Origin of the sequence: Agromyces sp. NPDC058064, from assembly GCF_042885275.1 — a bacterium.
Taxonomy (GTDB): Bacteria; Actinomycetota; Actinomycetes; order Actinomycetales; family Microbacteriaceae; genus Agromyces.
Window position 1 is genome coordinate 181,715 of sequence record NZ_JBHVSE010000002.1, and the last position, 55,655, is coordinate 237,369.

At 73.1% G+C, this 55,655-nt stretch carries 51 protein-coding genes and 1 tRNA gene (1 of these 52 cut by a window edge); 35 read left to right on the forward strand and 17 right to left on the reverse strand.

What is annotated here, in order from left to right; genetic code table 11:
* Window positions 1-253: 253 nt before the first annotated feature.
* Both radA and ACFVSL_RS06630 read right to left on the reverse strand, forming a co-directional pair.
* Window positions 254-1,618, reverse strand: coding sequence for a DNA repair protein RadA (gene radA / locus ACFVSL_RS06625; RefSeq protein WP_386939594.1), 1,365 nt, complete (start codon window positions 1,616-1,618; stop codon window positions 254-256).
* 9 nt (window positions 1,619-1,627) lie between these two features.
* The gene (locus tag ACFVSL_RS06630; protein WP_386939596.1) at window positions 1,628-2,467 is read right to left on the reverse strand and encodes an SGNH/GDSL hydrolase family protein; all 840 of its coding nucleotides are present in this window, start codon (window positions 2,465-2,467) and stop codon (window positions 1,628-1,630) included.
* Between the two features lie 238 nt (window positions 2,468-2,705).
* Between ACFVSL_RS06630 and ACFVSL_RS06635 the strand changes: the two genes are divergently transcribed.
* A tRNA-Ser gene (locus ACFVSL_RS06635) sits at window positions 2,706-2,795 on the forward strand.
* Window positions 2,796-2,914: 119 nt separating this feature from the next.
* Here the strand turns inward: ACFVSL_RS06635 and ACFVSL_RS06640 are convergent.
* Window positions 2,915-3,397 (reverse strand): DUF6326 family protein, encoded by a 483-nt coding sequence (locus ACFVSL_RS06640; RefSeq protein WP_386939598.1) that lies wholly within the window; start codon window positions 3,395-3,397, stop codon window positions 2,915-2,917.
* A 131-nt stretch (window positions 3,398-3,528) separates the two neighbouring features.
* On the opposite strand from ACFVSL_RS06640, the gene ACFVSL_RS06645 reads away from it, so the two are divergent.
* From ACFVSL_RS06645 to ACFVSL_RS06665, 5 genes are all read left to right on the forward strand, one after another.
* Complete coding sequence (locus ACFVSL_RS06645) at window positions 3,529-4,206, forward strand: TetR/AcrR family transcriptional regulator (protein WP_386939600.1); 678 nt, start codon at window positions 3,529-3,531, stop codon at window positions 4,204-4,206.
* A 73-nt stretch (window positions 4,207-4,279) separates the two neighbouring features.
* Window positions 4,280-4,819 carry a GNAT family N-acetyltransferase gene (locus ACFVSL_RS06650; protein WP_386939601.1) on the forward strand — a complete coding sequence of 180 codons (540 nt, stop codon included), beginning with the start codon at window positions 4,280-4,282 and terminating at the stop codon, window positions 4,817-4,819.
* A 60-nt stretch (window positions 4,820-4,879) separates the two neighbouring features.
* Window positions 4,880-5,173, forward strand: a complete 294-nt coding sequence (locus ACFVSL_RS06655; protein ID WP_386939603.1) for a DUF6412 domain-containing protein — start codon at window positions 4,880-4,882, stop codon at window positions 5,171-5,173.
* A 133-nt stretch (window positions 5,174-5,306) separates the two neighbouring features.
* Complete coding sequence (locus ACFVSL_RS06660) at window positions 5,307-6,113, forward strand: YidC/Oxa1 family membrane protein insertase (RefSeq protein WP_386939605.1); 807 nt, start codon at window positions 5,307-5,309, stop codon at window positions 6,111-6,113.
* 87 nt (window positions 6,114-6,200) lie between these two features.
* On the forward strand, window positions 6,201-6,473 hold the full coding sequence (locus ACFVSL_RS06665) for a GlsB/YeaQ/YmgE family stress response membrane protein (protein WP_386939606.1): 273 nt from the start codon (window positions 6,201-6,203) through the stop codon (window positions 6,471-6,473).
* Between the two features lie 111 nt (window positions 6,474-6,584).
* Here the strand turns inward: ACFVSL_RS06665 and ACFVSL_RS06670 are convergent, their stop codons facing one another.
* Window positions 6,585-7,334, reverse strand: coding sequence for a glutamine amidotransferase (locus tag ACFVSL_RS06670; protein ID WP_386939608.1), 750 nt, complete (start codon window positions 7,332-7,334; stop codon window positions 6,585-6,587).
* A complete protein-coding gene (locus ACFVSL_RS06675; protein ID WP_386939610.1) occupies window positions 7,331-8,062 on the reverse strand; it encodes a LysR family substrate-binding domain-containing protein in 732 nt (243 codons plus the stop codon). The genes ACFVSL_RS06670 and ACFVSL_RS06675 overlap by 4 nt, the downstream gene beginning before the upstream one ends.
* Window positions 8,063-8,148: 86 nt before the next feature.
* Here ACFVSL_RS06675 and ACFVSL_RS06680 point away from each other — a divergent pair, with 86 nt between their 5' ends.
* Window positions 8,149-8,556: a DUF5997 family protein gene (locus tag ACFVSL_RS06680; protein ID WP_386941118.1), complete on the forward strand. Its 408-nt coding sequence runs from the start codon at window positions 8,149-8,151 to the stop codon at window positions 8,554-8,556.
* 16 nt (window positions 8,557-8,572) lie between these two features.
* Here the strand turns inward: ACFVSL_RS06680 and ACFVSL_RS06685 are convergent, their stop codons facing one another.
* Window positions 8,573-9,226, reverse strand: a complete 654-nt coding sequence (locus tag ACFVSL_RS06685; RefSeq protein ID WP_386939611.1) for an alpha/beta hydrolase — start codon at window positions 9,224-9,226, stop codon at window positions 8,573-8,575.
* 36 nt (window positions 9,227-9,262) lie between these two features.
* On the opposite strand from ACFVSL_RS06685, the gene ACFVSL_RS06690 reads away from it, so the two are divergent.
* Entirely contained in the window at window positions 9,263-9,844 is a 582-nt protein-coding gene (locus ACFVSL_RS06690; RefSeq protein WP_386939612.1) for an NUDIX hydrolase family protein, read from the forward strand.
* A 28-nt stretch (window positions 9,845-9,872) separates the two neighbouring features.
* Here ACFVSL_RS06690 and ACFVSL_RS06695 read toward each other — a convergent pair whose 3' ends face one another.
* Window positions 9,873-10,376 carry a GNAT family N-acetyltransferase gene (locus tag ACFVSL_RS06695; protein ID WP_386939614.1) on the reverse strand — a complete coding sequence of 168 codons (504 nt, stop codon included), beginning with the start codon at window positions 10,374-10,376 and terminating at the stop codon, window positions 9,873-9,875.
* Window positions 10,377-10,522: 146 nt separating this feature from the next.
* Here ACFVSL_RS06695 and ACFVSL_RS06700 point away from each other — a divergent pair, with 146 nt between their 5' ends.
* Both ACFVSL_RS06700 and ACFVSL_RS06705 read left to right on the forward strand, forming a co-directional pair.
* Window positions 10,523-11,188: an RNA polymerase sigma factor gene (locus tag ACFVSL_RS06700; protein ID WP_386939616.1), complete on the forward strand. Its 666-nt coding sequence runs from the start codon at window positions 10,523-10,525 to the stop codon at window positions 11,186-11,188.
* Window positions 11,185-11,682 carry a hypothetical protein gene (locus ACFVSL_RS06705; protein ID WP_386939617.1) on the forward strand — a complete coding sequence of 166 codons (498 nt, stop codon included), beginning with the start codon at window positions 11,185-11,187 and terminating at the stop codon, window positions 11,680-11,682. The genes ACFVSL_RS06700 and ACFVSL_RS06705 overlap by 4 nt, the downstream gene beginning before the upstream one ends.
* A 20-nt stretch (window positions 11,683-11,702) precedes the next feature.
* On the opposite strand, the gene ACFVSL_RS06710 is transcribed toward ACFVSL_RS06705, so the two are convergent.
* The 4 genes from ACFVSL_RS06710 to ACFVSL_RS06725 form a co-directional block, all read right to left on the reverse strand.
* Complete coding sequence (locus ACFVSL_RS06710) at window positions 11,703-12,302, reverse strand: hypothetical protein (RefSeq protein WP_386939618.1); 600 nt, start codon at window positions 12,300-12,302, stop codon at window positions 11,703-11,705.
* A gap of 411 nt (window positions 12,303-12,713) precedes the next feature.
* The gene (locus ACFVSL_RS06715; RefSeq protein WP_386939620.1) at window positions 12,714-14,270 is read right to left on the reverse strand and encodes a DEAD/DEAH box helicase; all 1,557 of its coding nucleotides are present in this window, start codon (window positions 14,268-14,270) and stop codon (window positions 12,714-12,716) included.
* A gap of 221 nt (window positions 14,271-14,491) precedes the next feature.
* Window positions 14,492-15,121 (reverse strand): DUF1684 domain-containing protein, encoded by a 630-nt coding sequence (locus ACFVSL_RS06720; RefSeq protein WP_386939622.1) that lies wholly within the window; start codon window positions 15,119-15,121, stop codon window positions 14,492-14,494.
* Window positions 15,118-15,690 (reverse strand): hypothetical protein, encoded by a 573-nt coding sequence (locus tag ACFVSL_RS06725; RefSeq protein WP_386939624.1) that lies wholly within the window; start codon window positions 15,688-15,690, stop codon window positions 15,118-15,120. Before ACFVSL_RS06725 ends, ACFVSL_RS06720 begins: the two co-directional genes overlap by 4 nt.
* Window positions 15,691-15,780: 90 nt before the next feature.
* On the opposite strand from ACFVSL_RS06725, the gene ACFVSL_RS06730 reads away from it, so the two are divergent.
* The 3 genes from ACFVSL_RS06730 to ACFVSL_RS06740 are packed head-to-tail and all read left to right on the forward strand — an operon-like array spanning window position 15,781 to window position 20,919.
* Window positions 15,781-17,040 carry a hypothetical protein gene (locus ACFVSL_RS06730; protein ID WP_386939626.1) on the forward strand — a complete coding sequence of 420 codons (1,260 nt, stop codon included), beginning with the start codon at window positions 15,781-15,783 and terminating at the stop codon, window positions 17,038-17,040.
* A 9-nt stretch (window positions 17,041-17,049) separates the two neighbouring features.
* A complete protein-coding gene (locus ACFVSL_RS06735) occupies window positions 17,050-17,850 on the forward strand; it encodes a 2-phosphosulfolactate phosphatase (protein ID WP_386939628.1) in 801 nt (266 codons plus the stop codon).
* A gap of 9 nt (window positions 17,851-17,859) precedes the next feature.
* Window positions 17,860-20,919, forward strand: coding sequence for a hypothetical protein (locus ACFVSL_RS06740; RefSeq protein WP_386939629.1), 3,060 nt, complete (start codon window positions 17,860-17,862; stop codon window positions 20,917-20,919).
* A 42-nt stretch (window positions 20,920-20,961) separates the two neighbouring features.
* Here ACFVSL_RS06740 and ACFVSL_RS06745 read toward each other — a convergent pair whose 3' ends face one another.
* The 3 genes from ACFVSL_RS06745 to ACFVSL_RS06755 all read right to left on the reverse strand — a co-directional run bounded on the left by ACFVSL_RS06745 (window position 20,962) and on the right by ACFVSL_RS06755 (window position 23,610).
* Entirely contained in the window at window positions 20,962-21,708 is a 747-nt protein-coding gene (locus ACFVSL_RS06745; protein WP_386939631.1) for a CGNR zinc finger domain-containing protein, read from the reverse strand.
* Between the two features lie 26 nt (window positions 21,709-21,734).
* A complete protein-coding gene (locus ACFVSL_RS06750; RefSeq protein WP_376944239.1) occupies window positions 21,735-22,232 on the reverse strand; it encodes a SprT-like domain-containing protein in 498 nt (165 codons plus the stop codon).
* A gap of 154 nt (window positions 22,233-22,386) precedes the next feature.
* Window positions 22,387-23,610: a PQQ-dependent sugar dehydrogenase gene (locus ACFVSL_RS06755; RefSeq protein ID WP_386939633.1), complete on the reverse strand. Its 1,224-nt coding sequence runs from the start codon at window positions 23,608-23,610 to the stop codon at window positions 22,387-22,389.
* Between the two features lie 47 nt (window positions 23,611-23,657).
* On the opposite strand from ACFVSL_RS06755, the gene ACFVSL_RS06760 reads away from it, so the two are divergent.
* The 4 genes from ACFVSL_RS06760 (at window position 23,658) to ACFVSL_RS06775 (ending at window position 27,660) form a co-directional block, all read left to right on the forward strand.
* Window positions 23,658-24,419: a LamB/YcsF family protein gene (locus tag ACFVSL_RS06760; protein ID WP_386939634.1), complete on the forward strand. Its 762-nt coding sequence runs from the start codon at window positions 23,658-23,660 to the stop codon at window positions 24,417-24,419.
* A complete protein-coding gene (locus ACFVSL_RS06765; RefSeq protein WP_386939636.1) occupies window positions 24,416-25,045 on the forward strand; it encodes an allophanate hydrolase subunit 1 in 630 nt (209 codons plus the stop codon). Before ACFVSL_RS06760 ends, ACFVSL_RS06765 begins: the two co-directional genes overlap by 4 nt.
* Window positions 25,042-25,908, forward strand: a complete 867-nt coding sequence (locus ACFVSL_RS06770; protein ID WP_386939637.1) for a biotin-dependent carboxyltransferase family protein — start codon at window positions 25,042-25,044, stop codon at window positions 25,906-25,908. The genes ACFVSL_RS06765 and ACFVSL_RS06770 overlap by 4 nt, the downstream gene beginning before the upstream one ends.
* A 78-nt stretch (window positions 25,909-25,986) precedes the next feature.
* Entirely contained in the window at window positions 25,987-27,660 is a 1,674-nt protein-coding gene (locus ACFVSL_RS06775) for a glycoside hydrolase family 10 protein (RefSeq protein WP_386939638.1), read from the forward strand.
* Window positions 27,661-27,796: 136 nt separating this feature from the next.
* Here the strand turns inward: ACFVSL_RS06775 and ACFVSL_RS06780 are convergent, their stop codons facing one another.
* Both ACFVSL_RS06780 and ACFVSL_RS06785 read right to left on the reverse strand, forming a co-directional pair.
* Window positions 27,797-28,669 carry a spermidine synthase gene (locus ACFVSL_RS06780; RefSeq protein ID WP_386939639.1) on the reverse strand — a complete coding sequence of 291 codons (873 nt, stop codon included), beginning with the start codon at window positions 28,667-28,669 and terminating at the stop codon, window positions 27,797-27,799.
* Window positions 28,670-28,752: 83 nt separating this feature from the next.
* Window positions 28,753-29,520 (reverse strand): spermidine synthase, encoded by a 768-nt coding sequence (locus ACFVSL_RS06785; protein ID WP_386939641.1) that lies wholly within the window; start codon window positions 29,518-29,520, stop codon window positions 28,753-28,755.
* 120 nt (window positions 29,521-29,640) lie between these two features.
* Here ACFVSL_RS06785 and ACFVSL_RS06790 point away from each other — a divergent pair, with 120 nt between their 5' ends.
* Window positions 29,641-29,997, forward strand: coding sequence for a group 1 truncated hemoglobin (locus tag ACFVSL_RS06790; RefSeq protein WP_386939643.1), 357 nt, complete (start codon window positions 29,641-29,643; stop codon window positions 29,995-29,997).
* Window positions 29,998-30,010: 13 nt separating this feature from the next.
* Here the strand turns inward: ACFVSL_RS06790 and ACFVSL_RS06795 are convergent, their stop codons facing one another.
* Complete coding sequence (locus tag ACFVSL_RS06795) at window positions 30,011-32,683, reverse strand: LuxR C-terminal-related transcriptional regulator (RefSeq protein ID WP_386939644.1); 2,673 nt, start codon at window positions 32,681-32,683, stop codon at window positions 30,011-30,013.
* 227 nt (window positions 32,684-32,910) lie between these two features.
* Here ACFVSL_RS06795 and ACFVSL_RS06800 point away from each other — a divergent pair, with 227 nt between their 5' ends.
* From ACFVSL_RS06800 to rpsL, 17 genes are all read left to right on the forward strand, one after another.
* Window positions 32,911-33,288: a hypothetical protein gene (locus ACFVSL_RS06800; RefSeq protein ID WP_386939646.1), complete on the forward strand. Its 378-nt coding sequence runs from the start codon at window positions 32,911-32,913 to the stop codon at window positions 33,286-33,288.
* A gap of 1 nt (window position 33,289) precedes the next feature.
* Window positions 33,290-33,691 carry a hypothetical protein gene (locus tag ACFVSL_RS06805; protein ID WP_386939648.1) on the forward strand — a complete coding sequence of 134 codons (402 nt, stop codon included), beginning with the start codon at window positions 33,290-33,292 and terminating at the stop codon, window positions 33,689-33,691.
* Between the two features lie 408 nt (window positions 33,692-34,099).
* Complete coding sequence (rpoB, locus tag ACFVSL_RS06810; protein ID WP_386939650.1) at window positions 34,100-37,591, forward strand: DNA-directed RNA polymerase subunit beta; 3,492 nt, start codon at window positions 34,100-34,102, stop codon at window positions 37,589-37,591.
* Between the two features lie 43 nt (window positions 37,592-37,634).
* The gene (gene rpoC / locus ACFVSL_RS06815) at window positions 37,635-41,531 is read left to right on the forward strand and encodes a DNA-directed RNA polymerase subunit beta' (RefSeq protein ID WP_386939651.1); all 3,897 of its coding nucleotides are present in this window, start codon (window positions 37,635-37,637) and stop codon (window positions 41,529-41,531) included.
* 185 nt (window positions 41,532-41,716) lie between these two features.
* On the forward strand, window positions 41,717-42,859 hold the full coding sequence (locus ACFVSL_RS06820; protein WP_386939653.1) for a hypothetical protein: 1,143 nt from the start codon (window positions 41,717-41,719) through the stop codon (window positions 42,857-42,859).
* Between the two features lie 161 nt (window positions 42,860-43,020).
* A complete protein-coding gene (locus tag ACFVSL_RS06825; RefSeq protein ID WP_386939655.1) occupies window positions 43,021-44,316 on the forward strand; it encodes an RDD family protein in 1,296 nt (431 codons plus the stop codon).
* A 3-nt stretch (window positions 44,317-44,319) separates the two neighbouring features.
* Window positions 44,320-48,810: an FtsK/SpoIIIE domain-containing protein gene (locus ACFVSL_RS06830; RefSeq protein ID WP_386939657.1), complete on the forward strand. Its 4,491-nt coding sequence runs from the start codon at window positions 44,320-44,322 to the stop codon at window positions 48,808-48,810.
* Window positions 48,807-49,772, forward strand: coding sequence for a hypothetical protein (locus tag ACFVSL_RS06835; protein ID WP_386939659.1), 966 nt, complete (start codon window positions 48,807-48,809; stop codon window positions 49,770-49,772). Before ACFVSL_RS06830 ends, ACFVSL_RS06835 begins: the two co-directional genes overlap by 4 nt.
* A gap of 153 nt (window positions 49,773-49,925) precedes the next feature.
* Window positions 49,926-50,213, forward strand: coding sequence for a WXG100 family type VII secretion target (locus tag ACFVSL_RS06840; protein ID WP_157423389.1), 288 nt, complete (start codon window positions 49,926-49,928; stop codon window positions 50,211-50,213).
* Window positions 50,214-50,307: 94 nt separating this feature from the next.
* A complete protein-coding gene (locus ACFVSL_RS06845) occupies window positions 50,308-50,583 on the forward strand; it encodes a hypothetical protein (RefSeq protein WP_386939661.1) in 276 nt (91 codons plus the stop codon).
* Window positions 50,583-52,409, forward strand: a complete 1,827-nt coding sequence (locus ACFVSL_RS06850) for a hypothetical protein (protein WP_386939662.1) — start codon at window positions 50,583-50,585, stop codon at window positions 52,407-52,409. The genes ACFVSL_RS06845 and ACFVSL_RS06850 overlap by 1 nt, the downstream gene beginning before the upstream one ends.
* A complete protein-coding gene (locus ACFVSL_RS06855) occupies window positions 52,410-52,871 on the forward strand; it encodes a hypothetical protein (protein WP_386939664.1) in 462 nt (153 codons plus the stop codon).
* Window positions 52,868-53,536, forward strand: a complete 669-nt coding sequence (locus tag ACFVSL_RS06860; RefSeq protein ID WP_386939665.1) for a hypothetical protein — start codon at window positions 52,868-52,870, stop codon at window positions 53,534-53,536. The genes ACFVSL_RS06855 and ACFVSL_RS06860 overlap by 4 nt, the downstream gene beginning before the upstream one ends.
* Window positions 53,537-53,570: 34 nt before the next feature.
* The gene (locus tag ACFVSL_RS06865) at window positions 53,571-54,122 is read left to right on the forward strand and encodes a hypothetical protein (RefSeq protein ID WP_386939667.1); all 552 of its coding nucleotides are present in this window, start codon (window positions 53,571-53,573) and stop codon (window positions 54,120-54,122) included.
* Between the two features lie 34 nt (window positions 54,123-54,156).
* Window positions 54,157-54,660: a DUF6121 family protein gene (locus ACFVSL_RS06870; protein WP_386939668.1), complete on the forward strand. Its 504-nt coding sequence runs from the start codon at window positions 54,157-54,159 to the stop codon at window positions 54,658-54,660.
* 93 nt (window positions 54,661-54,753) lie between these two features.
* Complete coding sequence (locus ACFVSL_RS06875; protein WP_157423390.1) at window positions 54,754-55,401, forward strand: spermidine/putrescine ABC transporter substrate-binding protein; 648 nt, start codon at window positions 54,754-54,756, stop codon at window positions 55,399-55,401.
* A 234-nt stretch (window positions 55,402-55,635) separates the two neighbouring features.
* Window positions 55,636-55,655, forward strand: partial view of a 30S ribosomal protein S12 gene (gene rpsL / locus ACFVSL_RS06880; protein ID WP_022889720.1) — the 5' portion only. It continues 355 nt past the right edge of the window; only the first 20 of its 375 coding nucleotides appear in the window; the start codon lies at window positions 55,636-55,638; its stop codon lies off the right edge, out of view.

The following is a 55,655-nucleotide window of genomic DNA, read 5'->3' on the forward strand; positions in this document are numbered from 1 at the left end:
GTAGGCTGTGCCTGGCGGCGTGAGCGTGTTCTGCGGCCCTTGAGCAGGACGAGCGCGCCGGCAGGGCCGGATGCGGGTGTGCCGGACGGCTCATCCTGTTCAGGAAGGCTGTGCCTGGCGGCGTGAGCGTGTTCTGCGGCCCTTGAGCAGGACGAGCGCGCCGGCAGGGCCGGATGCGGGTGTGCCGGACGGCTCATCCTGCTCAAGGGCCGAGAAGTCCGGGCGTCGGCCGCACGATCGGCGGCGCCGGCGCTCAGAACGCGGCGTCGAGCTCGCGGGTGCGGGCGTCGTTCGCCACGAGCATCGCTTGGGTGACCGCGGCCCGCACGCTGCCGGCCTCGACGTCGAGGATGGTCGTGTACCCGAGTCGACGCGCCTCGGCGGCGCGCTGCTTCGCCGCGGTCACGGGGCGCACCTCGCCGGCGAGGCTGATCTCGCCGAAGGCGGCGAGCTCGTGGGGCACCGCGGAGTCGCGCATGGCCGAGGCGATGGCGACGGCGATCGCGAGGTCGGCGCCCGGCTCGGCGAGCTTCACCCCGCCGACGGTCGAGACGTAGACGTCGTGCTCGCCGAGCGCCTTCAGGCCGGCCCGGCGCTCGAGCACGGCGATGATCATGGCGACGCGAGCGGGATCGACCCCGTTGACCACGCGGCGGGGCTGCGGCGCCTTCGTCGACACCACGAGCGCCTGCACCTCGACGGGCAGCGCACGACGGCCCTCGAGGGCGACGGTCACGCAGGTGCCGCTCACGACGCTGCGGCCGCTCGAGAGGAAGAGCCCCGAGGGGTCGGGCACCTCGGCGATGCCGTCGCCGGTCATCTCGAAGCAGCCGACCTCGTCGGTCGGGCCGAAGCGGTTCTTGAGTGCGCGCACGAAGCGCAGCGCCGTCTGGCGGTCGCCCTCGAACTGGCAGACGACGTCGACGAGGTGCTCGAGCAGCCGGGGGCCTGCGATCGAGCCGTCCTTCGTGACGTGGCCGACGAGGAGCACGGGCAGCTGGCGCTCTTTCGCGACGCGGATCAGGGTCGAGGCCACCTCGCGGACCTGGCTCGGCTGGCCCGGCAGCCCGTCGGAGAGCGAGGACGACACCGTCTGCACGGAGTCGACGATGAGGAGGTCGGGCCGCGTCGCGTCGACCTGGCCGAGGATCGTCGCGAGGTCGGTCTCGGCCGCGAGGTACAGCTCGTCGTGCAGGGCGCCCGTGCGCCCGGCGCGCAGGCGCACCTGGGCCACCGACTCCTCTGCGGTGACGTAGAGCACTCGTCGCCCGGTCGCGGCCACGCGCGCCGCGACCTCGAGCAGCAGGGTCGACTTGCCGACGCCGGGCTCGCCCGAGAGCAGGATCGCGGCGCCCGCGACGATACCGCCGCCGAGCACCCGGTCGAACTCGCCGATGCCGCTCGGGCGGTGGGCGGCGTCGGCCGTCTCGACGTCGACGATCGGCCGGGCCGCCCGCGCCTCGCCGAGCTGCACGGCCTGCACCGCGCGCACGATGCCGGTCTTCTCGGCGGCCTCGACGACGGTGCCCCACTGCTGGCACTCGACGCAGCGGCCCACCCACTTGACGGTCGACCAACCGCACTCGGTGCAACGGAACGCGGAGGTGGGTCGGGCCATGCCCAGAGACTACCGGCGGCCTCCGACACCGACGGATGCCGCGAGCTCCGCCGCATCGGGGCGCAGCAGCTCGAGCGCGTCGAGCCGTGCCCCGACGAGCGGGCGGAACGCCTCGGCCCACACCGCATACCCGCCGTCGTTCGGGTGGAACATGTCGCGGGCGAACTGCGTGAGGATGCCCGGAAGGCCCTGGCGCCGGGTTGCCTCGTGCAGGGGCGCCACGGCGAGCCCTCGCGCGCCGGCGGCGGCACGGAGCATCCGGTTCGCCTCGGCGACCCTGCGCTCGTTGCGGGGGAAGTGGAAGCACGGCAGCTCGCCGACGATCGCGTGCTCGGGCAGTTCGTCGAGGATCGCCCGCAGGTTGCGGTCGAACGCCGCGGCATCCCAGTCGGCGATGTCGTTCGCGCCGATCGCGACCGTGACGACGTCGGGCGAGAGGGTGCGCAGCCGGGGCAGCTGATCGCGCACGGCGAGCGCGGTCGTGGCACCCGAGACGCTGAGGTTCACGGTCCGGATGCTCCGCGGCGAGGCCGCGCGCATCGCCTCGGCGAGCACGCCGACGTAACTGCGGTCGGGCCGCGACGCCCCGATGCCCTGCGCCGCCGAGTCGCCGAGCGCGACGTACAGCAGCTCTCCGCTCGCCGCGCCGTGCTCGCGCCACCACTTCGAGTGCACGGGCAGGGTGTCGTTGAGCGTCGAACGACGCAGCTCCATCCGCTCGCGGAAGGGGCGCACGCCCGCCGTGCCGAGCACCGTCGACATCGCGAGGGAGGTGCCCGCCGCGAGTGCGCGCGCCGAGCTGCGCGGCCGGGGCGGCGCGAAGGCGTTGGCGAGGGGAACGGTCGTCATGCCGAGAACGTATCCGGGCCCGCTTCGAGTGGACTGGACGGCTGCTGAGCGCGGGCTGGGCTTCCGGTGACGAATCGATCACGGCCGGAGGTGGGCGGCCGGTGGTCGGTGCGCCAACGCGGGAATGCCTCGCTGATCTGGCATGGAAGGCCGCGCGAGGGGGCGAGGGCGGGCAGCACCGGCGGCGCGGCATCCGCTCGTTTTGGCAGTCTTGCCCTCGTCCCCTACTATTGATCCCGGTACCGTGTCCGAGCGGCCGAAGGTGCAACTCTCGAAAAGTTGTGTGCGTGAAAGCGCACCGTGGGTTCAAATCCCACCGGTACCGCCATGAAGAACCCCCGTTGATCGGGGGTTCTTCTGTATCCGGGCCCCGTTCCGCGCCAATCCGGCGTCGTTCCGCTGGTGCCGACGTCTCCCCGGCCGGTGACGCGTCGCGTCGCGAACTCGCTACACGGACTGCCGGAGGTCGCTCGTCTCGGCGCCGGCCGGCATCGCGTGCGTCCGCGGCCAGGTCCAGGCCGAGCGCAGGATGAAGGCCAGGAGCAGCAGCTCGAGACCGATCGAGATGGCGTAGAAGGCGGCCCACTCCCAGCTCGTCCCTGCCGCGTTGAAGATCGAGTAGGGGATGAGCAGCGACGCGACGACGAGGTTCGCGGCGCGGTTCGCACGGGCGGGCAGCGTCATGGAGAGCGCGACCATCATCGCCGGGATCGAGACCGACACGAGCACGACGGTCACGAGCGTCGGGCTGACGTCGAACCGCCACATGAGGCCGTCGAGGATGCCGTCGACGACGCCGGGCTTGTAGAAGTTGAGGACGTCGACGTAGACGTAGAGGAACATGAAGCTGGCCCACGCGGCGGCGAGCTTCGCCTGCACGGGGATCGGCGGGCCGTCGAGCAGGCGCGGGGCGTTCGTTCGGATGGTCATCGGTGCTTCCTTCGAGTCGGACAGTGGTGCGTCCGCCGGGTCGGCGGGCATGCGTACGGCGTACGCGTACACTGTACTCTCGCGCGTACGCTGTACGCTTGTCAAGGGCGGTCGAGTGAGAAGAGGGGCCCGTGTCGGCGAGTGAGGAAGGCCAGGGCGCGTCAGAGGCGGGCCTGAGCAGGCAGCGGGTGGTGGTCGAGGCGATCCGGCTCGCCGACCGCGAGGGGGCCGACGGCCTGAGCATGCGCCGGCTGGCCGGCTCGCTCGGCGCGGGCGCGATGTCGCTCTACCGCTACGTGGCGAGCAAGGAGGAACTGCTCGACGCCATGATCGACCTCGTGTTCGAGGAGATCGAGCTCCCGCCCCGAGCGGCCGACTGGCAGTCGGCGATGCGGCGGCGCGCGGAGTCCGCCCGACAGGTCCTCGCCCGCCACCCGTGGGCCATCGGGCTGATGGAGTCGCGGACGTCGCCGGGGCCGGCGAACCTCCGCCACCGCGAAGCGGTCACCGCCTGCCTGCGGACGGCCGGTTTCCCGGTCGTGATGGCGACGCACGCCAACTGGCTGCTCGACAGCTACGTCTACGGATTCGCCCTGCAGGAGGCGAACCTGCCGGGCGACAGCGCCGAGGCGCTCTCCGACCTGGCCGAGCACGTCTTCCTGCCCCAGCTCCCCCCTGACGAGTTCCCCTACCTCAACGAGTCCGCCGCGGCCCTCGTCGCTGCCGGCTACGACCCGGCGGGGGAGTTCGCCTTCGGCCTCGATCTCGTCCTCGGTGCCCTCGAGCGGCTGAGAGCCTCCGCCGAGTGACGCCCGCAGGCGCTCGCGCCGCGCTCCGCCGCGATCGTATGATCGCGGGGTTCGTGTTTTCGGGGAGGCGGCCATGTTCGACGCGGTGGAACTCGACGACGAGGTCGTCATGCGGTTGCTCGCCGCGGGCGACGGCCCCGCGCTCGCCGAGGCCTACGCGCGCAACCGCGAGCACCTCGCGCCCTGGGAGCCGCAGCGCACGCCCGAGTTCTTCACCGCCGCCTGGCACGACCGCGACGTCGCCGGGGCGCTGGCGCGCGTGCAGGCCGGCACCACGGTGCCGTTCGTGCTCGAGCAGGGCGCGGAGATCGTCGGGCGGGTGAACCTGTCGGACGTCGTGCGCGGGGTGTTCGAGAACGCCCACCTCGGCTACTGGGTCGACGAGCGGTTGACCGGGCGCGGGGTCGCCACGACGGCGGTCGGCGTCGTGCTGCACCACGCCCGCGCCGCCGGCCTGCACCGGGTGCAGGCCGGCACGCTCGTGCACAACACGGGCTCGCAGCGGGTGCTCGAGCGCAACGGATTCGAACGCTTCGGGCTGGCCCGCCGCTACCTGCGCATCGCGGGGGAGTGGCAGGACCACGTGATGTACGAGCGGCTGCTCGACGAGTGAGCCGCGTGAGGCGCGATCGCCGGCACCGGTGGTAGCGTGACTGCGTCGGAAGGAGGCGTCGTGATCGAGTTCTTCGGCGCGCTCCTCCGCTCGGTGCAGGCCTCGCTCGAGTTGTCGCTCGCGTCGAACGCCCTGCTCGCGGTCCTGCTCGTCGGCGTCGTCGGCGCCGCGGCCGTCGCGGTCGTGGTCCTCGCCTGCCGGGCGCTCCCCGCGCTCGTCGCCGCCGACGCGAGCGGCGCCGCGCGCCGCCTGCGGCAGACCGCCGATCCCGGGCTCCTCCTCTCCCAGAGCGACCCCGACGCACCGGGGCGTGCACGGCCGAGGGCGCCCGCGCGCGGTCTCGCGGCCGCGTAGCGCCCGTCCCGCCTCCGCCGAGCCCGCCCTCGTCCATCGACGAGCTGCGGCGCGCCCGGCGACCCCGGCGATGTTCGACGACCCCTTCGCGGCCAGACGGAACCCCGTTTCGCCGACCCGCAAAGGACTCACCATGGATCTGTACGCCTTCCCACCGATCGCCGCCTTCCTCGACGGGGCGCATGCGCTCCTCATGGGCCTCGCCGAGCTGCTCGCCCCGTTCACCGGCGCCACGAGCGCCGCCGCTGCGATCGTGCTCGTCACCCTCCTCGTGCGCACCGCGCTCATCCCCGTCGGCGTCTCGCAGGCGAAGGCCGAGCAGGGGCGCGCCCGCCTCGCACCGAGGCTCGCCGAACTGCAGCGCAGGCACGCGAAGAACCCCGAGCGCCTGCAGCGCGAGATGATGGCGCTCTACCGCGACGAGAACACCAGCCCGTTCGCCGGATGCCTGCCGATGCTCGCGCAGGCGCCGGTCGTCGGCGTCATCTACGCCCTCTTCATCCTGCCCACGATCGCGGGGCACGACAACGCGCTGCTGCAGGAGACCCTCGCCGGGGTTCCGCTCGGCTCGAGCCTCGCGGGTTCGCTCGTCGAGGGCACCCTCGCTCCCGCGGGCTTCGCGGTGTTCGCCACGATCATCCTGTCGATCGCGCTCGTCGGCGAGGTCACTCGGCGCGTGTTCCGCGCCCAGGCCCCCGCGGTGCCCGCCGCGCCGGCCCGCCAGGCTGCGGCCGGCGCCCGCACCGCGGCATCCCCCTCGCCGCTCTCGACCGCCGGGGCCCAGCGGATGCTCGGCATCCTGCAGTTCGTCACCGCGGTCGTCGCGGTGTTCGTCCCGCTCGCCGCCGGCCTCTACCTGCTCGTCACCGTCGCGTGGACGCTCGGGCAGCGCGTGCTGCTGCGCCGCGTGTATCCGCTCCCGCAGCCGAATCCCGCGTGATCGGACCTGGCCGACGACACGCGTGGCAAGGGCTTGCCCCGCAGACGCCGCGGTGCCAAGTTTGGATCAACGATCGAAGGAGTGACCATGAGTTTCCTCGCGTTTCTGATCCTCGGCCTGATCGCCGGGGCCATCGCCAAGCTGATCCTGCCGGGCAAGCAGGCAGGCGGCTGGTTCGTCACCCTGCTGCTCGGCGTCGTCGGGGCCCTCCTCGGCGGCTGGCTGGGCAGTCTCATCCTCAATCGCCCCCTGACGGAGTTCTGGGACCTCGGTACCTGGCTCCTCGCGATCGGCGGCTCGATCATCGTGCTGCTCATCTGGGGTCTCGTCACGCGCGGAAGCCGCAACAGCGCGGCCTGATCGCCCTCGGCGGAGCGGATGCCTCACCTGGCCTCCGCTCCGCTGCGGCGCGCGCGGCGCGACCTGCTCAGCTGCTGAGCGCGCCGCACGACCTGCTCAGCCGCCCGCGCGCTACCGCCAGTCGCCCTCGGCGAGCTCGACGAACCGCGCCAGCAGCCGCTGCGGCTCGGTCACGCTGGCGGAGTCGAGCCGCGCGCTGACCTCGCGCAGCTCGCTCGCGGGGAAGTAGCCGTGGTGACGGTACACCTGCGCGCGTGCGATGAAGTCGGCCGTCGTCACCTCGGGGTGGAACTGCGTCGCGTAGAGGCGGGGGCCCGCCCGGTAGATCTGCACCGGGCACCCGGCCGAGCTCGCGAGCAGCGCGGCGCCGGCCGGCAGCGCCTCGACCGACTCCTTGTGCCCGACGAGCGCGTCGAAGCGGCGCGGCAGGGCGCCGACGAGCGTGTCGGCGACGCCCTCGTCGGTGAGGGTGATCTCGACCGCCGCGGCGTTCTCGCCGTGGAGGGTGCCGACGGTTCCGCCGAGCACCCGGGTGAGCACGCCGATGCCGTAGCAGGTGAAGAGCAGCGGGAACTCCGCCTCGAGCGCCCACTCGGCCAGCTCGGCGAGCTCGCGCTCGACGCGTCGCTGCACCGCGTGCTTGTTCGCCTCGGGCGTCGTCACGTTGTACGGACTGCCGCCGACGATGACGCCCGCGAACCCGGCGAGCGGCACCCGGCCGAGCGACTCGACGTCGAGACGGTGGTGCTCGAGCCGGCCCGCATCGAGCCCGGTCGCGCGGCGCACCGACTCGTACTCGGGCCCCACGGCCTCGATCTCGGGTCGCGCCGAGAGGAACAGGAAGGGCGCGGGTTCGGTCATCGGCCCTTCCTCCGCCCGCGCTGCGAGGCCGATCGGCCGGATGTCCCGCGGCCGGTGCCCGAGCGCGCCGAGGCGCCCTTGCCGGTGCTCTTGCCCTTGGCGGCGTTCTTGCCGCCGCCGCGCGCGGCCTCGGCGGCACGCCGCTCGGCGGCCGCCTTCTTCGCGGCCCTCGCGGGCGAGAGCTCGGGCGTCTCGTCGGCGCGCGAGCTGCGTGCGGTGCGTCCGCGCACCACGCCGACGAACTCCTGGATGTCGTCGTCGTCGCGTTCGATGCGCCAGACGAGGGCGATGCGCGTCGGCGGGGCATCGGCGAGCGGCACCGCGACCACGTCGCGACGCTGGTGGAGACGTGCGATCGAGTGCGGCACGATCGCGTAGCCGGTGCCGGCCGCGACGAGTTCGAGCGTCATCGCCGGGTCGGGCTGCACGGGCGCGGCGGGTTCGCCGTCGAGATCGGCGAGGGCCAGCTCGGCCTCGTCGGCGAACGGATGCTCCTTCGGCAGCGCGACGACGGCGAGCTCTTCCCACAGCGGAATGAGGTGGAGCCCGTCGGCCTCGACCGGCAGCCGCACGAAGGCGAGGTCGACCTCGCCGGAACGCAGTCGCTCGAGCTGCTCGTGCTCGTCGACCCTGGCCGCCTCGAGCGGCAGGTCGGCGCGTCGTTCGCTCCACGCGCGCAGCCACTTCGACGGGGAGACGCCCGCGACGTAGTCGAGCCGCAATGCCATTCGGCGCCCCCTTGTTCCTGCGTGCGGATGCCTCTCAGGCTACCGTCGGCTACGGTTGCAGGGTGAGCGAGAAGCAGCCGAAGGCCATGAAGCCGCAGTCCATGAAGGCGGAGACCGCGGCGAAGAAGCTCGGCATCCTGCTCGAGGCCGCGCCCGAGGAGTTCCGCGCGTCCGTCGTCACGCGCGACGAGCTCGCGGCGCTGCAGGCCGATCCGCCCGAGTGGCTCGAGACCCTGCGCCGCGAGGGGCCGCACCCGCGCCCGGTCGTGGCGGCCAAGCTCGGCGTCTCGAACTCGGGCCTCGCCCGCGGCGGCGTCACCGAGCCGCTCACGACCGCCGAGATCAAGGCGCTCCTCGCCGCGCCGCCCGCGTGGCTCGTGCAGGAGCGCGCCACCCAGGCGGCCGTCCGCGCCGAGAAGATCCGCGTGGCCGAGCGCGACAAGGAGCGGGCCGCGCGCCGCGCGGGCGGCGGCGGAGGCGGCAGCGGGGTCTGACCCCGGTGCACGCCGACTAGTCGTCGGCGCCGGTGGCGTAGCGCTCGCGCAGGAAGCCCGCGACGTCGGCGAGCTCGCGCTCGGACACCGAGTGGCCGAGCCCCTCGTAGACGCGCGCGTCGAGGGTCGAATGCCCGGGCAGCCACGCCAGCGTGCGCGAGACGGATGCCTCGGGGATGACCTCGTCGGCGGTGCCGCGGCCCCAGAACACGTGCGGCGCGAGCCGTGACATCCGGTCGTCGCCCTCGCGGTCGCCCGGAAGGGCGAACCCGGCGAGGCTGACCGCGAACGCGAACCGCTCGGGGGCGCGGCGCAGCAGCTCGAGCGCCATCGCTCCGCCCTGCGAGAATCCGAGGAGGCCGACCCGCCCTGCGTCGGGGGCCGCGCGATCGAGCCAGGCGAGGAGCGCGTCGACCGCGGCGTCCGCTCCCTCGACCGAGAGCTCGGCGCCCTCGGCCAGCAGCGGGAACCACGCATAGCCGTACCCGGCGAAGATCGGCGCCCGCAACGAGGCGATGGCGGGCTCGAGCGGCAGGTACGGCGTGAGCCCGAAGAGGTCGCCCTCGTTCGAGTTGTAGCCGTGCAGCAGCACGAGGAGCGGGCGCCCCTCGCGGTCGGCGGGGGAGGCCGACCAGAGCACGGCGTCGTCGTCGATCAGCACACTCGTCATGCGACAACGCTATCGGCGTGGGGCAGAATCGAGGGCATGAGCGTACGCACCCCCGATCCCGACTGGAATCCCGGCGACGAGCCCGTCGTGCGCCCGCCGGTGAATCCGGGCTGGCTGAGCGATCTGGAGCTGGCCGAGGTCCGCGGCCGGCTGCCGCTGCTCTACGTCGAGGCCGTTCCCGTCCGCGTCGACGGGCTCGGACAGGTCACCGAGGTCGGGGTGCTGCTGCGCGCCAACGCCGTCGGCGAGATGACCCGCACGCTCGTCTCGGGGCGCGTGATGTACGGCGAGACCATTCGCGACGCGCTGTTCCGCCACCTCGAGAAGGACCTCGGGCCGATGGCGTTCCCCCTGCTGCCCGCGAGCCCGGTGCCGTTCACCGTCGCCGAGTACTTCCCGTTGCCGGGCATCACACCGTTCACCGACGAACGGCAGCACGCCGTGTCGCTCGCGTTCGTCGTGCCCGTCACCGGCACCTGCGAGCCGCGCCAGGACGCCCTCGAGGTGACCTGGATGACGCCGGCCGAGGCCGTCGGCGAGACGGTCACGAGCGAGATGGAGGGCGGGCGCGGCGTGCTCGTCAAGCAGGCACTCGCCTCGGTCGGCGCGCTGCGCTGACGCCGGCCGCGGCGTGACGCCGCTCAGCTCAGCGGACCAGCCGCACCTCGTGGATCTCCTCGCCGAGGAACGGCACGTGCTGGTCGGCGCCGTCGGCCGTGAAGCCGTTGCGCGTGTAGAAGCGGTGCGCACGGGGGTTGTCGGAGGCGACCCAGAGGTAGACCGGGTCGGTGCCGACGGCCGCGTCGAACAGCTTCTGGCCGATGCCGGTGCCGTGGTACGCGTCGAGCAGGTAGATGAAGTACAGCTCGCGCTCGCGGGGCGCGCCCTCGTCGCGGGCGGGGCCCGAGCCGACGAAGCCGACGATCTCGCCGTCGACGAGTGCGGCGAACTGGGCGTACTCGTCGCCGCGCTCGGCGTAGTGGTTCCAGAGCTCGGCCATGCGTCGCGGCGAGAGCTTCTCGAACGCGGCGGAGCTGATCAGGTGGTCGTAGGTCTCGTGCCAGCAGGTCGCGTGGACGCGCCCCAGGGCTTCGACATCGGAATCGCGGATGGGACGGACGACGACTTCGGCAACGACTTCGGTGCTCATGCCCCGAGACTAAGCCAGACCTCCGTCGGCGCGAAATCGAGCGGCTCGACGGATCGGGAACCTCGGCGCGGCATCCGGACATATCACTGCATGGCCCCTCTCACGAATCCGCTGTCGGCGGATCGCCCGGTTAGGCTTGCCCGAGCATGGGCGAAGACCGACGGACCGACGCGGCGCTCTGGCTCGAGGCGACGTCGGGCACAGAGGCCTCGTTCGGCGTGGTCTACGACCGCTACCGCGCGCGCATCTTCCGGCGTGCGTACGCGCAGGTGCGCGACGTCTCCGACGCGGAGGACATCGTGGCCGTGGTCTTCCTCGAAGCCTGGCGACGTCGGAAGGACGTGCGCTTCGTCGACGGTTCGCTCCTCCCGTGGCTGCTCGTGGTGACCACGAACGTGACCCTCAACACGCAGCGCGCCGCGCGGCGGCACAAGCGACTCCTCGCCGCCATCCCGGTCGCCCGCCACACCGTCGACTTCGGCCCCGAGGTCGACGAGCGACTCGACGGCGGGCTGCTCTCGGGGCGCCTGCAGGCCGCACTCCAGCGGCTGAACCCGGCCGAGCGCCGAGTGGTCGAGCTGTGCCTCGTCGAAGAGCTGCCGCTCGCCGACGCGGCCGCGGCGCTCGACGTGCCGCTCGGTTCGGTCAAGTCGCGCCTGTCGCGCGCCCGTCGCAAGCTGCAGGCGGAGCTCGGCGATGCGGCGTGGCCGGGCGACGCGGCGATCGAGGCACCGGCGCGCACGGCCCGCGTCGAACCCGCGGCACCGGCCCGGGCTCCGCACGCCCCCGACGACCTCGAGGTGATCTCATGACCGGCCCCGAGATGCGGCCCGAGCGCGCCGACGCGATCCGGGCGATGCTCGTCGAGAACGCCCGCACCGAGCCGGTCGTGCGCGCGCGTCGCCGTCGCAACCTCGTCATCGGCTGGGGCGGCCTCGGCGTGCTCGCGGTCGGCGTCGCGGCGACGGCCGGCACGATGCTGCTCGCGCCCGGGCCGGTGACGCAGAGCGCGTACGTGCAGTGCCTCGACGAGCCGCGCCGCAACTCCGACGGCACCTATCCGGGGTCGGGCGCCACCGTCGCCGACGACAACGGGCTGCCGACCGATCCGATCGAACTGTGCACGCTCATGTGGGAGCAGGGGCTCTTCGAGCCCGACTACGACCCGCTCGCCCAGACCAACCCGCCCGGACGGGTGCCCGACGAGCTGCAGCTCTGCGTCATGGAGGACGGCACGGCCGCCGTGGTGCCCTCGCCGAACGAGTCGATCTGCGCTGCGCTCGGCATGGCGCGACCGACCGACTGAGCGCCGGGGCCCGCGCGGCGTCAGCCGAGGGTTCCGGTCGGCCGGAAGACGAGGGACTTGACCCGGTCGTTGAGACCGCCGAGGCCGGCGCAGTACGGGGTGCAGTTCACGCGCGACCCGCTGTATCCGGTCGCCGCGTAGGCCGTCGCCCAGCAGCCGCTGAGGCCCGTGAGCGAGCTCACCGAGGTGTTCCAGGCCGAGGACAGCGACGAGAACCCGAAGGTCACCCCTGCGCAACCGCTCGACCCCCAGAAGGTCAGGCTCGACCCGCCCTTGTTGGCGTCCTTGTAGATGCGCCCGACGGCGATCGAGGCCGCGGCGGCCGCGGCGAGCCGTGAGTCGGCCGCGGCGACGGTACGGCGCTCCAGATACCGCTCGACCTCCTCGACGGAGGCGAAGCAGACGGGCTCGGGTGCGTCGAGGCCGAGCTCCTCGGCCTCGGCCGCGACGTCGAGATCGAGCGCGCAGTGCTCCTGGACGGAGGCCGACCGCTCGGACCGGTCGAGCGCCGTGAGGCCCGGGTCGACGGGCTCGGCGCTCGCCGGCATCGTCGGGGCGAGTGCCCCGACCGCGAGCGCGAGTGCGGAGACGGTGGTCATGACGGCACGGCGGATCTGCATCGAAGGCTCCCTCGGGTCGGGTGGCGCAGTCTCGGAGAACGGGTTCGCAACAGGTATGTCCGGGTGCGCGAAGAAAGTTCCACGAATCGGGAACCTTCTCCGCGCACCCGGACATACCTGTGTTGAGGGAAGGGGAGTGGCGATGCGACGCACTAAGACGATGACCACCATGCTGCTGGCGTTCGCCGCCGCGGCGATGGTCGTCCTGGCGACCGTCGTCGGCGGAGAGATCGGCCGGACGGTCATGCTGGGCGGCTGACGCGACGCATCGCGACCGACCCGGGCCGAGGGGACGCGGCCCGATCCCGTCGGGGGACGGGAGTCGGCACGGCGATCGGGGGAACGCCGGCCGATGAGAACGAGGGCCCGTGGAGTCGAACTCCACGGGCCCTCGTGCATGGTTCGAGCGGGTCAGCCCTGCGCGCGCCGGTTGGTGCGCGAGTTGCGCGACGGCGAGACGAGGCTGCCGACGCGGATCGGCTGCTTGGCGCCGCGCGAGCCGCTGCTGCGCTGCGCGCCGGAGGTCTGCGCACCGCGGCTCTGGCCCGAGCCCTGCTTGGGCGCGTTCGACTTCGCCTCGGCCGGGCGGCCCGAGCGGTCGCGGCGCGGAGCGCCGGCCGAGACGTCCGACTGGCCCGAGCGGCCGCGGCCGCGGCCGCGCCCGCCCTGCGACTGGCCCTGGCGCTCGCCGCCCTGGCCCTCGCGGGCCGCGCGCTTGCGCTGGGCGTTCGCGCCCTGCGAGCGACCGCCGCCCTGCTGGGGCGCGGCCGTGCGGGGCGCGGGCTTGACGTACGGTGCGACGTCGCCGACGAGCTCGACGACCTCCGGCGTGGTCGGCACTGCCGGCGACGGGGTCACCGTGATGGCCGCCTTGCGGAGCAGCTGCTTGAGGTCCTGCAGCTGGCCGGGCATGGCGATCGTCACGACGTCGCCCTCGCTGCCGGCGCGGGCGGTGCGGCCCGAGCGGTGCAGGTAGGCCTTGTGCTCCATGGGCGGGTCGACGTGGACCACGAGCTCGATGTCGTCGACGTGCACGCCGCGGGCCGCGACATCCGTGGCGACCATGACCTTGGCCGAGCCGTCGGCGAAGGCCGCGAGGTTGCGGTCGCGCTGCGGCTGCGAGAGGTTGCCGTGCAGGTCGACGGCGGGGATGCCCGCCTCGGTGAGCTTCTTCGCCAGCTTCTTCGCGTGGTGCTTCGTGCGCATGAAGAGGATGCGGCGGCCCATGCCGCTCGCGAGCGTCTTCACGAGCTCGAACTTCGTGTCGGCGTCCTCGGTGAGGAAGACGTGGTGGGTCATCGCGGCGACGGGCGAGTTCGCCTCGTCGACCGAGTGCAGCACCTCGTTCTGGAGGTAGCGCTTGACGAGCTTGTCGACCCCGTTGTCGAGGGTCGCCGAGAACAGCAGGCGCTGGCCGCCGCGCGGGGTCTTGTCGAGGATGCGGGTGACCACGGGCAGGAAGCCGAGGTCGGCCATGTGGTCGGCCTCGTCGAGCACCGTGATCTCGACGGCGTCGAGGTGCACGAAGCCCTGGTTCATGAGGTCCTCGAGGCGGCCGGGCGCCGCGACGACGATGTCGACGCCGGCGCGCAGCGCCTCGACCTGGCGCTTCTGGTTGATGCCGCCGAAGATCGTCGTGACCTTCAGGCCGTACGCGTCGGCGAGCGGCTCGATGGTGCGGGCGATCTGGGTGACGAGCTCGCGGGTGGGGGCGAGCACGAGGCCGAGCGGGCGGCCGGCGCGGCGCTGCCCGCCGGCGAGGGTGGTGCCGAGTCGCGCGACCATGGGCAGCGCGAAGGCGATGGTCTTGCCCGAGCCGGTCTTGCCGCGGCCGAGCACGTCGCGGCCGGCGAGGGTGTCGGGCAGCGAGTCGGCCTGGATGGGGGTGGGGACGGTCTTGCCGTCGGCCGTGAGGACCGCCACGAGGGGGGCGGGCACGCCGAGCGTTGCGAAGGTGATGTCGGTCACTGGTGCCTTTCGGGGCATGGTTCACCGCGCGCCGATGCATCAGGCATCGGACCCGGCGGTGGGAGTGTGGCGAAGGCGCCGGTCGGCGCATCCGTTCGCCGTATGAGAGTCATCGGGCGGCTCGGTGAGGAGCCCTGCCCGGAAGCGTTTCTACGACGCAGGCGGCGCGATCGTCGCGCGCACCGCTGGTCAGCATAGCGGATGCCCCTGTGCGGGCGCCGTCAGCGGGGCATCCGTTCGCCGACCGGGACTTCGGCGCGCAGCGTGCTGCCCTCCTGCGCGAGGGGGCACGACCACGACGGGTCGTAGGCGCACGACGGGTTGTACGCGAAGTTGAAGTCGACGACCAGGGTGTCGCCGTCGGCCCCCGGGCCGAGGTCGGCGCCCTTGACGGTGTCGAGCAGGTACCTGCCGCCGCCGTAGGTGCCGCCGGGCGCGCCCGCGAGGGCGTCCTTCACGGGAAGGAAGAGCCCGCCGCCGTACCCGGTGAGCCGCCAGACGTCGAGCGTGCCGAGGTAGGGCAGCCGCACCGTGCCGACGAGTGCGAACGGGATCGTGCCGTCCGTCGCACTGTCGACGGTCATCCGCTGCGGCTCCTCCGTGCGACGCACCTCGAGCTCGAACCGCCAGTCGGGGTCGTAGCGGGCGACGGTGAGGCCCGTGAAGCGCGCGCGGTCGTCGGGCAGCAGCGGCGACTGCGGATGCCCCGCGAAGAGCTCGTCGCGGCCCGAGATCCAGAGGGCGTGGCCGGCGGCGGGGTCGTGCACGCTGAGCTGACGGACGCCCGCGTAGAGACCGAACACCCGGCGGCGCCAGTCGGCGAGCTGGAGGGCGCCGAGCGAGTCGGTCATCGCGGGGCCTCCGGCGATCGGGCCGGCGGGGCGGCCTGCGCGCCGGCCCGCCGCGCGGCGTCGAGTGCGGCCGCGGCGTCGGCGGTGCCGGGCGGGTCGTACGCCCAGCCCGGCGCGAGCTGCCGCAGGCGCACCGCCCGCCACTGCCAGAACGCCCAGGTCGGATACCACGCCGCCGCGGTCCACGGCCCGGCGCTCGCGAGCAGCCGATCGCGGTAGAGCGTGCGACCGCCCGGAAGCGGGGAGACGGCCATGCGGTGGTCCCACCGGCGGAACACGGCGAGCGGGCCCGTGAGCGCGCCGCCGCCGTCGCGGAGCATGCGCACGTCGGTGGGCAGGCCGCCGGGATAGCTCACGTCGACGAACTCCTCGCCTGCCGGGAAGCGGCGGAACGCGAGCGCCCGGACGCGATGCGGGCCCTCGGGCCAGACCGACGGGAGGCCGCCCGGCTCGAGCGAGGAGAAGTCGAGCCACGGCGCGACCACCTCGCGCAGCACGGCGGGACTCCGGATGGCCCGCCACGCGGCATCCGGCGTGCAGTCGAGCTCGAGCTTCAGCAGCACCCGCATGAGCAGAGAGTAGGCCGGGCCCGTCGTCGGTGCCAAGGGATCGGAGGCGATTCCCGGCTCGCGGTCGGACGCGGCCCCTAGACTCGCGCCATGCCCGACGCCCTCTCGTGGTTGCCCTCGCTCGTCGTCTTCGGGGCGGCGGCGGTCTCCCTCGTCGGGGCGGTGGTGGGCCTGCGCCGACTCGGCGTCCGGCGCGAGCGCGCCGACCTCGCGGCGGGGCGCCGGGCCGAGGTGCAGGCGAAGCAGCTCATCGTGCTCGCCGACGAGGCGCTGCGCGACGCCGAACGCGAGATCGCGTTCGCCGAGGCCCAGTTCGGGGCGGCGACCGCGCGCGACACCCGAGCCACCGTCGATCGCGCCGGGGCACGGCTCCGCGAGGCGTTCCTGCTGCAGCAGCGGCTCGACGACGCCGAGCCCGACTCCGCCGCCGAGCGGCGCAGCTGGAGCGGCCGCATCGACGAGCTCTGCCGCTCCGCGCTGGCCGAGCTCGCCGCGGCCGATGCCGCGCTCGCCGAGCGCCGACGCAGCGAACGCGGCGCCGGCGCTGAGCTGCCGGCCCTCACGGAGGACGCGGCCGCGCTCCGGAGACGCGTCGACGCGGCCGCCACGGTGCTCTCCCGACTCGCGTCGCGCTACGACCCCTCGGCGATCGGGGGTGCGCGCGCCGCGGCCGAGCGGGCCGCCGCGGGGCTCGCCGAAGCGGAGGCGGCGATCGCCGGGGCGGTCGCCCTCGTCGCCGACGGACGCCCCGCGGCCGCGGGCCTCGCGACCGCCGCCGACGCGATGTCGCGGGCGCGGCGCGACGTCGAGGCGGTGGAGGGCTTCGAAGCCGAGCTCGCCGCCGCGAGTGAGGACGCCGAGGGAGCCGCCGTCGAGCTCGCCGCCGACCTCGATGCCGCGCGGGGCGAACGCGACGCGCTCGACGATCCCGACGCGGCGCAGTCCCTCGGCGCGCAGATCGGGGCAGCCTCGGCGGCCCTCGGCGGGCGGGCGGCCTTCGCCCGCGACCCCCTGCTCGACCGCGACCGGCTTCGCGCCGCACTCGGCCGGCTGGAGGGCGCGCGGGCGGCGGCACGCACCGCGCAGGGCCGTCTCGACGGGGCCCGTGGCGCGCTCGACGGCGCGATCTCGATCGCGGAGGGGCAGCTCGGGGTCGCACGCGCGGCGATCGAGCGCGGTGGCGGCCGGGTCGGCGCGGCCGCGCGGACCCGGCTCGCGGAGGCCGAGCGCCAGTTGCGGAACGCCAGGCAGGAGGCCGACCCGGTCGCCGCCCTCGACGCGGCCAGGCGGGCGAATGCGCGCGCGGGGGACGCCGAGGCCCTCGCCCGGTACGACGCGCTCGGCCGGTAGCCTGAGCCGATGACCGATTCGACGGCGCCCTTCGGGCAGGGCAAGTACCAGGTGCGGTTCGACTGGGGCATCGACGGTGCCGAGCGCGTCCTTCCCGGCGCGCACGCGGTCGTCGTCGTCGATGCGCTCTCGTTCACGACCACCGCCGTCGTCGCGGCCGAGCACGGGGTCGCCGTCGCGCCGTGGCCCGCAGGCCCCGAGGCCCGTGCGCGTGCCGAGGCGTTCGCCTCCGAGCGCGGCGGGGTCGTCGCCGGACGCCGCAGCGAGCCCGGGGCGCCGACGCTCTCGCCCCAGGGCTGGGCCGGCGTCGGGGTCTCGCCGGTCGTCGTCCCCTCGCCGAACGGCGGCGCGATCGCGCACGCCCTCGGCGACCGCGACGTCGTGGTGATCGCGGCGGCGATGCGCAACCGGAGCGCGGTCGCCGAGCGCCTGCTCGCGCTCCAGGCCGAGCGCGGCGAGCGGCTCGTCATCGCGGTCGTCGCCGCGGGCGAGCACGAGCCCGACGGCAGCGACGGCAGCGACGGCAGCGCCGGCGGTGCTGTGCGGTTCGCCGTCGAGGACCTGCTCGTCGCGGGGGCCGTCGTCGACGCGCTCGTCGCACGGGGCATCGACCACACCTCGCCGGAGGCGGCAGTCGCCTGCGCCGCCTTCGAGGGGCTCGCACGGGCCACCGTGCACCTCATCAGCGCCTCCGGGAGCGGGGTCGAGCTCGGCGCCCTCGGCTTCGCGGGCGACGCGCGGCTCGCCGCCGAGCGCGACGTGACGGACGTCGTGCCGGTGCTGCGCGACGGGGTGTTCCGCGCCGCATAGGATCTCTGCATGACGACGGCGACGCGACGGGGCATCCTCGCGATCGTCACCGCCCTCGTGCTGGTCGCGCTCGGCCTCGGCGTCGCGTTCGCGGTGGGCGACGCCCTCGGCATCCGCACCGAGCCGAGCGAGCAGATGCAGCCCGCTGCGGCGGTCGTGCCCGAGGTCTCGCCGGCCGCCCCGCCGCCCGAGTTCACGAGGCTCGACGTGCCCGACACGGTGCGCATGGGCGTCGCGGTCGACGAGCTGCGCGACGCCGTCGCCGACGCTCCCGCGCGGGCGGGCGAGGCCGCGGTCTCGGTCGAGATCATTCCCGGCCAGGAGGCCGACTCGGGGCCGGGCGACGACGGGTACGAACTGCTCGGCGACGCCTCCTCGCTGCGGATCCTCACGTTCACCGAGGTCGGCGCGGTGCGGGCGGTCTACGACCTCGCCGCGCAGGTGCGGGCCGGGGGGCCGATCACCGACCTCCTCGGCGTGCACGAGCGCTCGCGGCTTCCGCTGCGCATGACCGACCTCGGCGCCGTCGGCGTCGCACCCGACCCGGTCGAGTGGGAGTCGGGCGACGACTACTCCCACGCGTCGAAGGCGTTCGCGGTGGTCGTGCAGCCCGAGGCGCCCTACATCGACGAGGCCGCGCTCGCCGAGGCGTACGACGACTTCGACGGGTTCCTGCGCCACTCGCTCGCGAACGGGTTCAACGCCGTCGCGTTCCCGGGCTTCGTCGAGTTCGTCACGTTCGACGACGCGCCCGGCGGGCCCGTGTACGCCGAGGGCGACGACCACCGCGACCGCGCGCTCGCGCTGCGCGAGGCGTTCGCCCCGTTCTGGGAGCGCGCCGATCAGCTCGGCATGCAGGTCTTCCTGCGCACCGACATGCTCGCCCTGACCGGGCCCCTCGAGCAGTTCCTCACCGAGCGCTTCGGCTCGCTCGACACCGAGGACCCCGAGTTCTGGGACGTCTACACGGCCGGTCTCGACGAGCTCTACGAGGCCGCGCCGGCGCTCGACGGGGTGCTCATCCGCATCGGCGAGGCGGGCGCGATCTACGACGTCGGCGGATGGGACTACTACTCCGCGCTCGAGGTGACGACCGTCGACGCGGTGCGCACGATGCTCGAGGCGTTCACGGGCCAGGCCGAGGCCGCCGAACGCGAGGTGGTGTTCCGCACGTGGAGCGTCGGCGTCGGTGCCGTCGGCGACATGCACACGAACGACGCCTCGTACGAGGCGGTGCTCGACGGCGTGGACTCGCCCGCGCTCATCGTCTCGACGAAGTACACGCTCGGCGACTTCTACTCGTGGCTGCCGCTCAACCACACCCTCGAGCAGGGCGCGCAACGCCGCATCGTCGAATTCCAGAGCCGGCGCGAGTTCGAGAACTTCGGCGCGTTCCCGAACGACCTCGGCACCCAGTACCAGTGGGCCCTGCAGCAGCTGCTCGCGGCGAACGACCGCATCGAGGGCGTCTGGGTGTGGACGCAGGACGGCGGCCCGTGGCGGGCCGGCCCGATGTCGCTCTACCTGAAGGCCGGCTTCTGGCAGCTGTACGAGCTCGACACGCAGCTCGCGGCGGAGCTCGCGCGCGACCCCGAGGCCGACGTCGCCGCCATCACCGCCGCGTGGGCGCGCGAGTGGTTCAGCGACGACCCCGACACCGTCGAGGCGATCGTCGGCGCGATGACCCGGTCGCGCGAGGCGATCGAGCAGGGCATGTACGTCGAGCAGTTCGCCGAACAGCGCGTGTTCGCCATCGGGCTCGAACCCCCGCCCATGATGTGGATCTTCGAGTGGGACATCCTCACCGGCGACTCCGCGGTGCTCAACGTCATGTACTCGATCGTGCGCGACTCGGCGGCCGACGGCGCCGGCCCGGGGGCGGGCGTCGACGCGGCGATCGCGAGCGGGGCGGACGCCGTCGCGGCCGTCGAGGAGATGCGCGAGATCGTCGCGGCGACGGATGCCTCGAGCTGGCGCTCGCCCGAGATGCGCGAGGCGTTCGTCTCGACGCTCGACTACGAGCTCGACACCCTTCGACTGCTCGAGGCCTACCGCGCGATGATCCTGCACCAGGGCGAGTGGCACGACACGCTCGCGCCGGAGGCGCGTGACGCGTGGGAGGCCGACCGGGCGGTCTTCGAGGAGCGCGCCGCCGAGCACCTCGAGCGCTACGAGGGCGACCTCGACCACCCGGCGTTCAACCTCACTGCCGCGGAGCTCGGCGTCGACCGGGCCGAGCGCGACCTCGTCATGGCGTGGTTCGCCCGCGGGCTGCTCGTGCTCGCGCTCGCCTGGGTCGTGATCGGCATCCTCGCCGCGCGGACGCGGCTCGTCGCGAAGCCCGGCGCCGCGGCCGCACGCGCGACCTGGGTGGCCTCGACGCGGCCGTGGCGCGCACGCGAGTCGATGCTCGGCCTGCTGGAGCTCGATCGCTGGCTGCTCTTCCTCGTGCCGGTCGCCCTCCTCGTCGCGACCCGTGCCGTGCAGACGTCGTTCCTGTCATGGACCCACCTGCTGGTCGTCATCGGCGCGTGGACGGTGTTCGCCGGCGTGCTGCGCCTCTGCGTCGGGCGGCGCTCGCCGTGGCCGGTGATCGCGGCGGTCGGCGGCGTCGTGGTGCTGCGCTGCATCGTGACGCTGTTCGCGCTGTCGTTCACGGGACCGGGCGGCTACTGGTTCGCCTTCTGGACCGACCCGGTGCTGCGCACCGGCTACGTCGCGCTCGCCTTCGCGCTCTTCATCTGGGTCTTCGTGGCCGCCGGCTGGGCGCTCGCGACGCAGGTCGGCGCCAGGCGGGCGACCGGCTTCGTGCTCGCGGCGGTCGGGGCCGGGCTCCTCGTGCCCTCGGCCGTGATCGGGGCGATCGGCCTCGAGCGCGCGCTCACGCTCTGGAACGACGAGATGGGGCTGCTGCCGTGGGGCCTCGCGCGCATCCTCGGCATCACCACCTACCTCGACATCCCCGAGGAGACGGCCTGGTACGCCGCCGGGTTCGCGTTGCTGCTGCTCGTGGCGGGAGCGCTGCTCGCGCTGCCGCGGCGCCGGGCACGGGTCGTCGCCGACGGGTGATCTCGGCTGCGGCCGCGGCCGCGGCTGGGCCTGCGGCTGCCGTCAGGCGGCGCGGTCGGGCTCGATCGGCGACGGGGCGGTCGGGCGCACCGTCGTCGCGGTCGCGGTCGCGGTCGCGGTCGCCGGTTCGAGTTCCAGCTCCGTGAGGGGCAGCGTCGGAGCCGAGGCGGCGTTCGACGAGCGACCGCTCTTGCGAGCCCGGTGGGCGCGCACCTTCGCACGGTTGCCGCAGCGCTGCATCGAGCACCAGCGCCGGGTCGCGGCGCGCGAGGTGTCGAGGTAGACGATGTCGCAGTCGTCGCCGGAGCACTCGCGGATGCGCTCGAGGTTCGCCGGGCCGAACAGGTCGACGGCGTCGCGCGCGATCGTCGACAGCGCCTGGGGCACGGTGTGCACCGAGCGGCCCGCCTGGCGCGAGCCGCCGCCGAGCGACGGGGGCACGTCGGGCGTGGCCGCGTAGAGGTTCACGAGGTCGACGTCGCCCGAGCGCGGCGCCTCGCGGCGGCTGGCGGCGAGCGCCATGCGCGCGATCGCGTCGCGGAGGGCGACGGCGTCGAACAGGTCGCGGGACCGTGCGACGCCGACGGGCACCGGGAAGCGCTCGCGCAGCCACGCGGTGAGGTCGTCGGGGGAGTGGAGGCGTTCGACGCCGGCTCCGGCCGCGGTGCCCCCGATCGCCCCGGTCGTCGCGAAGTCGAGCGCGAACGAGCCTGAGTCGAACCACCAGCGGACGCCCTCGGCGGGAACGAGCCACTGCCCGATGGGGATCGAGACGGTGGAGACGGGCATCCGTCCAGCGTAGTGGTACTCGGAGGTCAGCCGACGGCCGCGCTCGCCGCACGGCGGCGCACCGCGGGGGTGATCTCGCGGTGGTGCCACACGATGAGATTGGCCCGGTCGAAACCCCTGCGGCAGAGCCCGCAGCTCAGCGGCCTCGTCGGCTGCCGGTACCGGAAGTGCTCGTGCCCCGCCGGGCAGCGGCCCACCCACGGTGCGAGCTCGTGGGCGACCTCGCCGTCGTGCGTGCGGCGCCCGACGTAGCCGAGCTCGGCCCCGACCGCGGCCCACTTCGGACCGTGCGCCGCGCGCGGGCCCGCGATCGCATGGGCGACCTCGTGCAGCAGGATCTGGTGGATCTCGTCGTCGTCGTAGCGCGCCGCGAGGTAGCGGGACACCGAGATGCGCTTGGCCGTGTAGTTGCAGAGGCCGGCGCGCTTCTTGGCGTTGTCGAACTCGAAGCTCCACACGGCCGGATCGAGGTGCAGCACGATCAGCGCCTCAGCCCAGCGCCGCACTCGATCGAGATCCGCCATGGGATGAGAATAGCCCCGGCCGCCCGCGCCGGGGAGGGGTGCGGCACCCCCGAACGGGGCAAAGCCGCCGCAGCGTCGGGGTTCGCCACGATCTCGGGCGATGCGGGGCGAACGGCCCGATCCCGTGCGGATCTCCGATGCTGCGGTGGCGCGATCAGCCCGCGGGGGCCAGCCCCACGGCGAAGAGCCGGTCGTCGCCGTCGCGTGGCGAGCCCCGCCCGTCGGTGTTGTTGCCGATGAACCAGAGCCCGCCGTCGGGTGCCGCGGCGACGTCGCGGATCCTGCCGAACTCGCCGGTGAACCACGGGGTCGAGCCGAGCGCTCCCGCGGTGGTCGCCGGCGCGATCGCCCAGACCCGCTCGCCCCGCAACGCCGCGAGGAAGAGCGTGTCGCCGATCACGGCGAGCCCGCTGGGGCTCGCGTCGCCGGTCGCCCACTGCTGGACCGGGTCGGTGAAGCGCGGGTCGCCCGCCGCGCCCTCGACCACGGGCCAGCCGTAGTTCGCGCCGCGGTCGATGCGGTTGAGCTCGTCCCACGTGTCCTGGCCGAACTCGGCGGCCCACATTCCGCCCGAGGCATCCCATGCGAGACCCTGCGGATTGCGGTGCCCGAGCGACCAGGTGTAGTTGCCGAACGGGTTGCCCGGCGCGGGCTCGCCGTCGGGCGTCATCCGCAGGATCTTGCCCGAGAGCGAGGCCGGGTCCTGTGCGGCCTCCCGAACGCCCGCATCGCCGGCGGTGGCGTAGAGCAGGCGGTCGGGTCCGAAGGCGAGGCGCCCGCCGTTGTGGTTGCCGGCCTTGGGGATGCCGGTGAGGATCTCCTCGGGGGCGCCCAGCGAGAGCGTGCCCCGGGCGCCGCCGAGCGGCATCCTCATGATGCGGTTGTCGGCGGCCGCGGTGAAGTAGGCGTACACGTACGGAGGGCGGTCGGCGTCGCCGGGCAGCAGGGCGAGCCCGAGGAGGCCGCCCTCGCCTCCGGCCGCGACCCCGGGCACCGCGGCGACCACGCGGAGGGCGCCGCCCGGCAGCACCTCGACGATGTCGCCCCGGTCGCGCTGCGACACGAGGGTGCCGCCGCCCGCCAGCACGAGGATCGACCAGGGCGCGTCGAGCCCCTCGGCGACGACCGAGACCTCGCCCGACGGCTGGAGCACCTCGGGCGGCGGCGCCGGCGTCAGGCTCGGCGTCGGCGTGACGGACGGCTCGGGCGTGGGGGTGATCGAGGGCGTCGGCGCGGGCGGTGCCGACGTGCAGCCGAGGAGGACCGCGACGGCGACCGCGGCGCAGGCGCCGCCGAGCCCGCGGAGCGCCGTCGGGCGCCCTGCGCGGCCGCGGGGCCGGCCCGCGGCATCCACCGCCCCGTCTCCCGCGCGTCCCATGCCGCCTCCCACCCCCAGTCTGCGCGCCGCAGCGGCAGAATGGGAGGATGCGGCCCGCGATCGACCTCAACAGCGACCTCGGCGAGTCGTTCGGCGCGTGGCGCGTCGGCGACGACGAGGCGATGTTCGGCCTGGTGTCGAGCGCCAACGTCGCCTGCGGCTTCCACGCCGGCGACCCGGTCACGATGCTCGACAGCGCCCGGCGCGCGGCACGTCACGGCGTCGCGCTCGGCGCGCATCCCGGCTACCGCGACCTCGTGGGGTTCGGCCGCAGGGCGCTCGACGTCGCCCCCGGCGAGATCGCCGCCGAGCTCGTGGCGCAGCTGGGGGCGCTCGACGCGCTCGCCCGGCTCGCCGGCACCCGGGTGCGATACGTGAAGGCGCACGGCGCCCTGTACCACCGCCTCGTCGCCGATCGGGCCGCCGCGCACGCCGCCGCCGAGGCGGTCGCCGCGTACGACCCGACGCTCGCGGTGCTCGGCCCCCGCGCGAGCGCGATCGAGGCGGCCGCGGAGGCCGCGGGCCTCGCCTTCGCCCGTGAGGCGTTCGTCGACCGCGGCTACACGGCCGACGGCTCGTTGAGCCCGAGGGGCGAGCCCGGCGCGATCGTCGACGACCCCGCCGCGGCCGCCGACCGGGCGCTCGAGCTCGTCGAGACGGGCGGCATCACCGCCGACGACGGCAGCCGGATCGAGCTCGCCCCCGACTCGCTCTGCCTGCACGGCGACACCCCGGGTGCGGTGGCGATGGCCCGCGCCGTGCGCGCCGCGCTCGAGGCTGCCGGCCTGCGCATCGAGGCGTTCGCGTGACGCGGCGGCTCCTCCCGAGCGGCGAGGCCGCCGTGCTCGTCGAGTGCGACGGCCTCGACGAGGTGCTCGCGCTGCACGACGCGCTCGCCGCCGAGGGGCGGCCCGGCGTCGTCGAGCTCGTTCCCGCGGCGCGGACCGTGCTCGTCGCGGTCGATCCGGCGGTGCTCCCGCTCGAGTCGCTCGAGACCTGGCTGCGGCGCGTCCGGGTCGAGGGCGTCGTGACGGCGGGCGGGGCCGCGCTCGACGACGCCGTGGTCCCCGTCGTGTACGACGGCGACGACCTCGACGAGACCGCCGAGCTGCTCGGCGTCTCGCCCGAGTCGCTCGTCGCCCGCCACCTCGCCGCGTCGTGGCGGGTCGCGTTCGGCGGCTTCGCGCCCGGGTTCGGGTACCTCGTGAGCGACGACTGGCCCTTCGACGTGCCGCGGCTCGGCGCCCCCAGGGCGCGGGTGCCCGCGGGGGCGGTCGCGCTCGCCGGAGGATTCGCCGGGGTCTACCCGCGACAGAGCCCCGGCGGATGGCGCCTGATCGGCCGCACCGACGCGGTGCTCTGGGACGCTGCCCGGGTCGAGCCCGCGATGCTCGCACCCGGCCGCCGGGTGCGTTTCGAGCGGGTGACGGGATGACCCGCGCCCTCGTCATCGAGTCGCCCGGCCCGCTCGCGCTCGTCGAGGACCTCGGCCGGCCGGGGTTCGCCCACCTCGGCGTGACGGGCTCGGGCGCCCTCGACCGCGGCGCCGCCCGGCTCGCGAACCGGCTCGTGGGCAACCCCGACGGCGCCGCGATCGCCGAGGTGCTGGTCGGCGGGTTCCGGGCGCGGTTCACGGGCGGCGCCTGCTGGTTCGCGGTCACCGGCGCGTGGGGGCCGGTCACCCTCGACGGGCGGCCGGTGGCGCCGTACACGGCCGCGCTCGCGCCCGACGGCGGGGTGCTCGAGCTCGGGCCCGCCGTGCGCGGGCTCCGCTACTCGCTCGCGGTGCGCGGCGGACTCGACGAGGCGCCGGTGCTCGGCTCGCGCTCGCGCGACACGCTCGCCGGCCTCGGGCCCGAGCCGCTCGCCGCAGGCAGGGTGCTCGCGATCGGCGGCGAGCCCGAGGCATCCGTGCCGCTCATCGACCAGGAGGCCGCGTTCGCGCCGCCCGACGGCGCGGTGACCGTGGCGCTGCTGCCCGGCCCGCGGGCCGACTGGTTCACGGAGGCGGCAGGGGCGACCCTGTTCGACGCGCGCTGGCGGCTCTCGGAGCAGGCCGACCGCATCGGCGCGCGGCTCCTGGGCCCGGTGCTCGAGCGTCGGGTCCGGGGCGAGCTCGCGAGCGAGGCGACGGTGCCGGGCTCGATCCAGGTCGCGGGCGACGGGCGTCCGACCATCCTGCTCGCCGATCGGCCGGTGACCGGCGGCTACCCGATGATCGCGATCGTCGCGGGCTCGTCGCTCGACGCGGTGGCCCAGCTGCGGCCGGGGCAGGAGCTGCGGTTCCGGCACGCCTGACCGCGTGGAAATTACTCTTCACAACTTCGAGCAGGTATGGAAGTATCTTCCAAAACCCTACGACTCGGAGGATCGAAGATGCCCCTCGACGACACGCACGACGACCACGCGACACCCCGCGGCGGCGCAGAGCCTCCGGCTCCCGAGGCCGGAGGGCTCCACCGACGGGGCTTCCTCACCCTGGCCGTGGCGGGGGTCGCGGCCTCGGCGTTCACCGTGACGGTGGGGGCGCTCGCCCCGACCCCGGCCTTCGCGGCGGGCCCGGCCGCCGCCGCGACGGCGGCCGCCGCGACGGGTCCCCGCAAGCGCGAGCTCCGGGCGATGTGGATCTCCTCCGTCGTCAACATCGACTGGCCGAGCCGCACCGGGCTCACCGCCGACGAGCAGCGCGCCGAGTTCCTGCACTGGCTCGACGTCGCCGAGCAGTTCAACCTCAACGCCGTGTTCGTGCAGGTGCGGCCCACCGCCGACGCGTTCTGGCCGAGCCCGCTCGAACCGTGGTCGCAGTACCTCACGGGCGTGCAGGGCCAGGACCCGGGCTACGACCCGCTCGCCTTCATCGTCGAGGAGGCGCACGCCCGCAACCTCGAGCTGCACGCCTGGTACAACCCGTACCGCGTCTCGATGCAGGCCGACCCGTCGAAGCTCGTGCCCGAGCACCCGGCCCGCGTGCACCCCGAGTGGATCTGGGCCTACGGCGGCAAGCTCTACTTCGACCCCGGGCTGCCCGAGGTGCAGGAGCACATCCAACGGGCCATCCTGCACTCGGTCGAGCACTACGACCTCGACGGCGTGCACTTCGACGACTACTTCTACCCGTACCCGGTGGCCGGCCAGACCATCCCCGACGCCGCCACCTTCGCCGCGCACGGCGCCGGGTTCGACGACGTCGCCGACTGGCGGCGCCACAACGTCGACGCCTTCGTCAGCTCGATCTCCGCGCGCATCAAGGCGCTGAAGCCCTGGGTGAAGTTCGGCATCAGCCCGTTCGGCATCTGGCGCAACCGCGCGACCGACCCGCTCGGCTCGGAGACCGGCGGATCGCAGTCGTACGACCTCCAGTTCGCCGACACCCGCAAGTGGGTGCTCGAGGGCTGGCTCGACTACATCAACCCGCAGATCTACTGGCAGATCGGCCTCGCCGTCGCCGACTACGCGAAGCTCACCCCCTGGTGGGCCGACGTCGCCGCGACCTCGGGTACGCACCTCTACATCGGCGAGGCCCTCTACAAGGTCACCTCTGGAGTGTTCACCGACCCTGCCGAGCTCTCGAACCACCTCACGATGGGCCGCGCGATCGACGCGTCGGGAACGCCCGTGCACGGCAACGTGTACTTCTCGGCCAAGCACGTGCCGGCCGACCCGCAGGGGTCGATGTCACGGGTGCTCGCCGACCACTACGCGCACCCCGCGATCGTGCCCGCCATGGAGTGGCTGCCCGCGACGGCGGTGCGCGCCCCCGTGCTCACGCCGCCGGAGCGCGGCGACGCGGGGGTCGTGCTGCAGTGGCAGGATGCGGCGCCGCCCACGAGACGGGCCACCTCCTTCGCCGTCTACCGCGCCGAGGGCGGCGGCGAGGTCGACGTCGAGGATGCCACGGCGCTCATCGCGACCGTGCGTGCGGGCACGGGCGTGGTGCAGCGGTTCGTCGACGACTCGGCGGAGGCGGGCCGCTCGTACTCGTACGCGGTGACGGCCCTCGACCGGGTGTGGAACGAGAGCGCGCCGAGCCGCACCCGCTCGATCGGCTGAGGCGGAGCGCCTCGCACGATCGGGGATCGCCGCGCAATCGGACCCGATCTGGGGATCGGCTCCGATTGCGCGGCGATCACCGATCGTGCGGCGGCCGCGGCCTGGGCCGTGGGAGGGGTGCGGGCCCGCCCGCGCGTCAGCGCCCGGGCTTCGCGAGGAAGATCGACCGCGCCGGCGGCGGCGACGGCACCGCGGTGGCGTCGGTGACGATCGGCGCCCCGGCGATGAAGCGGCGGAGCTCCTCGCCCTCGACGAGCTTCGCCGGAGCGGGGTCGCTCGCGAGCCGGCGCGGCATCTCGTCGAACGGCAGCGGCGCGTCCGACGCGTACATGACGACGTTGCCGAAGCGGCGGCCCTTCAGCATGCTCGGGTCGGCGGCGATCGCGACGTGCGCGAAGACGTGCGCGAGGGTGGCCGCCTGCGAGCGTGCGAAGGCGAGTCCGGCGCCGTCGGCGACGTTCACCGCGACGATGCCGCACGGGGCGAGCCGCGGTGCGATGAGCTCGTAGAACTCGATGCTCGTGACGTGCGCCGGCGTGCGGGCGCCCGAGAAGATGTCGACGACGGCGAGGTCGACCGCGCCGTCGAGCCCGCCGGGGAGCTTCGCGAGGACCTCGCGGGCATCGCCGTGGCGGATACGGAGTTGTGCCCCGCGCGGCAGCGGCAGGTGCTCGCGCACGAGGTCGACGAGCTCCGACTCGAGCTCGACGACCTGCTGGCGCGAGCCCGGCCGGGTCGCGATGACGTAGCGGGGCAGCGTGAGGGCTCCGCCGCCGAGGTGCACCGCGGTGATCGCCTCGCCCTCGGGCCGCACGAGGTCGGCGGCGTGCCCGATGCGGCGCACGTACTCGAAGCCGAGCCACTCGGGCCGCTCGAGCTCGACGTGCGACTGCGGGGTGCCGTCGACGTACAGGGTCCACGAGCCCGGCGTCTGCCGCGACTCCTCGAGGTGGGCGAGGTGCCCGCTCACGGCGAGGCGGCGTTCGAGCGAGGGGTCGGAGGAGGGCACGTGCCCACGCTACCCGCTCCCCGCGCGGCGGCGGCCGGCACCGCGGGTCGCGCTGACGCCCCGCGCCCCTCCGGCGCGGACGCTCAGCAGGCGCCCCACAGCACGAAGTCGAGACGCTCCGCCGTCAGCACCTCCGCCGGGTGCGGTCCGTGCGCGGCGAGACGCCCGGCGAGGCCGGCGGGAAGGCCGGAGGGCGCGGCGACGAGCACGGTATTGCCCTCCTCGGTGCCGGCCAGCACGGTCGCGTCGCCCGTGACGAGCAGTTCGGCCGACGGCGCCGCCCGCGCGACCGCCCGCGCCTGCGCGCGCAGCCGGCCGAGACCCGCGGCGTCGGCCACGTTCACGACGAGGAGCCCGCGATCCGAGAGGAGCGCGAGGCATCCGGCCATGAACTCGCGCGTCTCGACGAAGCCGGGCGCCTGCAGGCGCTGGTAGAGGTCGACGATGACGAGGTCGAAGGGCGTCGCGTCGCCGAGCTCGCCGATCACGGATGCCGCGTCGCCGATCTGCACGACGATGTCGGCGCCGGCCGGCAGCGGCAGGCGCGCGAGCACGCGGTCGACGAGCTCGCCGTCGATGTCGACGACGTGCTGCACCGAGTCGGGCCGGGTCGCGGCGAGGTAGCGCGGCAGGGTGAGGGCGCCGCCGCCGAGGTGCAGCGCCCGCAGCGGCTCGCCCGGCAGGCCCACCGCGTCGATCACGTGCCCGATGCGGCGCACGTACTCGAAGAAGAGGTGCGTCGGGTCGGCCGCGTCGACGTGCGACTGCGCCGTGCCGTCGACGAGCAGGGTGAGACCCGTCGACGAGAAGATGTCGGTCTCGAACTCGATGCGCGGGGGAGTCGGCGCCACGGGAGCATCGTCCCACGCGCGCGGCGTCGACGCCGAGCGCCGCGGTGGAATGAGCAACGATTGCTCAGGCACGGGCGGCACTCGGCGGGCAGGCTGGTCCCGACAGTCGAAGGAGGCCGGATGCACGCGATCTACGACGATCTCGGGGGCAGCGACGGGGTGCGCACCGCGGTGACGGTCATGTACCACCGGATCGCCGCCGACCCCGAGCTGGCGCCCTGGTTCGACGGCGTCGACACCGACCGGCTGAAGGCGCACCAGCGCGCGTTCCTCGCCGCCGCCTTCGGCGGGCCGCAGGTCTTCACCGGGCGCTCCATCCCCGAGGCGCACGGCGGCATGGCGATCACCGACGACGCCTTCGACCGGGTGGTCTCCGCGCTGATGACCGCGCTCGCCGATCTCGGCGTCGCGAAGGAGGCCGTGAACACGGTCGGCGAGCGGCTCGAGGGCATGCGCGGCGACATCGTCGGCGCGTAGCGCTCACGTCCGGTCAGAGCTGGAGCTCGTGCCGGCCGCGGATGCCGAGCTTCGTGTAGGTCGACTGCAGATGGTTGTTCACCGTGCGCGGCGACAGGAACAGCCGCTGCGCGATCTCGTTCGAGCTGAGCCCCTGGGCGGCGAGCGAGGCGATCTCGCGCTCGCGCGGCGTGAGCGGCTCGGTGCCGTCGGTGAAGCTGAGCAGCGGCGTGCGTGCGCCCTCGCACGCGGCCCCCAGCGCTCCGGCGCGCTGCAGGTCGGCGGATGCCTCGCGCCCGCGCCCGTCGGCGCGCGCCGCCTGCCCCGCCGAGGCGAACGCCTCCGCGGCGAACAGCAGGCCGCCGAGGCGCTCCCACTCCTCGCCGACGCTGCGCAGCCCCGCGGCATCGGCGGCGGCCTCGGCCCGGGCGTGCCGGGCGCGGAGGGCGATCTCGGGGGCGCCCGTGCGCCGCTCGAGCTCGGCGAGCCGCTCGGCCGCGTCGGCGACCCGAGCCCGCGGGCCGATACGGACGAGGGTGTGCAGGAACGACGCGGCGACGTTGAACGCGCCGCGCGGCAGCACCTCCTCGACCCGGGTGAGCAGGATCGCGGCCGCGGTCTCCGCATCGCCCTCCGTGCGGGCGAGCCAGGCGTCGGAGAGCGCGGTCAGGGTGTCCTCGCGGTCGTAGCCCGCGTCGAAGCGGCCGCGCAGCTCGCGGGCCCGGGCGAGGTCGCCCTGCATGCAGGCGATCACGGTGAGGAACCCGAGCGAGGGCCCGCGGAGCGACGCCGGACCGCGCAACTCCGCCCCGCTCAGGCTGTCGCGGAACCACCGTGCGGCCGTGTCGAGCCGGCCCGCCGCCCAGAACTGCCGGCCCATCAGGAACTCGGCGTGCCTGGCGGTGAGCTCGTCGTCGTTGCGGATCGCGTCGTGCAGCATCTCGATCGTCGTGCGGCGGGCGTCGTCGTAGTGGTCGCTCTCGATGAGCGCGTACGCGTAGGGCACCTGCGCGCGCCGCTTCGGGATGTGCGCGCCCGCGGTGCCGGCGTAGGCGACGGCCGACTCGGCCTCGGCGAGCGCCTCGGCCGAGCGCTGCATCTGCGAGAGCGGCATCGCCCGGGCGAGCGAGACGATGGCGCGCTCGACCGGGCTGTCGCCGAGGCCCGCGTCGGCCTCGTCGACGAGGGCGAGCGCCTCCTCGGCGCGCAGCAGGTGCAGCACGAGCGTCGCCTTGCTGATGAGCAGCATGGGCCGCTGCTCGGGCAGCGCCCGCCCGATCTCCTCGAGGAGGCGGATGCCGCGCTCGCTGCCGAGCGGGTCGCCGCCGTAGATCTCGGCCCGCTTCGCCGCGATCGCGGCGAGGGCCGCACCGGAGTGCGGGGTCGCGCGCGCCGCGGCCTCGGCGTGCGCGAGCGCCGCGAGCGCCTCCTCGCCGCGGCCGAGCGACCAGAGGAGGTCGCCGTGCATGAGGTGGGCGGAGGCGTCCGTCGCGCCCGCGCCGATCGCGGCGGCGGCGAGCCGCTCCGCGGTGCGATGGTCGTGCGCGCGTCGCGCGAGCTCGGCCGAGCGGACCAGCAGCCCGGGGTCGGAGGGACGGCCGGCGTCGAGGCGCCACATCGCGACGCGGAGCTCGTCGACGACCGTCATCGGGCCGTTCGCGATGACGTCGGCCTGCTCGGCGAGCAGCGAGATCGCCCGGATGCGGGGGAGCGACTCGCGCACCGCGCCGGCGTACTGCGGATGCGCGAGGGTGATCGCGATGCCGTGGCCCGACTCGTCGACGCGCACCATGCCGCGGAGCTCGAGCTCGGCGAGCGCCTCGGGGGCGCCCGGCCGCACGAACTCGTCGATGCCGAGCGGCTCGCAGAGCGCGAGCCGCTCGACCGCGTCGCGCTCCTCGACGTCGAGGTTGCGGAGTCGCGCGCGGATCAGGTCGCGGAGCGCCGGAGTGCCGACCGGGTCGCCGTGGAGCTGCCACTGGCCGCCCACGTGGGCGAGGGCGCCCGCCTCGACCGCGCCGATGACGAGCTCGCGGAGGAAGAGCGGGTTGCCGTGCGAGGCGCGGTGCAGCTCGACGGCGTCGCGGTGCGCGACGGGCCCGTCGAGCGCGAGCGCGAGGAGCTCGCCCACCTCCTCGAGGTCGAGGGCCGCGACGTCGATGCGCAGCGAGTCGGCGGCGGCCGCGACGGGCAGCGCGCCCTCGGGCACGGGCTCGCCCTCGGGCAGGGTGGCGATGAGCGAGATCGAGCCGGCCGCGACTAGCTGGGCGATGAGCGCCACCGACACGGTGTCCGCCGTGGAGAGGTCGTCGACGGCCATGATCACCGGCCGCCCGGCGGCGAGCTCGGCGATCGCCGCATTCGTCGCGCTGAACAGCGCCAGCGGGTCGGTCGTGGCGGGAAGCACCGGATGCTCGACCCCGCGGGCGAGCGCCGGCGCGACCGTCGCGAACGGCACCGACGACAGGGCGGGGTTGCCGCTCGCGGTGAGCACGAGCCATCCGGCCTCGGCGAGGCGGTCGCCGACCGCCGACTGGATGCGGCTCTTGCCGATGCCCGACGGGCCGTAGAGGAAGACCGAACGCGCCTCTCCGGAGATGAGCGCTCCCGCTGCGCGGGCGAGCTGGGGGTCGCGGCCGACGAGGGGCCAGGGCCGGTCGAGCGTCGGCTCGGCTTCGGGCGCTGAGGCGGAGTCGGTCGGGGCCATCGCCGCCTCTCGCGTCATCGGTGGGTCGGTCGATTCACTGTACGGCTCGGCCGGGCGGGGCGCAGTACCCCGCACAGGGGGTGGCGCTGAGCAATCGGGGCGGCCCGTGAGTAATGCGCGGCGGCCGGATGAGCAGATGCTGCCCATCCGGCGCGGACCCCGCTGCGGGAGCCTCTGGTCATCGGGCACCACCGCCCGGCCAACCGGCACACGACAAGGAATCGATCATGAACCTCCTCAAGCAGTTCGGCGACATGGCGCAGATGGTGAAGGCCGCCCCCGGCCTCATCGACCAGGCGAACGCCCTCCAGGCGCAGTCGGCGCACTACCAGCAGCAGATGGACGCGCAGGCCGCGTACGCGATGACCGCGGAGACCGCCCCCGGCGCCCTCGAGCCGATCGCCGGCGTCGACCTCGAGCGCTACGCCCGCATCTCGAAGGGCATCGCCGCCTACGGGTACGACGCGGCGATGCTGCCGACCGTCGCGGCCATGTTCGGCATCGACGGGCCGTCGTGGGAGGCGGCCGCCGCAGGGTGGGGCGCCCGCATCCGGGCGGACCGCGGCGTCGGACGACGCTTCAACGAGATCTACGCGGCGGTGTGACATGGGATTCCTCACGGACCTCGCGACGCTGACCCGCCAGGGCTACGAGGCGCAGCAGCGCATGGACGTCGGCGCGACGATGGCGCAGGCGCAGGCCTCGATGGAGCAGGCGAGCCGGATCATGGCCGCGACGACGCCCGTCGCCGCGGAGCCCCGCGTCGAGGCGCAGCGGCTGCGCACGACGGCGACCGTGCTCGGCGCCCGGCAGCTGCCGATCATGTTCGGCATGAACGCGGTCGTCGAGCTCGAGCTGCACGTGCTCATGCCCGGAGGCGTGCCGATGCCCGCGACGCGGACCGAACAGCTCGCGCCGCTGCACCTCGCCCGCGCCGTGCCGGGCGCCGCGCTCGACGTCAGCCTCGTGCCCGGCCGCCCCGACACCCTGCGCCTCGAGTGGGCCTGAGCGCCCGGCCCCGCCCCGCGCACGAGCAGCAGGACCCTCGCGCCGCACGGCGGACGCCCCGTCCCGGTGCCCGCCGGCGCGGGGCGCCCGGGCGGGCCCGGCGGTCGAAACGGAGATCCCGCGACGACGCGAGCCGCGGAATTCCGCGGCTCGCGGCATCCCTCGGGCGTCGAACAGGGGCTATATACCGGACATCCTGAAACAAATCAAGAATCTCGCTGGACTTGGCGCGTCGGATCGCATATAGTTGACGTTTGCGCTCCCAGACCCTGCATGCCTTCATATTGCGGTCGGCTTCGTGTGTGTCGAGATCCCGTGATCTCCGACGTCCCACCATGTCTGAGGGGTACTGAACTCACTCCGCTACCGACAGTGAACCGGCCCGACGGGGCCATGGAGGTTATTCACTTGGCTGCTGCGCGCAACGCAACCACGCCCACCCCCAAGAACGGACGCGGTGCAAGCCGCCTCTCGTTCGCGAAGATCGCCGATACCCTCACGGTACCCGACCTTCTCGCACTCCAGACCGAGAGCTTCGACTGGCTCGTCGGCAACGACGCGTGGAAGGCACGCGTCGCCGAGGCCCAGTCCGCCGGTCGCACCGACCTGCCCGAGACCACCGGCCTCGAGGAGATCTTCGAGGAGATCTCGCCCATCGAGGACCTCGGCGAGACCATGCAGCTCTCGTTCACGAACCCCGAGCTCGAGCCTCCGAAGTACACGATCGACGAGTGCAAGGAGAAGTCGAAGACCTACTCCGCCCCGCTCTACGTGAACGCGGAGTTCATGAACCACCTCACGGGTGAGATCAAGACCCAGACGGTCTTCATGGGCGACTTCCCGCTCATGACCCCCAAGGGCACCTTCGTCATCAACGGCACCGAGCGCGTCGTCGTCTCGCAGCTCGTCCGTTCGCCCGGCGTCTACTTCGAGCGCACCCCCGAGAAGACCTCCGACAAGGACATCTACTCGGCCCGCGTCATCCCGAGCCGCGGCGCGTGGCTCGAGTTCGAGATCGACAAGCGCGACCAGGTCGGCGTCCGCATCGACCGCAAGCGCAAGCAGTCGGTCACGGTCTTCCTGAAGGCCCTCGGCCTCACCTCCGAGGAGATCCTCGAGGAGTTCGCCGGCTACGAGTCGATCGCCCTCACCCTCGAGAAGGACAACATCCTCACGAAGGAAGAGGCGCTCAAGGACATCTACCGCAAGCTCCGTCCGGGCGAGCAGGTCGCCGCCGAGGCCGCGCGTGCGCTCCTCGACAACTTCTACTTCAACCCGAAGCGCTACGACCTCGCGAAGGTCGGCCGGTACAAGATCAACCAGAAGCTCGGCCTCGAGGCTCCCCTCACCGACTCGGTGCTGACGGTCCAGGACATCGTCGCCACGATCAAGTACCTCGTCGCCCTGCACGACGAGCGCGAGACGCTGCCCGGCCGCCGCGGCGGCAAGGCGGTCGACCTCCGCCTCGACGTCGACGACATCGACAACTTCGGCAACCGTCGCATCCGCGCGGTCGGCGAGCTCATCCAGAACCAGGTGCGCACCGGCCTCAGCCGCATGGAGCGCGTCGTCCGCGAGCGCATGACGACGCAGGACATCGAGGCGATCACCCCGCAGACCCTGATCAACGTGCGACCCGTCGTCGCGGCGATCAAGGAGTTCTTCGGCACCTCGCAGCTGTCGCAGTTCATGGACCAGAACAACCCGCTCGCGGGTCTGACCCACAAGCGCCGCCTGTCGGCGCTCGGCCCGGGCGGTCTCTCGCGCGACCGCGCCGGCGTCGAGGTCCGCGACGTCCACCCCTCGCACTACGGCCGCATGTGCCCGATCGAGACCCCTGAAGGCCCGAACATCGGCCTGATCGGCTCGCTCGCGTCGTTCGCGCGCATCAACTCGTTCGGCTTCATCGAGACGCCGTACCGCAAGGTCGTCGCCGGCAAGGTCACCGACCAGATCGACTACCTGACCGCGATGGAGGAGAACGACTTCATCGTCGCCCAGGCCAACGCGCCGCTCAAGGCCGACGGCCACTTCTCGGAGGAGCGCGTGCTCGCCCGTCAGAAGGGCGGCGAGGTCGACCTGATCCCCGCCGACGAGATCGGCTACATGGACGTCTCGCCGCGCCAGATGGTGTCGGTCGGCACGTCGCTCATCCCGTTCCTCGAGCACGACGACGCGAACCGCGCCCTCATGGGCGCGAACATGCAGCGTCAGGCCGTGCCGCTGCTCCGCAGCGACTCGCCGTACGTCGGCACCGGTATGGAGGGCTACGCCGCGATCGACGCCGGTGACGTCATCACCGCCGACAAGGCCGGTGTCGTCGCCGAGGTCTCGGCCGACTCCGTCACGGTCCAGCTCGACGAGGGCGGCACGCAGACCTACTTCCTGCGCAAGTTCGACCGCTCGAACCAGGGCACCTCGTACAACAACCGCGTCATCGTGAACGCGGGCGACCGCATCGAGGCCGGCGAGGTCATCGCCGACGGCCCCGCGACCGACAACGGCGAGCTCGCGCTCGGCAAGAACCTGCTCGTCGCGTTCATGCCGTGGGAGGGTCACAACTTCGAGGACGCGATCATCCTCAGCCAGAACCTGGTGAAGGACGACGTCCTCTCCTCGATCCACATCGAGGAGTACGAGGTCGACGCCCGCGACACCAAGCTCGGCAAGGAGGAGATCACCCGCGACCTCCCCAACGTGAGCCCCGACCTGCTCGCCGACCTCGACGAGCGCGGCATCATCCGCATCGGCGCCGAGGTCCGCCCCGGCGACATCCTCGTCGGCAAGGTCACGCCGAAGGGCGAGACCGAGCTCTCCGCCGAGGAGCGCCTCCTCCGCGCGATCTTCAACGAGAAGAGCCGCGAGGTGCGCGACACGTCGCTCAAGGTGCCTCACGGCGAGCAGGGCACGATCATCGCGGTCAAGGTGTTCGACTCGCAGGACGGCGACGACGAGCTCGGCTCGGGCGTCAACCAGCGCGTGGTCGTCTACATCGCCCAGAAGCGCAAGATCACCGAGGGCGACAAGCTCGCCGGCCGCCACGGCAACAAGGGCGTCATCTCGAAGATCCTCCCCGTCGAGGACATGCCGTTCCTCGCGGACGGCACGCCGGTCGACGTCGTGCTCAACCCGCTCGGCATCCCCGGTCGAATGAACTTCGGCCAGGTCCTCGAGACCCACCTCGGCTGGGTCGCGAAGCAGGGCTGGAAGGTCGAGGGCAAGCCGGCGTGGGCGAAGCGCCTGCCCGAGGCCGCCCACGAGGCCGCCCCCGGCACCAAGGTCGCCACCCCGGTGTTCGACGGCGCGTTCGAGGAGGAGATCGCGGGTCTGCTCGACTCGACGCTCCCCAACCGCGACGGCGAGCGGCTCATCGACTCGAGCGGCAAGACGCAGCTCTTCGACGGCCGTTCCGGCGAGCCCTTCCCGTACCCGGTCTCGGTCGGCTACATGTACATCCTGAAGCTGCACCACCTCGTCGACGACAAGATCCACGCGCGTTCGACGGGCCCGTACTCGATGATCACCCAGCAGCCGCTCGGTGGTAAGGCGCAGTTCGGTGGCCAGCGATTCGGTGAGATGGAGGTCTGGGCGCTCCAGGCCTACGGCGCCGCCTACGCGCTGCAGGAGCTCCTCACGATCAAGTCCGACGACATCCTCGGCCGCGTCAAGGTGTACGAGGCGATCGTCAAGGGCGAGAACATCCAGGAGCCCGGCATCCCCGAGTCCTTCAAGGTGCTCATGAAGGAGATGCAGTCGCTCTGCCTGAACGTCGAGGTGCTCTCGGCCGACGGCACGGCGGTCTCCCTCCGCGACACCGATGACGAGGCCTTCCGCGCTGCGGAAGAGCTCGGCATCAACATCTCCGCGCGCTTCGAGTCGTCGAACATCGACGAGATCTAAGCCAGGCCAGTAGACGACTACAGAGACTTTCCAAGGAGAGAAATTGCTCGACGCAACGACTTTTGACGAGCTTCGGATCGGCCTGGCCACCGCAGAGGACATCCGCAAGTGGTCCTACGGCGAAGTGAAGAAGCCCGAGACCATCAACTACCGCACCCTCAAGCCCGAGAAGGACGGTCTGTTCGGTGAGCAGATCTTCGGACCGAGCCGCGACTGGGAGTGCGCCTGCGGCAAGTACAAGCGCGTGCGCTTCAAGGGCATCGTGTGCGAGCGCTGCGGCGTGGAGGTCACCAAGTCCTCCGTCCGCCGCGAGCGCATGGGCCACATCGAGCTCGCCGCGCCGGTCACGCACATCTGGTACTTCAAGGGTGTGCCCAGCCGCCTCGGCTACCTGCTCGACATGGCGCCCAAGGACCTCGAGAAGGTCATCTACTTCGCCGCCTACATGGTGATCGACGTCGATGACGAGGGCCGCCACGCCGACATGCCCGGCCTCGAGAACGAGCTCCGCCTCGAGATCAAGACCATCGGCGACCAGCGCGACGCCCGCATCGCGACGCTCATGGCCCGCAAGGAGGAGGAGCTCGCGACGCTCGAGGCCGAGGGTGCCAAGAGCGACCAGCGCAAGCGCGCCGAGGCCGCCGCCGACAAGGAGATGACGCAGGTCCGCAAGTCGGGCGACGAGCAGATCGCGCACCTCGAGCGCGTGTGGGAGGCCTTCCGCACGCTCAAGGTCGGCGACCTCAAGCCCGAGGACTCCGACTTCCACGAGCTGCAGGACCGCTTCGGCATGTACTTCGACGCCTACATGGGCGCCGAGGCCATCAAGAAGCGCCTCGAGGCGTTCGACCTGGCCGCCGAGGCGGAAGACCTGCACCTGCAGATCGCCGAGGGCAAGGGCCAGAAGAAGATCCGCGCGATCAAGCGCCTGCGCGTCGTCAACTCGTTCCTCGCCACGGGCAACTCGCCCGCCGCGATGGTGCTCGACGTCGTGCCGGTGATCCCGCCCGAGCTCCGCCCCATGGTGCAGCTCGACGGCGGCCGCTTCGCGACCTCCGACCTCAACGACCTCTACCGTCGTGTGATCAACCGCAACAACCGCCTTCGTCGCCTGCTCGACCTCGGTGCCCCCGAGATCATCGTCAACAACGAGAAGCGGATGCTGCAGGAGGCCGTCGACGCGCTGTTCGACAACGGCCGTCGTGGCCGCCCGGTCACGGGTACCGGCAACCGCGCCCTCAAGTCCCTGAGCGACATGCTCAAGGGCAAGCAGGGTCGCTTCCGCCAGAACCTGCTCGGCAAGCGCGTCGACTACTCGGGCCGTTCGGTCATCGTCGTCGGCCCGCAGCTGAAGCTGCACCAGTGCGGTCTGCCCAAGCAGATGGCGCTCGAGCTCTTCAAGCCGTTCGTGATCAAGCGCCTGATCGACCTGAGCCACGCTCAGAACATCAAGGCCGCCAAGCGCATGGTCGAGCGTTCGCGCCCGCAGGTGTGGGACGTCCTCGAGGAGATCATCCGCGAGCGCCCCGTGCTGCTGAACCGTGCGCCCACGCTGCACCGTCTCGGCATCCAGGCGTTCGAGCCGCAGCTCGTCGAGGGCAAGGCCATCCAGCTCCACCCGCTCGTCTGCGCCGCCTTCAACGCGGACTTCGACGGCGACCAGATGGCCGTGCACCTTCCGCTCTCGGTCGAGGCACAGGCCGAGGCGCGCATCCTCATGCTCGCCTCGAACAACATCCTGAAGCCGTCGGACGGCCGTCCGGTGACCCTGCCCTCGCAGGACATGATCATCGGCCTGCACCACCTGACGACCGAGAAGCCCGGCGCAGCCGGCGAGGGCCGCGCGTTCTCGTCGATCGCCGAGGCGATCCTCGCGTTCGACCAGAACCGCCCCGGCGACCTCGAGCTCGACCTCGGCGCCAAGGTGAAGATCCGTCTCGACGGTCTCTACTTCGGCGAGGGCGACGAGCCCGAGGGCTTCGAGCAGGGCAAGCCGTTCCTCATGGAGACGACCCTCGGTCGCGCGCTCTTCAACGAGGCGCTCCCGGTCGACTACCCGTACTTCAACCGCCAGGCCGGCAAGGGCCAGATCTCGGAGATCGTCAACGACCTCGCCGAGCGCTACCCGAAGACCGAGGTGGCCGCGACCCTCGACCGGATCAAGGACGCCGGCTTCCGCTGGGCGACCCGTTCGGGCGTCACCGTCGCGCTCTCCGACATCATCACGCCCCCCACCAAGGGCGAGATCGTGTCGAAGTACGAGAAGCAGGCCGCCAAGGTGCAGTCGCAGTTCGAGAAGGGCCTCACGACCGACCTCGAGCGTCGTCAGGAGCTCATCCAGATCTGGACCAAGGCCACCGACGAGGTCGCCAAGGCCATGCAGGAGAACTTCCCGACCGACAACACCATCAACCGCATGGTGACCTCGGGCGCTCGTGGTAACTGGCTGCAGGTGCGCAACATCGCCGGCATGCGAGGCCTCGTGAACAACCCGAAGGGTGAGATCATCCCTCGCCCGATCATCTCGAGCTACCGCGAGGGCCTCTCGGTCGCCGAGTACTTCATCGCGACGCACGGTGCCCGTAAGGGTCTGGCCGACACGGCCCTCCGTACGGCCGACTCGGGTTACCTCACGCGTCGTCTGGTGGATGTCTCGCAGGACGTCATCATCCGCGAGGAGGACTGCGGCACGTCGAAGGGCCTCGAGCTCCCGATCGCCACGGTCGACTCCTCGGGCGAGCTCGTCCGCGACCCGAACGTCGAGAACTCGGTGTTCGCCCGCTCGCTCGCCGCCGACGCGGTGAACGCCAAGGGCGAGGTCGTGGCCGAGGCCGGCAGCGACGTCGGCGACGTGCTCATCAACGAGCTCATCGCCGCGGGCGTCGAGTCGATCCGGGTCCGCTCGGTCCTCACCTGCGAGTCCGCCGTCGGCGTCTGCGCGAAGTGCTACGGCCGTTCGCTCGCGACCGGCAAGCTCGTCGACATCGGCGAGGCCGTCGGCATCATCGCGGCCCAGTCGATCGGTGAGCCCGGCACGCAGCTGACGATGCGTACCTTCCACACCGGTGGCTCGGCCTCGGCCGACGACATCACGCAGGGTCTGCCCCGCGTGCAGGAGCTCTTCGAGGCCCGTACCCCCAAGGGTGCGTCGCCCATCGTCGAGGCCCCCGGTCGCATCACGATCGACGAGACCGACAAGCAGCGCAAGGTCATCCTCACGCCCGACAACGGCGACGAGCCGATCGCGTACAACGTGCTCAAGCGTTCGACGCTGCTCGTCGAGGACGGCCAGCACGTCGAGCTCGGCCAGCAGCTGATCGTCGGCACCGTCGACCCGAAGGAGGTCCTCCGGGTCAAGGGCGTCCGCGAGGTGCAGAAGCACCTCGTGAACGGCGTGCAGGACGTCTACCGCTCGCAGGGCGTGCCGATCCACGACAAGCACATCGAGGTCATCGTGCGCCAGATGCTGCGCAAGGTCACCGTCGTCGACCACGGCGACACCGACCTGCTGCCCGGTGAGCTCGTCGACCGCCTGAAGTACAACGAGATCAACCGCGCGTCGCTCACCGAGGGCAAGAAGACGGCCTCGGCCCGCCAGGAGGTCATGGGTATCACCAAGGCCTCGCTCGCGACCGAGTCGTGGCTGTCGGCCGCGTCCTTCCAGGAGACGACCCGCGTGCTCACGCAGGCCGCCATGGAGGGCAAGAGCGACCCGCTGGTCGGCCTCAAGGAGAACGTGATCATCGGAAAGCTGATCCCGGCGGGTACGGGCCTCGGCAAGTACCGGAACGTCGCGGTCGAGGCCACGGAGGAGGCGAAGGCGGAGCGGTACCCGAACCGCATCTTCACCGACGACGCGGCCTTCAGCGAGGGCGACCTCAGCTTCGTCGACTTCGACGCGTTCTCGAGCGACGACTTCACGCCCGGCAACTACAGCTGAACCCGGTGATCGCGGCGGCGCGCAACGCCGTCGCGTGATCCAGACGAAGGGCCCCGGAGCGATCCGGGGCCCTTCGCCGTCTGCCGGGAAACCCCGCAGGATCCGCGCGGCGCGGGCCCGCGACGGCATCGCGGCGATACAGTTGGCGCACCGCGGGCGCGTGGGCGCCCGGAAGGAGCGCGATCATGAGCAGCACGACTCCCGGACCCGGGTCGGACGACGACCTGCGGCGCGACGAGGTCGGCGAGCCCGAGGCCGCCGCCGCACCGGGCGGCGCCGACGAGACGCCGATCGAGAGCGACGACGGGACGCAGCCCGCGCACGAGTGGGCGGACGAGCCCGCCGAGGCCACCGAGCCCGAGCCGGAGCCCGTGGCCGGACCCGAGCCCGATGCGGCGCCAGCCGCTGCGGCGGCGACGCCCGCTGCCGACGACCACGATGCGGCCGCGTCGGCCGACACCGGCCCCGTCGAACCGGGCGCCACCACGCCGCGCGCCTTCGAGGAGCCCGAGCCCGAGGCATCCGGGACGAGCGCGCTCGACGCGGCCGTCCTGCGCGCGAACGCCGGCGCGGACCGCTCCGCCGACGACGAGGACCGCAACGGCATCGACGACGCCGGTGCGACGCCGCAGCCGGTGGCGGCGGGCTCCGTCCGCCGCGAGACCTACGTGCCCGCTTCGACGGCGGCCGTCGCGACCGCGTCGGGTGCGGCCACGCTCGCGCCCGAGCCGGTCGCCGAGCCGGCACCCGCGTTCGGCGCGCAGACCGTCTACGTCCAGGCGCCCGAGCCGCCGCGGGCGAAGGGCAACCGCGGGTTCGGCGTCCTCGTCGCGCTCATCGGCTCAGCCCTCTTCGCGGCGCTGTACGCGGGCATCGCCTACCTGCTGCTCCTCAGCCAGGGCGACCCGGCGCAGGTCAACACGGTCTTCCTCGAGCGCTTCCTCGCGAAGCCCGTGTACTGGGTGCCGATCGTCGCCTTCTTCGTCGGCTTCGCGCTGCTGGCCGCCATCGTCAACCGCGGACGCTGGTGGGCGTACGTCGTCTTCGGCCTGCTCGTCGGCGTGCTCGTGTACTTCTCGTACCTCGGGGGAGCGCTGCTCACCGTCGAGGCGTGGACCCTCACCTTCGACGAGGCGCAGTCGTTCATCGCCCAGCGCTGGCTCGACCCGTTCGCGATCGTCGCGGCGCTGATCGCCCGCGAGATCCCGATCTGGCTCGGCGGGTGGATCGCCGCTCGCGGGCGCACGGTGACGGAGCGCAACCGCGTCGCCCTGGAGGCGTACGACCGCGAGCTGGCCGCCGGGCCGCAGCCGCAGCCGCTGCGCTGATCCCGCTCGCCGCGGGGCTGTGCACAACGCACGGCGGAGCCGGAGGCTGCGGGTACGCTCGTCAGACGGGGATGGTGAGCCCTCCCCATCGACAGCGTGCCCACGATCGGGTTGGGTAGCAGCTTGGACCACCCTGCCGACCTGCCGACTCGAGGAGCGACGTGAGCGTCACCATGGACATCGATGACGAGCCCACGCCCGGTCTCCGACCCGATGGTCGTCCCGATCCCGCGTACGCGAGGGCGCTGGGACTCGTACCCGCCCCCGCCGGTCGACGGGCGGGGGCCTTCGCGCTCGACGCCGCGGTCTGGGCGGTGCTCGCGACGCCGACCGTGGTCGGGGTGCTCCTGCTGGCCGAGCCCGTGCTCGCCTCGGGCGGCGACCCGACGCGTCTCGGCGGCGCCGCGACGGGGCCGCTCATCGCCATCGCCGTCGGCCAGGCGCTCACCCTCGTCTTCGGGCTCGTCCAGCTCGTCCTGCACGGCCGGTTCGGCGTGACCCTCGGCAAGGCCGCGGCCGGGCTCCGCTCGGTGAGCGTGCGCGACTTCGGGCCGGCCGGCTTCTGGCGCGTCGTGCTGCGCGCGCTCGTGCTCTGGGCGGCCCAGCTCGTCCTGCCCTTCATCGGCCCGGCGATCCTCTTCGCCTCCGGCTCGTGGGATCCCGAGCAGCGCGGGCGTTCGTGGCTCGACCGGGTGGGCGGATGCTACGTGGTCGACGCGCGCCGTGCGCTCGACCCGTTCGACGCCCGGGCCATGCGTCGCGCGCGCCGCGTCGCGGCCGCACCGCCCGAGGCGGAGGCGGTCCGGCTTCCGTCGCTCGCCAGCGACCGGCCGCTCGGCGAGGTGTTCCAGATTCCCGCCGAGCGCTCGAGCTCGGGCGTCGTGTCGCCCGGAGCGGCGAGCATCGACTCGTGGACGCCGCCGCCGATCGGCGGCGAGGCCGGCCCCGTCCCTCCGGTCGCACCGGCTCCGCCGGCGATGCCGGCCGCACCGCCGACGCTTCCCCAGGCCCCGGCCCCGGCCGCTCCGCCCCACGCCGCGCCGGCATCGCCCCCGACGCCGCCTGCACCGCCCGCGGTCGTCCCGCCCGCCGTCGCGCAGCCCGCAGGGCCCTCGGCACCCGCCCGGATCGTGCTCCGCTTCGACGACGGCACCGCCGTCGAGGCATCCGCGTTCGGCCTGCTCGGCCGCGCCCCCGACGCCGGACCGGGGGCGACCGCCCAGCTGCTGCCCGTCGACGACCCGTCGAAGCGGATCTCGAAGGTGCACGCCGAGTTCGGCGCCGTCGACGGCGGCTTCTGGATCGCCGACCGCGGCTCGACCAACGGCACGGAGGTGCGCCTGCCCGACGGGAGGGTCGTCGACCTGGTCCCGGGCGTGCGCACGCCGCTCGCCCCCGGTGCGCTCGTGGTCATGGGCGGTCGCAGTTTCACCATCACGAGCGAGCCCGGAAGGTAAGGCATGAAGCTCAAACTCGGACTCCGCCGTCAGCAGGGAGCCCCGGTCGACCTCGTCATCACGGCGGACGCGACGGCGACCGTCGGCGACGTCGCCAGGGCGATCGCCACGAACGATCCGAGCACCGCGGTGCTCGGCAGCATCTCGGGGGTGACCCTCGCGGTCGCGCCCCCGACCTCGAGCGAGCCGGTCGTGCTCGATCCGCAGGTGCTCATCGGCGACGCCCCGATCGGATCGGGCTTCAACGCCGCGGTCGTGGCGCACGCGCCCCGGCCGAACGGCGCCACCGCCGAGGCGGTCGCCGTGATGCGAGTGCACTCCGGCGCCGACGCCGGCCGCGAGTTCGGGTTGCCCCGCGGGGCGAGCATCATCGGGCGCGGCGCCGACGCCGACCTCGTGCTCGCCGACTCCCTCGTCTCCAAGCGGCACGCCCGCATCGAGGTCGACCACTCGATCGAGCTCGTCGACCTCAACTCGGCGAACGGGCTCCTCGTCGACGGCGGACTCGTGCAGCGCGTCCGCGTCATCCCGGGGCAGGTCATCACGATCGGCGCCACCGAGGTCTCCTTCGACCTCGCCGCGAGCGCCGCCGGCGCGCCCGACGCGTCCGTGCTCGAGCGCGGCGGCGCGCTCATGTTCAACCGTTCCCCGCGGGTCGAGGTGCGCTACCCGGGCACCGAGCACCGCCACCCGGTGATCCCGTCCGAGGCCGAGCCGCGGATGTTCCCGTGGCCGATGATCATGGCGCCCGTGCTGCTCGGCCTCGCGATGTTCGCGATGACCCAGCGGCCGACGTCGCTGCTCATCGTGGTCATGGCCCCGCTCATGATGCTCGGCAACTTCGTGGGGCAGCGCACCCAGCAGGGCAAGAAGCTGCGCCTCGAGATCGAGACGTTCGAGACGCAGATCGAAGACCTCGAGGAGTCGCTCCGCACCGAGACGATCGTCGAGCGCGAGCGCCGGCACGACGAGGCTCCCGCGGTCGCGCACGTGTACGAGCAGGCGATGCGGCTCGGTCCGCTCCTCTGGACCCGCCGGCCCGAGCACTGGAACTTCCTCGGACTGCGGCTCGGCGTGGGCCGCGCGCGCAGCCGCAACACGATCGCCGAGTCGAACGACCAGCGCGGCATCGCCCGCTACGCGAAGCAGGTCGACGTGCTCCGCAACCGCCACGCGCGCATCGACGACGTGCCGCTCATCGAGCTGCTGCCCGCCTCCGGGGCGATCGGCATCGCCGGCCCGCGACACCTCGCGGCCGACGTGCTCCGCGGGCTCGGCGTGCAGCTGTTCGGCCTGCACGCGCCGAACGAGCTCATCACCACCGCGATCGTCGACCCCGCATGGGCGAAGGAGCTCGAGTGGATGAAGTGGCTGCCGCACACCACGAGCCCCCGCTCGCCGTTCGCCGAGATGGCGCTCGCCGACAGCCAGTCGGCCGGTACGGCGCTTCTCAACGGGCTCGAGGAGTCGATCATGTCGCGGCTCTCGGGCTCGCCGGGCCGGCGAGGGCCGCTGCGGCTGCCCGAGACGAGCATGGAGCGCGGCGCAAAGGTGGGCGAGGAGATCGGCTCGAACCGCGAGGCCGCCTCCGACCTCGCCCTCGTGCTCGTCGCCTCGAACGACGCGCCGGTCGACCGCCCTCGCCTCACGCAGCTGATCGAGCGCGGCGCCGACGTCGGCGTGTACACGATCTTCCTCGCCCCGACGGTCGAGTCGCTGCCGGCCGCGTGCCGCACCTACATCGACGCCTCGGAGGGGCTCGACCGCGCCAAGGTCGGCTACGTCCGCGCCGGCGAGCAGTACGAGCAGGTCGCGATCGAGGGCGTCTCGAACCAGTACGCGGAGGTCTTCGCGAAGCGGCTGGCTCCCGTCGCCGACTCCAGCTCGGTCACCGCCGACTCGTCGGACCTGCCCCGGAGCGTGTCCTTCCTGAAGCTCATCGGCACCGAGATGGCCGCGCAGCCGCCCTCGGTGGCCGAGCGCTGGCGCCAGAACAACTCGATCCTCGACCGGTCGCGTGGCCACCGCCCCCGGCTGAAGCGCGCCGGCACCCTGAAGGCCTACATCGGCCAGGGCAGTCCCGACGCGATGTCGCTCGACCTGCGCACGCAGGGCCCGCACGCCCTCGTCGGCGGCACCACCGGTTCGGGCAAGTCCGAGTTCCTGCAGGCATGGGTGCTCGGCATGGCCGCCGAGTACAGCCCCGACCGAGTGACCTTCCTCTTCGTCGACTACAAGGGCGGTTCGGCCTTCGCCGACTGCGTCGAGCTGCCGCACTGCGTCGGGCTCGTGACCGACCTCAGCCCGCACCTCGTGCGGCGCGCGCTCACGAGCCTCCGCGCGGAGCTGCACCATCGCGAGCACCTCTTCAACCGCAAGAAGGCGAAGGACCTGCTCGAGCTCGAGAAGCGCCAGGACCCGGAGACGCCGCCGGCGCTCGTGCTCGTGATCGACGAGTTCGCGGCGCTCGCGGGCGAGGTCCCCGAGTTCGTCGACGGCGTCGTCGACATCGCCCAGCGCGGTCGCTCGCTCGGCATCCACCTCATCATGGCGACCCAGCGTCCGGCCGGCGTCATCAAGGACAACCTGCGGGCGAACACCAACCTCCGCGTCGCGCTGCGCATGGCCGACGAGTCCGACTCGAACGACGTCGTCGGCGATCCCGTCGCGGGCACCTTCGACCCGTCGATCCCCGGTCGCGGCATCGCGAAGACGGGGCCGGGCCGGCTCGTGCCCTTCCAGTCGGGCTACGCCGGCGGGTGGACGACGGACACGCCAGAACAGGCGCAGGTGAAGGTGGCCGAGCTGCGCTTCGGCTCGATCACCCTCTGGGAGTCCGACAACGAGCAGGAGTCGGACTCGCACGACGAGGACCTCGGCCCGAACGACCAGAAGCGGCTCGTCGCGTCGCTCGTGTCGGCGGCCGCCGACAGCCGCATCCCCGCGCCGCGGCGCCCGTGGCTCGACGAGCTCGCGTCGACCGTCGACCTCGCCGAGCTCTCGCTCGACGGCGATGCGCGCATCCCGCTCGGGCGCGCCGACATCCCCGAGCGGCAGCTGCAGGAGGCCGTCTACTTCGAGCCCGACACCGACGGGCACCTGCTCGTCTACGGAACGAGCGGCGCGGGCAAGACGACCGTGCTGCGCACGATCGCGGTCGCGGCGGGCGCCCGGCCCGAACTCGGTCGCGTCCACGTCTACGGCCTCGACTTCGGCACCGGCTCGCTCCGATCGCTCGAGTCGCTTCCGCAGGTCGGTTCGATCGTGCCCGGCGACGACGCGGAGCGCGTGCAGCGACTGCTGAAGACCCTGCGCGGCATGCTCGACGACCGTGCGAAGCGGTTCTCCGCGGTCAACGCCGCGAGCCTCACGGAGTATCGGGCGATCACCGGTCGTGACGAGCCTCGGATCCTCGTGCTCATCGACGGCTTCGGCACCTTCAAGCAGGAGTGGGAGGGCACGTCGGCCCGCGCGCCGTTCTACAACGTGTTCATGCGCATGCTCGGCGAGGGCCGCCCGCTCGGCGTCCACGCCGTCGCGACGGCCGACCGCTACGGCGCCGTGCCCACGGCGGTGAGCGCCAACGTCAACCGCCGGGTGGTGCTCCGGCTCGCGGACGAGAGCTCGTACGCGATCCTCGGCGCCCCGAAGGACGTGCTCAACGAGCGCAGCGCGCCCGGCCGCGCGATCGTCGACGGGCTCGAGACGCAGATCGCCGTGCTCGGCGGCACCACGAACGTCGCCGAGCAGACCCAGGCGATGGAGGCCTTCGCCGCCGCGCTGCGCGAGCGCGGGGCATCCGAGGCGCCCGAGATCGGCTCGCTGCCGACCGAGCTCCGCACCGACGAGCTGCCCGACTCGATCGACGGTGCGCCGGTCATCGGCGTCGCCGACGACGTGCTCGGCCCCAAGGGCTTCGAGCCCATCGGCACGTTCGTGGTCGCGGGGCCGCCGCAGAGCGGCAAGACCAACGCCCTGCGGGCGCTCATCGGGGCGGTCGCCCGATTCGACCCCGAGACCGAGTTCTTCCACTTCGGCGGGCGCCGCGCCGCACTGCGCGACGCACGGCCCTGGCGACGCACGGCGTCGTCCATCGAGGACGCCCGCGCGCTCGCGAAGGAGCTCAAGGAGCTCGTCGCCGACGAGTCGATCACGAAGCGGATCATGATCGTCGTCGAGAACGTCACCGAGTTCGGCGACACCGACGCCGAACGCCCGATGAAGGAGCTCTTCCAGGCGGTCAACCGCAGCGAGCACTTCCTCATCGGCGACGGGGATGTCTCGCAGCTCTCGAGCGGCTACGGACTCGTCGGCGAGCTCAAGGCTGGCCGTCGCGGCATCGCCCTGCGACCCGAGACCTACGACGGCGACTCGCTCTTCAAGGTGCCGTTCCCGAAGGTCGCGCGACACGAGTTCCCGGCCGGCCGCGGCATCTTCGTCGAGAACGGCCGCTTCGTGACGGTGCAGCTGCCGCTGGTCGAGGTCGCACGGTGAGCCGCGGCAGCGGCGAGGCCGGCGACGTCGGCGCGGCGACGACCGTGCCGTGGATCTCCGTCGTCGAGCGCGTCCCTGCGGCCGCGCGCGCCGTCGAGGAGCTCGGCGACCGAGGCGACGCCCGTCGCCGGGCCGTGCGCGGGTACGCCGAGGGCGACGGCGTCGACGACGGCCTCGGAATCGTCCCCATCGTGCTGGCGCTCCAGCGCGAGGCCGCCGCGCCCGCGCTCCGCCCGGCGCTCGAGGCGCTCGCCGAACGCGACGCGGAGGCGCGCATCGAGGCGATCCGCCGTTCGGACGAGCAGTTCGTCGCCGGTGTCGCGGCCTCGGGGTCGGGCGGCACCGCGGCCCGATCGATGTGGCCCATCGCCCTCGCGACGATCGCGGCGATCGCCGGGCCGGTGCTCGCCTTCCCCGCGAAGAACGGCGGCTTCCTGCTCGACGCCGAGTCGGCGGCGATGTGGGGCGGCGCGGTCTCGCTCGCCGCGGCGGCCTGGATGGCGTTCGCCGAGCCGCGACGGCGCGACGTGCTCGCGCTGCACTACCCGCCGAAGTTCCTCGTCTTCCTCGCGGTGATCGCCGGTCTCGGCCTCGGCATGCTGTGGTGGCAGGTCGCGCGCGACGGCTGGTGGGTGACCTGGCCCGTCGTCGTGGGCTCGCTCATGTTCCTGGGCGCGATCGTGCTCGAGCTCCGGGCGTTCGCGGAGTTCCGCGCCTGGCATCGTCGCCACGCCCCCGAGGCCACGGCGTTCGCCGAGCAGGCCCTCGCCGACGCCGACGCCGAGTTCGCGCGGCTCGACGCGGAGTCGCTCGCCGCGCTCGGAGCCGTCCTCGCCGCCGAACGGGCCGATGACGCGCTGCTCCGGCGCGGCGCCGTCGTGGACGGGCTGGGCGTGCTCTACCTGCGGGGGCTCATCGACGCCGAGCTCGCGGAGGAGTGCCTGGCGCGCGGGCTGCGCTGAGCCGCGGCCGGGTCTGCCTGGCGCGTGGCTCGGCTGGGCGCGGTGGTGGCGCGGATGGGGAGTGCTGCCCATTCTCGTGGTTCGCGGGGTGCGGTTAGTCTCATGGAGGTCGCCCGTCCGGGTGGCGGAGAATTCTGATGGATGGGGTTGATGATGGCTGATTTCAAGGCGTCGTACGGTGAGATGGAGTCGATGGCCGGTCGTCTCGACTCGGGCCGTGAGGAGATCGGCGACGTGCTGCGTCGTCTGAAGGACGATGTGGACCGTCTCCTGGGTGACGACTTCAAGACGCAGCACGCGTCGGGCAAGTTCGGCGAGGGCTACACCGAGCTGACGACCGGTCTGGAGAAGGCGATCGAGGGCATCTCCGACATGGGCGAGTCGCTGCGCAAGATGATGCAGGCGATCAAGGACACCGACCAGGCGCTCGCCGGCAACTAGTCCTCGGCATCTCGGCGGGCGCGGCCACGGCCGCGCCCGCCGAGGACCGTCCGGCCCCGGCCGGACTCCGCGCCCGCATCGACAGGAGCCGCAGATGGGCATGATCAGACTCGACCTCGCCGTGATCGGCGAGGGGGCGCGCAACGCGAGCTCGCTCGCGAAGGCGTTCGACGGCACCGACGGCGTCGCCGGAGCGGCCGCCGACGCGTGCGGCCACGGCGACCTCGCCGGCACGATCCGCGATTTCGAGTCGACCTGGTCGCACCGGCGAGACGAGTTCGCCGAGCAGCTCGACACGGTCGCCTCGGCCCTCGGAGCGGTGCACGAGGCATTCACGACGCTCGACCGCGACCTGGCATCGGAGGGGTGATGCAACCGATCCACGGAGAGCCCGCGATCGTCCGTCGCAGCGGCGCACGGCTCGTCGACACCGCCGACGCGATCCGCAACGCGGTCGCCGAGCTCGAGGCGATCGCGAGCCCCGACGACATGCGCAGCCTCGCCCTCGACCGCATCCGGCGCGAGGCCGGCGCCCTCGCCGGCGAGATCAAGCGGGCCGAGTCCCGCTACTCCGAGACGGGTCGTGCACTGCTCGACTTCGCCGCGGTCCACGAGCGCGCGCAGGCCGACGCCGCGGCGGCCATCGACGACGCCGAGGAGGCCGAGGCCGCGGCCGATCGGGCCGCGGTCGCGCGCCGCACTGCGCTCCTCGAGCTGCAGGCCCTCCCGTCCGCCTCCGACGCCGACGAACGCCGGGCCGCGGAGCGCAAGCTCGGCCGCGCCGGCGCCGCCGCCGACGAGCACGGCGCCGACGCGGCGGCCGCGCAGCGCCGGCACGCCCAGGCCGTCGAGGAGTTCGAGCGTGCGGCCCGCCGCGCGATGGAGCGGATCGAGAACGTCGTCGAGGGCAGCGACCTCAACGACTCGCTGTGGGACCGCTTCACCGGCGCGCTCGACGATCTCTTCGACTTCGTGCGCGATGCGGTCAAGGCCGTGTTCGAGGCGATCACCGCGGTCGTCAAGGCCATCGTCGAGCTCATCACCGCGGTGCTCATCGTCATCGCCGCGCTCGTCCTCCTGGGGGTGCTCGCGCTGCTCGCGCTGGCGGTCCTCGCGCTCGCGGTCATCGCGCTCGTCGCGGCGATCGCCCTGATCGCCTTCGCCGTCGTCGTCCTCCTCGCGATCGGGCTCGCGCTCGTGACGGTGGTGCTGCTGCTGGTCGCGCTCGTGACCGCGGCGGTGATCGGGCTCCTCCTGACCGTGGTGATGTTCACCGCGGTGAACCTGATGACCGGCATGGACCCGATGGAGGCGCTCACCCAGGCGCTCATCGTGGCGCTGTTCACGCTCGCGCCGGCGCTCTGGCTCGTCGTGAAGCTCGCCTCCGGCGCCGAGGCAGGCGACCCCGTCTTCGTGGATCGCACGAGGGGGTGGAAGCCCGAGCAGAACCAGGGCCTGGCCGACATGTTCGAGGACCTCCAGGACATCGACGAGGCGGGACACCTCGACCCGAACGACCCGAACACCAATCACGAGTCGGTCGTGCGCATCATCCCGTGCGTCGCGGCCGACGGCACCATCGTCTACCGCGTGCACATCCCGAGCACGCAGCAGTGGACGCCGGGCGGGGAGAGCGGCAACGACGTCACGAGCGACATCGTCGCGAAGATGGACCAGGCGCAGCAGACGCAGCTCGAGAAGATGGTGATCGCGGCGATGAAGGAGCACGGCATCCCCCCGGGGTCGCACGTGATGCTCGCCGGCTGGAGCCTCGGCGGCATCACGGCCGGCAACCTCGCCTCCGACCCCGACTTCACCTCGACGTACAAGGTCGATGCCATCGCCGTCGCGGGCTCGTCGGTCGACGACCTCCCGATTCCGCCGAGCGTCAGGGTGCTCGACGTCTCGCACACGACCGACCCCGTGCCGCGCACCGAGAACCCGTGGGCGCCCGACTACTCGAACCAGTCGAACCGCTACAAGATCGACGTCCCGCCCCCCGGCGGCGCCGATGCGCTCGGCCACGACTCGGAGAAGTACAAGACGACCATGCAGGACCAGGTCGACAAGGGCGGCTCGGCGCAGGGCACCGCGTTCATGGCCGACGACCCCGATGCCGACGACGGGATCCAGATCTCCGACTACTTCAGGCAGCCGAGCAGCACGACCGACTACGCGTACACGAGGGGCGACTAGATGCGCGGCCGCAGCTCGCGCATGCTGCTCGGCGGAGCCGTCGTGCTCGCCGCGCTGACCGGGTGCACCGCGCCCACGACGGAGGGAACCGAGATGAAGATCGACGCGACGGCGATCGAGCGCGAGATCGAATCGATCGACGGGGTCGCCGCGGCGACCATCGGCACCGCGAGCACCGGCACGCCGGGCTCGTACCGCCTCAGCGCGAAGATCGAGGTCGACGAGCACGGCGACGCCGCGCTCGGCGAGGTGCTCGTCGGCGCGGTGCGCGCGGTCGATGCGGGGGCCGACGGGTTCACGACGTACGCCTTCTACGTCGCGGCGCCCGATCCCGCCGGCGGCGACGCCCCGGCCGAGCAGCGGCTGGAGGCGCGGCGGTCCGAGATCCCGATCGAGGTCGGGGCCTACCGCGGCAGCGGACTCGTGCTCACCGACGACGAGCTCGCCGAGGCCGCCGGGTGACGGCGGAGCAGCCCGCGCTGGAGTTCCGGCTTCCGGGGGAGTGGTGGGAGGTGCCGCTCGGCTCGCAGGCGGAGGCCGCCGAGTCGATCCGCGCGCTCGTCCGACGCGAGTACGGCCGGCGCGACGAGGACGCGGCGGTTCGTGCCGAGCACCGACGCAGGCTGACGGATGCCGCGGGGCGGGCGATCTCCGCCGGCGCGACGCAGCAGCACATCGCGCTGCGGTTGGCCTCGCGGGCGACGCTCGCGACGACGCTCATCGAGTACCGGCCGGCCCTCCCGCTCGGCGATCGCGCCGAACCCGCACTCGTCGCCGAGCGGCTCGTCGCAGGCCTCTTCGGCGCAACCGCGGGCGCCGACTCCGATCGCCTGTGGTCCGACTTCGCCGACGACGGGGGCGTGGCCTTCGAGAAGGGCGACTCGATCGTGCTGCGTCGTTCGCGCCGCATCGCCTCCGGCACCGGCAGCGACGAGGCGGAGGCGCTGCAGGTCGACTACTGGCTGACCGAGCCGGGTCGTGCCGCCGCCGTCCTCGTCGGATTCTCGACGATCCTCGTCGACGCGGGCCCGATGATGATCGAGCTCTTCGACGCGATCATCGCGGCGGCCGACTGGCGCTCGGCGGGGCGCACGGGCGATCTGCGGGCCGAACTCGCCTCGGGGTGACGCGATGCGGCGGCCCGCGTGCGATGCTGTCCAGATGAGACTCGAACTCGATGCCCCGAGCAGCGCCTGGGTGCGCGTGCCCACCGAGCCCTCGAGCGAGGGCGCCGAGGCCTGGCTCGAGGAGGCGATGGACGCGGTCCGCCGCCGGCACGCCGACGCGTCGGCCGAGCAGCTCGAGGCCGTCCGCCGCATGCTGGGGCAGGTGCGCGAGCAGCTCCTGCCCGGCGCCGCGGTCGGCCTCGTGTACCTGCCCGAGCCCCGGCCCTTCGGTCTCGTCGTGAGCATCGGCGTCTCCGCGCCGCAGGTGATCGAGGGCTCGCTCGTCCGCGCGCTCATCGGCGACGCCGAGCTCGTCGGGCGCCCGATCGTCGACCCGGTGCAGGTGCCCGGACTCGGTGACGGCATCTCGGTGCGCTGCCTGTTCGCGCCCGCACCCGAGCGGAAGCCGGCCGCGGGCCTCGCATACCTCCTCCAGGGCGAGCGGGCGACGGTGCGGGTCATGGCGAGCCCCGCCCCGCAGGAGCTCGTCGCGCACGCGGCGCCCTCGCTCGCGAAGATCGTCGCCTCGCTGCGCCTCGTCGACTGAGCGTCCGCCGGCCGAACCGGCGTAGCCTCGGAGCATGAGCTCCGAAACGCGTGGCACCGAGTCGCAGCGCACGCGCGACGCATGGGTCGTCGCGAGCTTCGCGGCCGCGCTCGACCTCGCGCTCGTGGTTTGCGGCTTCGGCTTCGTCAGCCTGCTGCTCGACCTCGAGGTCGTGGGGGATCCGACGGTCGGCCTCTTCGTGGGGCCGGCGGCGGTCGGAGCATCCGTCGTCGTGCTCTTCGTCGCGCTGGGCGTGCTGCTGCGCCGCCCCGAGCGGATGGCGAGCACGGTCCTCGTCGCCGCGGTCGCGAGCTGGCTCGCCTTCGTCGGCGTCGCCGCGATCGGGCACCTGCTGGGCTCGTCGTCGGCCGTGCTCGCGAGCCTGCGCTTCGCGCTCGTCTTCGGGGTCGGCTGGTTCGGGCTGCTCGTGCCGGCGTGCGCGGCGCTCACCGCCTCGCTCGCCGTCCTCGTCGCCCGCGGCAGGCGCGGCGGGATGGAGCGCCCGCGCTGGCCGTGGGAGCGCGACGAGGAGGAATAGGGGAGGCCCCGCGCCCCGCGCGGGCGGGTCGCGGCGCGCCACTCGTTCGCCCGCTGGGGACGCCGCGGCATCCGGCGCAGTATCGTGAACCCGATGGAGGGTTCGGTCGAGGCGCGCGTGAGCCACGAGGTCGACCGCTGGCTGCAATGGCTGCCGCGGTGGCGACCGGGCACCCATCGCGCCCGCGTGCGGCTGTGCCAGCGCTGCTTCGGCTCGCCCATCCTCGCCGCCGCCGGCCTCGACGTCGACATCCCGCACCCGGTGCAGCACGCCTTCTCGATGCGCATGAAAGGCGTCATCGACGTCTCCGTCGACGACTACACCGCCCGCAACCTGCCGATGCTGCACCGCGAGATCCGGCTCGCCGAAGAGCGCAAGGCGCGGCGCCCGTATCGCGCGGGGGAGGGCCTCGACCCCGAGTACCTCGGCCTCGAGGTCGACCCCGAGCCGGTCCCCGACCAGCCGTTCCTCTTCACGCTCGGCGGGCTCGAGGCGGTCACCGCCGCCGAGGCGAACGAGCCGGCGCCGCGCCCGTTCACGCTGGAGGAGAAGGAGGCGCTCCGCGAGGAGGTGCGCCTCGCCGACGAGTTCGCGAAGCAGCTCGGCCGTCGCATCTGCATCGAGCTCGCCCAGCACCGCTACCGCATCGGCAATGCGATCGAGCGACTCGTCGAGCCGCAGGTCGCCGAGATGCTCGCCGATCTCGACCGCGAACTCGACGCCCCGGGGTGGCCGGGCTGATCCCGCCGGCGCCGGCGGCTGCGCCATCGGACCCCATTTGACCGCAAGGTTACGTGGCATTACCATTGATCGGGTGTGTGCGCTCCGGCGTGCGCATTCGGGTGCCCGCGATGTTCAGCGGATCGCCCCCACGGCATACCCACCACTGAAGGCTCCGCGGCTCCGCGGTGCCGGTGGGTCGTGATGTGAAATCCATCAAACGCTGTCACCGTGCAGCACCAACAAGGAGAAGCAGTGCCAACCATTCAGCAGTT

What these genes read in the sequence shown, in the direction of transcription:
- ACFVSL_RS06675 (WP_386939610.1), bottom strand. Translation starts at nt 8,062, where the DNA reads ATGGCATTGCGGCTCGACTACGTCGCGGGCGTCTCCCCGTCGAAGTGG.
- ACFVSL_RS06710 (WP_386939618.1), bottom strand. Translation starts at nt 12,302, where the DNA reads ATGCAGATCCGCCGTGCCGTCATGACCACCGTCTCCGCACTCGCGCTC.
- ACFVSL_RS06740 (WP_386939629.1), top strand. Translation starts at nt 17,860, where the DNA reads ATGACGACGGCGACGCGACGGGGCATCCTCGCGATCGTCACCGCCCTC.
- ACFVSL_RS06725 (WP_386939624.1), bottom strand. Translation starts at nt 15,690, where the DNA reads ATGCGGGTGCTGCTGAAGCTCGAGCTCGACTGCACGCCGGATGCCGCG.
- ACFVSL_RS06795 (WP_386939644.1), bottom strand. Translation starts at nt 32,683, where the DNA reads ATGGCCCCGACCGACTCCGCCTCAGCGCCCGAAGCCGAGCCGACGCTC.
- ACFVSL_RS06665 (WP_386939606.1), top strand. Translation starts at nt 6,201, where the DNA reads ATGAGTTTCCTCGCGTTTCTGATCCTCGGCCTGATCGCCGGGGCCATC.
- ACFVSL_RS06680 (WP_386941118.1), top strand. Translation starts at nt 8,149, where the DNA reads ATGAAGCCGCAGTCCATGAAGGCGGAGACCGCGGCGAAGAAGCTCGGC.
- ACFVSL_RS06840 (WP_157423389.1), top strand. Translation starts at nt 49,926, where the DNA reads ATGGCTGATTTCAAGGCGTCGTACGGTGAGATGGAGTCGATGGCCGGT.
- ACFVSL_RS06755 (WP_386939633.1), bottom strand. Translation starts at nt 23,610, where the DNA reads ATGGGACGCGCGGGAGACGGGGCGGTGGATGCCGCGGGCCGGCCCCGC.
- ACFVSL_RS06700 (WP_386939616.1), top strand. Translation starts at nt 10,523, where the DNA reads ATGGGCGAAGACCGACGGACCGACGCGGCGCTCTGGCTCGAGGCGACG.
- ACFVSL_RS06630 (WP_386939596.1), bottom strand. Translation starts at nt 2,467, where the DNA reads ATGACGACCGTTCCCCTCGCCAACGCCTTCGCGCCGCCCCGGCCGCGC.
- ACFVSL_RS06830 (WP_386939657.1), top strand. Translation starts at nt 44,320, where the DNA reads ATGAAGCTCAAACTCGGACTCCGCCGTCAGCAGGGAGCCCCGGTCGAC.
- ACFVSL_RS06845 (WP_386939661.1), top strand. Translation starts at nt 50,308, where the DNA reads ATGGGCATGATCAGACTCGACCTCGCCGTGATCGGCGAGGGGGCGCGC.
- ACFVSL_RS06660 (WP_386939605.1), top strand. Translation starts at nt 5,307, where the DNA reads ATGGATCTGTACGCCTTCCCACCGATCGCCGCCTTCCTCGACGGGGCG.
- ACFVSL_RS06855 (WP_386939664.1), top strand. Translation starts at nt 52,410, where the DNA reads ATGCGCGGCCGCAGCTCGCGCATGCTGCTCGGCGGAGCCGTCGTGCTC.
- ACFVSL_RS06695 (WP_386939614.1), bottom strand. Translation starts at nt 10,376, where the DNA reads ATGAGCACCGAAGTCGTTGCCGAAGTCGTCGTCCGTCCCATCCGCGAT.
- ACFVSL_RS06690 (WP_386939612.1), top strand. Translation starts at nt 9,263, where the DNA reads ATGAGCGTACGCACCCCCGATCCCGACTGGAATCCCGGCGACGAGCCC.
- ACFVSL_RS06760 (WP_386939634.1), top strand. Translation starts at nt 23,658, where the DNA reads ATGCGGCCCGCGATCGACCTCAACAGCGACCTCGGCGAGTCGTTCGGC.
- ACFVSL_RS06685 (WP_386939611.1), bottom strand. Translation starts at nt 9,226, where the DNA reads ATGACGAGTGTGCTGATCGACGACGACGCCGTGCTCTGGTCGGCCTCC.
- ACFVSL_RS06770 (WP_386939637.1), top strand. Translation starts at nt 25,042, where the DNA reads ATGACCCGCGCCCTCGTCATCGAGTCGCCCGGCCCGCTCGCGCTCGTC.
- ACFVSL_RS06730 (WP_386939626.1), top strand. Translation starts at nt 15,781, where the DNA reads ATGCCCGACGCCCTCTCGTGGTTGCCCTCGCTCGTCGTCTTCGGGGCG.
- ACFVSL_RS06745 (WP_386939631.1), bottom strand. Translation starts at nt 21,708, where the DNA reads ATGCCCGTCTCCACCGTCTCGATCCCCATCGGGCAGTGGCTCGTTCCC.
- ACFVSL_RS06650 (WP_386939601.1), top strand. Translation starts at nt 4,280, where the DNA reads ATGTTCGACGCGGTGGAACTCGACGACGAGGTCGTCATGCGGTTGCTC.
- ACFVSL_RS06805 (WP_386939648.1), top strand. Translation starts at nt 33,290, where the DNA reads ATGGGATTCCTCACGGACCTCGCGACGCTGACCCGCCAGGGCTACGAG.
- ACFVSL_RS06640 (WP_386939598.1), bottom strand. Translation starts at nt 3,397, where the DNA reads ATGACCATCCGAACGAACGCCCCGCGCCTGCTCGACGGCCCGCCGATC.
- ACFVSL_RS06850 (WP_386939662.1), top strand. Translation starts at nt 50,583, where the DNA reads ATGCAACCGATCCACGGAGAGCCCGCGATCGTCCGTCGCAGCGGCGCA.
- ACFVSL_RS06820 (WP_386939653.1), top strand. Translation starts at nt 41,717, where the DNA reads ATGAGCAGCACGACTCCCGGACCCGGGTCGGACGACGACCTGCGGCGC.
- ACFVSL_RS06735 (WP_386939628.1), top strand. Translation starts at nt 17,050, where the DNA reads ATGACCGATTCGACGGCGCCCTTCGGGCAGGGCAAGTACCAGGTGCGG.
- ACFVSL_RS06720 (WP_386939622.1), bottom strand. Translation starts at nt 15,121, where the DNA reads ATGACCGACTCGCTCGGCGCCCTCCAGCTCGCCGACTGGCGCCGCCGG.
- ACFVSL_RS06775 (WP_386939638.1), top strand. Translation starts at nt 25,987, where the DNA reads ATGCCCCTCGACGACACGCACGACGACCACGCGACACCCCGCGGCGGC.
- ACFVSL_RS06705 (WP_386939617.1), top strand. Translation starts at nt 11,185, where the DNA reads ATGACCGGCCCCGAGATGCGGCCCGAGCGCGCCGACGCGATCCGGGCG.
- ACFVSL_RS06800 (WP_386939646.1), top strand. Translation starts at nt 32,911, where the DNA reads ATGAACCTCCTCAAGCAGTTCGGCGACATGGCGCAGATGGTGAAGGCC.
- radA (WP_386939594.1), bottom strand. Translation starts at nt 1,618, where the DNA reads ATGGCCCGACCCACCTCCGCGTTCCGTTGCACCGAGTGCGGTTGGTCG.
- ACFVSL_RS06670 (WP_386939608.1), bottom strand. Translation starts at nt 7,334, where the DNA reads ATGACCGAACCCGCGCCCTTCCTGTTCCTCTCGGCGCGACCCGAGATC.
- ACFVSL_RS06870 (WP_386939668.1), top strand. Translation starts at nt 54,157, where the DNA reads ATGAGCTCCGAAACGCGTGGCACCGAGTCGCAGCGCACGCGCGACGCA.
- ACFVSL_RS06790 (WP_386939643.1), top strand. Translation starts at nt 29,641, where the DNA reads ATGCACGCGATCTACGACGATCTCGGGGGCAGCGACGGGGTGCGCACC.
- ACFVSL_RS06750 (WP_376944239.1), bottom strand. Translation starts at nt 22,232, where the DNA reads ATGGCGGATCTCGATCGAGTGCGGCGCTGGGCTGAGGCGCTGATCGTG.
- ACFVSL_RS06875 (WP_157423390.1), top strand. Translation starts at nt 54,754, where the DNA reads ATGGAGGGTTCGGTCGAGGCGCGCGTGAGCCACGAGGTCGACCGCTGG.
- ACFVSL_RS06865 (WP_386939667.1), top strand. Translation starts at nt 53,571, where the DNA reads ATGAGACTCGAACTCGATGCCCCGAGCAGCGCCTGGGTGCGCGTGCCC.